This is a genomic window from Streptomyces sp. NPDC043738, from assembly GCF_056436545.1.
This window is the reverse complement of record NZ_JBWKCJ010000005.1, coordinates 33,103-90,059: the sequence shown is the minus strand read 5'-3', so window position 1 is coordinate 90,059 and position 56,957 is coordinate 33,103. Positions and strand designations below refer to the sequence as shown.

General features: G+C 71.3%; 56 protein-coding genes (1 of these 56 running past the window's edge). 41 read left to right on the top strand and 15 right to left on the bottom strand.

The annotated features are described in order from the left end of the window. From AC0680_RS09550 to ffh, 4 genes are all read left to right on the top strand, one after another. Positions 1-515, top strand: partial view of an ammonium transporter gene (locus AC0680_RS09550; RefSeq protein WP_478626329.1) — the end only. It extends 826 nt beyond the left edge of the window; only the last 515 of its 1,341 coding nucleotides appear in the window; its start codon lies off the left edge, out of view; the stop codon is at positions 513-515. Then, a complete protein-coding gene (locus AC0680_RS09545) occupies positions 512-850 on the top strand; it encodes a P-II family nitrogen regulator (RefSeq protein WP_384433646.1) in 339 nt (112 codons plus the stop codon). The genes AC0680_RS09550 and AC0680_RS09545 overlap by 4 nt, the downstream gene beginning before the upstream one ends. Before the next feature lie 347 nt (positions 851-1,197). After that, positions 1,198-3,687 (top strand): [protein-PII] uridylyltransferase, encoded by a 2,490-nt coding sequence (locus tag AC0680_RS09540; RefSeq protein WP_478626327.1) that lies wholly within the window; start codon positions 1,198-1,200, stop codon positions 3,685-3,687. 149 nt (positions 3,688-3,836) lie between these two features. After that, entirely contained in the window at positions 3,837-5,387 is a 1,551-nt protein-coding gene (gene ffh / locus AC0680_RS09535; protein ID WP_478626326.1) for a signal recognition particle protein, read from the top strand. 79 nt (positions 5,388-5,466) lie between these two features. On the opposite strand, the gene AC0680_RS09530 is transcribed toward ffh, so the two are convergent. Continuing rightward, positions 5,467-6,321 (bottom strand): methyltransferase domain-containing protein, encoded by an 855-nt coding sequence (locus tag AC0680_RS09530; protein ID WP_478626324.1) that lies wholly within the window; start codon positions 6,319-6,321, stop codon positions 5,467-5,469. A gap of 544 nt (positions 6,322-6,865) precedes the next feature. Between AC0680_RS09530 and AC0680_RS09525 the strand changes: the two genes are divergently transcribed. The 18 genes from AC0680_RS09525 to AC0680_RS09440 all read left to right on the top strand — a co-directional run bounded on the left by AC0680_RS09525 (position 6,866) and on the right by AC0680_RS09440 (position 20,897). Further along, positions 6,866-7,456 carry a hypothetical protein gene (locus tag AC0680_RS09525; protein ID WP_384433634.1) on the top strand — a complete coding sequence of 197 codons (591 nt, stop codon included), beginning with the start codon at positions 6,866-6,868 and terminating at the stop codon, positions 7,454-7,456. Between the two features lie 155 nt (positions 7,457-7,611). Then, a complete protein-coding gene (rpsP, locus tag AC0680_RS09520) occupies positions 7,612-8,052 on the top strand; it encodes a 30S ribosomal protein S16 (RefSeq protein WP_384433631.1) in 441 nt (146 codons plus the stop codon). Between the two features lie 2 nt (positions 8,053-8,054). Next, positions 8,055-8,294, top strand: a complete 240-nt coding sequence (locus AC0680_RS09515) for an RNA-binding protein (RefSeq protein ID WP_003980229.1) — start codon at positions 8,055-8,057, stop codon at positions 8,292-8,294. Positions 8,295-8,394: 100 nt separating this feature from the next. Beyond that, positions 8,395-8,940, top strand: coding sequence for a ribosome maturation factor RimM (gene rimM, locus AC0680_RS09510; RefSeq protein ID WP_478626321.1), 546 nt, complete (start codon positions 8,395-8,397; stop codon positions 8,938-8,940). Continuing rightward, a complete protein-coding gene (gene trmD, locus AC0680_RS09505) occupies positions 8,940-9,749 on the top strand; it encodes a tRNA (guanosine(37)-N1)-methyltransferase TrmD (protein ID WP_478626319.1) in 810 nt (269 codons plus the stop codon). Before rimM ends, trmD begins: the two co-directional genes overlap by 1 nt. 133 nt (positions 9,750-9,882) lie before the next feature. Beyond that, positions 9,883-10,230 carry a 50S ribosomal protein L19 gene (rplS, locus tag AC0680_RS09500; protein WP_384433622.1) on the top strand — a complete coding sequence of 116 codons (348 nt, stop codon included), beginning with the start codon at positions 9,883-9,885 and terminating at the stop codon, positions 10,228-10,230. A gap of 95 nt (positions 10,231-10,325) precedes the next feature. Further along, on the top strand, positions 10,326-11,090 hold the full coding sequence (gene lepB, locus AC0680_RS09495; protein WP_478626318.1) for a signal peptidase I: 765 nt from the start codon (positions 10,326-10,328) through the stop codon (positions 11,088-11,090). Then, positions 11,083-12,189, top strand: coding sequence for a signal peptidase I (gene lepB / locus AC0680_RS09490; protein ID WP_478626316.1), 1,107 nt, complete (start codon positions 11,083-11,085; stop codon positions 12,187-12,189). The genes lepB (AC0680_RS09495) and lepB (AC0680_RS09490) overlap by 8 nt, the downstream gene beginning before the upstream one ends. A 148-nt stretch (positions 12,190-12,337) precedes the next feature. Further along, positions 12,338-13,111 (top strand): signal peptidase I, encoded by a 774-nt coding sequence (gene lepB, locus AC0680_RS09485; RefSeq protein ID WP_478626701.1) that lies wholly within the window; start codon positions 12,338-12,340, stop codon positions 13,109-13,111. A 51-nt stretch (positions 13,112-13,162) separates the two neighbouring features. Beyond that, positions 13,163-13,891, top strand: a complete 729-nt coding sequence (gene lepB / locus AC0680_RS09480) for a signal peptidase I (protein WP_478626315.1) — start codon at positions 13,163-13,165, stop codon at positions 13,889-13,891. Continuing rightward, on the top strand, positions 13,884-14,435 hold the full coding sequence (locus AC0680_RS09475) for an NUDIX hydrolase (RefSeq protein ID WP_478626313.1): 552 nt from the start codon (positions 13,884-13,886) through the stop codon (positions 14,433-14,435). The genes lepB (AC0680_RS09480) and AC0680_RS09475 overlap by 8 nt, the downstream gene beginning before the upstream one ends. Before the next feature lie 38 nt (positions 14,436-14,473). Continuing rightward, positions 14,474-14,782, top strand: a complete 309-nt coding sequence (locus AC0680_RS09470; RefSeq protein WP_003980220.1) for a DUF2469 domain-containing protein — start codon at positions 14,474-14,476, stop codon at positions 14,780-14,782. A 439-nt stretch (positions 14,783-15,221) separates the two neighbouring features. Beyond that, positions 15,222-15,578: a YraN family protein gene (locus AC0680_RS09465; RefSeq protein WP_478626698.1), complete on the top strand. Its 357-nt coding sequence runs from the start codon at positions 15,222-15,224 to the stop codon at positions 15,576-15,578. Beyond that, positions 15,579-17,267, top strand: coding sequence for a YifB family Mg chelatase-like AAA ATPase (locus AC0680_RS09460; RefSeq protein WP_478626311.1), 1,689 nt, complete (start codon positions 15,579-15,581; stop codon positions 17,265-17,267). It begins immediately after the preceding gene. Between the two features lie 141 nt (positions 17,268-17,408). Further along, positions 17,409-18,599, top strand: a complete 1,191-nt coding sequence (gene dprA / locus AC0680_RS09455) for a DNA-processing protein DprA (RefSeq protein ID WP_478626695.1) — start codon at positions 17,409-17,411, stop codon at positions 18,597-18,599. Positions 18,600-18,961: 362 nt separating this feature from the next. Further along, complete coding sequence (whiG, locus tag AC0680_RS09450) at positions 18,962-19,798, top strand: RNA polymerase sigma factor WhiG (RefSeq protein WP_478626309.1); 837 nt, start codon at positions 18,962-18,964, stop codon at positions 19,796-19,798. A gap of 132 nt (positions 19,799-19,930) precedes the next feature. Further along, complete coding sequence (locus AC0680_RS09445) at positions 19,931-20,491, top strand: TetR/AcrR family transcriptional regulator (RefSeq protein ID WP_478626692.1); 561 nt, start codon at positions 19,931-19,933, stop codon at positions 20,489-20,491. Between the two features lie 118 nt (positions 20,492-20,609). Next, positions 20,610-20,897, top strand: a complete 288-nt coding sequence (locus AC0680_RS09440; RefSeq protein WP_478626308.1) for a hypothetical protein — start codon at positions 20,610-20,612, stop codon at positions 20,895-20,897. Positions 20,898-21,226: 329 nt separating this feature from the next. On the opposite strand, the gene AC0680_RS09435 is transcribed toward AC0680_RS09440, so the two are convergent. After that, the gene (locus tag AC0680_RS09435; RefSeq protein WP_478626306.1) at positions 21,227-22,315 is read right to left on the bottom strand and encodes a murein hydrolase activator EnvC family protein; all 1,089 of its coding nucleotides are present in this window, start codon (positions 22,313-22,315) and stop codon (positions 21,227-21,229) included. A gap of 887 nt (positions 22,316-23,202) precedes the next feature. Between AC0680_RS09435 and rpsB the strand changes: the two genes are divergently transcribed. From rpsB to AC0680_RS09410, 5 genes are all read left to right on the top strand, one after another. Further along, positions 23,203-24,066 (top strand): 30S ribosomal protein S2, encoded by an 864-nt coding sequence (gene rpsB / locus AC0680_RS09430; RefSeq protein WP_384488661.1) that lies wholly within the window; start codon positions 23,203-23,205, stop codon positions 24,064-24,066. A 104-nt stretch (positions 24,067-24,170) separates the two neighbouring features. Next, complete coding sequence (tsf, locus tag AC0680_RS09425) at positions 24,171-25,007, top strand: translation elongation factor Ts (RefSeq protein ID WP_478626303.1); 837 nt, start codon at positions 24,171-24,173, stop codon at positions 25,005-25,007. Positions 25,008-25,169: 162 nt separating this feature from the next. After that, positions 25,170-25,940, top strand: a complete 771-nt coding sequence (gene pyrH, locus AC0680_RS09420) for a UMP kinase (protein WP_384433583.1) — start codon at positions 25,170-25,172, stop codon at positions 25,938-25,940. Positions 25,941-26,116: 176 nt separating this feature from the next. After that, a complete protein-coding gene (frr, locus tag AC0680_RS09415) occupies positions 26,117-26,674 on the top strand; it encodes a ribosome recycling factor (RefSeq protein WP_384433580.1) in 558 nt (185 codons plus the stop codon). Beyond that, a complete protein-coding gene (locus AC0680_RS09410) occupies positions 26,674-27,849 on the top strand; it encodes a phosphatidate cytidylyltransferase (RefSeq protein WP_478626300.1) in 1,176 nt (391 codons plus the stop codon). The genes frr and AC0680_RS09410 overlap by 1 nt, the downstream gene beginning before the upstream one ends. A 307-nt stretch (positions 27,850-28,156) precedes the next feature. On the opposite strand, the gene AC0680_RS09405 is transcribed toward AC0680_RS09410, so the two are convergent. Both AC0680_RS09405 and AC0680_RS09400 read right to left on the bottom strand, forming a co-directional pair. After that, positions 28,157-28,393 carry a hypothetical protein gene (locus AC0680_RS09405; RefSeq protein WP_478626299.1) on the bottom strand — a complete coding sequence of 79 codons (237 nt, stop codon included), beginning with the start codon at positions 28,391-28,393 and terminating at the stop codon, positions 28,157-28,159. Continuing rightward, complete coding sequence (locus AC0680_RS09400; protein ID WP_478626298.1) at positions 28,390-28,617, bottom strand: hypothetical protein; 228 nt, start codon at positions 28,615-28,617, stop codon at positions 28,390-28,392. Before AC0680_RS09400 ends, AC0680_RS09405 begins: the two co-directional genes overlap by 4 nt. Positions 28,618-28,685: 68 nt before the next feature. On the opposite strand from AC0680_RS09400, the gene AC0680_RS09395 reads away from it, so the two are divergent. From AC0680_RS09395 to AC0680_RS09375, 5 genes are all read left to right on the top strand, one after another. After that, on the top strand, positions 28,686-29,309 hold the full coding sequence (locus AC0680_RS09395; RefSeq protein WP_478626296.1) for a TetR/AcrR family transcriptional regulator: 624 nt from the start codon (positions 28,686-28,688) through the stop codon (positions 29,307-29,309). Positions 29,310-29,349: 40 nt separating this feature from the next. After that, positions 29,350-30,456, top strand: a complete 1,107-nt coding sequence (gene rlmN, locus AC0680_RS09390; protein ID WP_478626294.1) for a dual-specificity RNA methyltransferase RlmN — start codon at positions 29,350-29,352, stop codon at positions 30,454-30,456. 259 nt (positions 30,457-30,715) lie between these two features. Then, positions 30,716-31,819, top strand: coding sequence for a thiamine ABC transporter substrate-binding protein (locus AC0680_RS09385; RefSeq protein WP_478626292.1), 1,104 nt, complete (start codon positions 30,716-30,718; stop codon positions 31,817-31,819). Then, a complete protein-coding gene (locus AC0680_RS09380; RefSeq protein ID WP_478626689.1) occupies positions 31,795-33,522 on the top strand; it encodes an ABC transporter permease in 1,728 nt (575 codons plus the stop codon). The genes AC0680_RS09385 and AC0680_RS09380 overlap by 25 nt, the downstream gene beginning before the upstream one ends. After that, on the top strand, positions 33,523-34,617 hold the full coding sequence (locus AC0680_RS09375) for an ABC transporter ATP-binding protein (RefSeq protein ID WP_478626291.1): 1,095 nt from the start codon (positions 33,523-33,525) through the stop codon (positions 34,615-34,617). Positions 34,618-34,636: 19 nt separating this feature from the next. Here the strand turns inward: AC0680_RS09375 and AC0680_RS09370 are convergent, their stop codons facing one another. From AC0680_RS09370 to AC0680_RS09360, 3 genes are all read right to left on the bottom strand, one after another. Beyond that, on the bottom strand, positions 34,637-35,641 hold the full coding sequence (locus AC0680_RS09370; protein ID WP_478626289.1) for a DMT family protein: 1,005 nt from the start codon (positions 35,639-35,641) through the stop codon (positions 34,637-34,639). Between the two features lie 166 nt (positions 35,642-35,807). After that, entirely contained in the window at positions 35,808-36,962 is a 1,155-nt protein-coding gene (locus AC0680_RS09365) for an LOG family protein (protein WP_478626287.1), read from the bottom strand. 1 nt (position 36,963) lies between these two features. Continuing rightward, positions 36,964-37,371: a MarR family winged helix-turn-helix transcriptional regulator gene (locus AC0680_RS09360; protein WP_478626686.1), complete on the bottom strand. Its 408-nt coding sequence runs from the start codon at positions 37,369-37,371 to the stop codon at positions 36,964-36,966. Positions 37,372-37,479: 108 nt separating this feature from the next. Between AC0680_RS09360 and AC0680_RS09355 the strand changes: the two genes are divergently transcribed. Beyond that, positions 37,480-37,965, top strand: coding sequence for a RidA family protein (locus tag AC0680_RS09355; protein WP_478626285.1), 486 nt, complete (start codon positions 37,480-37,482; stop codon positions 37,963-37,965). 60 nt (positions 37,966-38,025) lie between these two features. On the opposite strand, the gene AC0680_RS09350 is transcribed toward AC0680_RS09355, so the two are convergent. The 5 genes from AC0680_RS09350 to AC0680_RS09330 form a co-directional block, all read right to left on the bottom strand. Further along, entirely contained in the window at positions 38,026-38,847 is an 822-nt protein-coding gene (locus AC0680_RS09350) for an SDR family NAD(P)-dependent oxidoreductase (protein ID WP_478626283.1), read from the bottom strand. A 115-nt stretch (positions 38,848-38,962) separates the two neighbouring features. Next, positions 38,963-40,135, bottom strand: coding sequence for a hypothetical protein (locus tag AC0680_RS09345; protein WP_478626282.1), 1,173 nt, complete (start codon positions 40,133-40,135; stop codon positions 38,963-38,965). Then, positions 40,117-40,857 (bottom strand): ABC transporter ATP-binding protein, encoded by a 741-nt coding sequence (locus tag AC0680_RS09340; RefSeq protein ID WP_478626280.1) that lies wholly within the window; start codon positions 40,855-40,857, stop codon positions 40,117-40,119. Before AC0680_RS09340 ends, AC0680_RS09345 begins: the two co-directional genes overlap by 19 nt. Positions 40,858-41,072: 215 nt before the next feature. Next, positions 41,073-42,434 (bottom strand): aspartate aminotransferase family protein, encoded by a 1,362-nt coding sequence (locus AC0680_RS09335; protein ID WP_478626278.1) that lies wholly within the window; start codon positions 42,432-42,434, stop codon positions 41,073-41,075. A gap of 2 nt (positions 42,435-42,436) precedes the next feature. Further along, positions 42,437-42,910 carry an Lrp/AsnC family transcriptional regulator gene (locus tag AC0680_RS09330; RefSeq protein ID WP_018087114.1) on the bottom strand — a complete coding sequence of 158 codons (474 nt, stop codon included), beginning with the start codon at positions 42,908-42,910 and terminating at the stop codon, positions 42,437-42,439. A gap of 178 nt (positions 42,911-43,088) precedes the next feature. Between AC0680_RS09330 and AC0680_RS09325 the strand changes: the two genes are divergently transcribed. Continuing rightward, positions 43,089-44,543, top strand: coding sequence for a gamma-aminobutyraldehyde dehydrogenase (locus AC0680_RS09325; protein ID WP_478626277.1), 1,455 nt, complete (start codon positions 43,089-43,091; stop codon positions 44,541-44,543). A gap of 170 nt (positions 44,544-44,713) precedes the next feature. Next, on the top strand, positions 44,714-45,895 hold the full coding sequence (locus tag AC0680_RS09320) for an ABC transporter substrate-binding protein (protein WP_478626275.1): 1,182 nt from the start codon (positions 44,714-44,716) through the stop codon (positions 45,893-45,895). 416 nt (positions 45,896-46,311) lie between these two features. On the opposite strand, the gene AC0680_RS09315 is transcribed toward AC0680_RS09320, so the two are convergent. Further along, on the bottom strand, positions 46,312-47,331 hold the full coding sequence (locus AC0680_RS09315; protein ID WP_478626273.1) for an adenosine deaminase: 1,020 nt from the start codon (positions 47,329-47,331) through the stop codon (positions 46,312-46,314). Between the two features lie 148 nt (positions 47,332-47,479). Continuing rightward, on the bottom strand, positions 47,480-48,103 hold the full coding sequence (locus tag AC0680_RS09310) for an NADAR family protein (RefSeq protein ID WP_478626271.1): 624 nt from the start codon (positions 48,101-48,103) through the stop codon (positions 47,480-47,482). Positions 48,104-48,304: 201 nt separating this feature from the next. Between AC0680_RS09310 and AC0680_RS09305 the strand changes: the two genes are divergently transcribed. The 6 genes from AC0680_RS09305 (at position 48,305) to AC0680_RS09280 (ending at position 55,685) form a co-directional block, all read left to right on the top strand. Next, a complete protein-coding gene (locus tag AC0680_RS09305) occupies positions 48,305-49,834 on the top strand; it encodes a gamma-aminobutyraldehyde dehydrogenase (RefSeq protein ID WP_478626269.1) in 1,530 nt (509 codons plus the stop codon). Between the two features lie 126 nt (positions 49,835-49,960). After that, positions 49,961-51,208 carry a polyamine ABC transporter substrate-binding protein gene (locus AC0680_RS09300; protein ID WP_478626267.1) on the top strand — a complete coding sequence of 416 codons (1,248 nt, stop codon included), beginning with the start codon at positions 49,961-49,963 and terminating at the stop codon, positions 51,206-51,208. Positions 51,209-51,287: 79 nt separating this feature from the next. After that, positions 51,288-52,451 (top strand): ABC transporter ATP-binding protein, encoded by a 1,164-nt coding sequence (locus AC0680_RS09295; RefSeq protein ID WP_478626266.1) that lies wholly within the window; start codon positions 51,288-51,290, stop codon positions 52,449-52,451. Continuing rightward, on the top strand, positions 52,448-53,386 hold the full coding sequence (locus AC0680_RS09290; protein ID WP_478626264.1) for an ABC transporter permease: 939 nt from the start codon (positions 52,448-52,450) through the stop codon (positions 53,384-53,386). The genes AC0680_RS09295 and AC0680_RS09290 overlap by 4 nt, the downstream gene beginning before the upstream one ends. Continuing rightward, on the top strand, positions 53,386-54,249 hold the full coding sequence (locus tag AC0680_RS09285) for an ABC transporter permease (RefSeq protein WP_478626262.1): 864 nt from the start codon (positions 53,386-53,388) through the stop codon (positions 54,247-54,249). Before AC0680_RS09290 ends, AC0680_RS09285 begins: the two co-directional genes overlap by 1 nt. Positions 54,250-54,269: 20 nt before the next feature. Further along, positions 54,270-55,685 (top strand): NAD(P)/FAD-dependent oxidoreductase, encoded by a 1,416-nt coding sequence (locus AC0680_RS09280; RefSeq protein WP_478626683.1) that lies wholly within the window; start codon positions 54,270-54,272, stop codon positions 55,683-55,685. 61 nt (positions 55,686-55,746) lie between these two features. On the opposite strand, the gene AC0680_RS09275 is transcribed toward AC0680_RS09280, so the two are convergent. Further along, positions 55,747-56,388, bottom strand: a complete 642-nt coding sequence (locus AC0680_RS09275; RefSeq protein ID WP_478626261.1) for a phosphatase PAP2 family protein — start codon at positions 56,386-56,388, stop codon at positions 55,747-55,749. Positions 56,389-56,957: the final 569 nt, after the last annotated feature.

Below are 56,957 nucleotides of genomic sequence, written 5' to 3'. Positions count from 1 at the left end.
CGGCCTCCGGCGCGGTCGCCGGACTCGTCGCGATCACCCCGGCGTGCGGCTCGGTCAGCCCGCTGGGCGCCATCGCCATCGGCGTGATCGCCGGTGTGCTGTGCGCCATGGCCGTCAACCTCAAGTACAAGCTCGGCTACGACGACTCCCTCGACGTGATCGGTGTCCACCTGGTCGGCGGTATCGCCGGATCGCTGCTGATCGGCCTGTTCGCCACCGGCGGTGTGCAGAGCAAGGCAAAGGGCCTGTTCTACGGCGGCGGCTTCGAGCAGCTGGGCAAGCAGACGATCGGTGTGGTCTGCGTGCTGCTGTACTCCCTGGTCGTCTCCTACGTCCTTGCCAAGGTCATCGACCTGGTGATGGGCTTCCGGGTCGGCGAGGACGAGGAGATCGCCGGCGTCGACCAGGCCGAGCACGCCGAGACGGCGTACGACTTCGCCGGCGCCGGCGGTGGCTCCGCGCCCCGCACCGGACCCGCACTGGGCCAGGCACTGAACAAGAAGGTGGACGCGTGAAGCTCATCACGGCAGTAATCAAGCCGCACCGGCTGGACGAGGTGAAGAACGCCCTGCACGCCTTCGGTGTGCACGGCCTGACCGTCACCGAGGCCAGCGGCTACGGCAGACAGCGCGGGCACACGGAGGTGTACCGCGGCGCCGAGTACACCGTCGACCTGGTACCGAAGATCCGCATCGAGGTGCTGGTCGAGGACGCGGACGCCGAGGAACTGGTGGACATCGTCGTCAAGGCGGCCCGCACCGGCAAGATCGGCGACGGGAAGGTGTGGACCGTCCCCGTCGACGACGCGGTGCGGGTGCGCACCGGTGAACGAGGGCCGGACGCCCTGTAACCGGCTCACGGCCCGGCTCCGGCCCCCGCGGTGGCATCCGCCGCCGGGGCCGGAGCCGGACCGGCGACGCCCGTGCGGCGGATGGCCGCGCGGCCGGGTACCGGACCAGACTGGCCATGCGTGACGGGCAGGCCGCACGACGACGGGCGGTAGCAGACCGCCCGGAACTAATTACTCTCCGTAATCGTTGCCGGAATACAAGGAGGCGTCGCAAGGCAAGCCGCAAGGCAAGCGCGGAGACGCCGCGAGGCAGCTCCAGCCCCGGAGGGACTCACCGGAGGACTCGCCGGAGGGACTCAGGGGCCACCACTGACCGCAGGGGACAACACGACCAAGGAGCGCGGGAGTTGACGGAGAGCGTCGAGGAAACGGCAGGACCGGCCGGAGCGCCCACAGGGAGCGGGCCCGCCCCCGAAGGCGGCTACCCCGCGGCCAGACTGCGCCTCCTCCAGGCCAAGGAGCCCACCGGCCCCGAGCGCCGCGCCGCCCTCGCCCGGCTGACCGACGAATGGCTCGCCGGCCTACTGACCCGGCACACCACCGCCGCCGGCCTCTCCGGTACCGCCCTGGTCGCCGTCGGCGGCTACGGGCGCGGCGAACTCTCCCCGCGCAGTGACCTGGACCTGCTCCTGCTGCACGACGGCCGCGCCGACCCCGGCGCCCTCGCCGCGCTCGCCGACCACCTCTGGTACCCCGTCTGGGACCTCGGTCTCGCCCTCGACCACTCCGTACGCACCCCCGCCGAGGCCCGCAAGGCGGCCCGCGAGGACCTCAAGGTGCAGCTGGGCCTGCTCGACGCCCGCCACCTGGCCGGCGACCCGGAACTGAGCGCCGGACTGCGCACCGCGGCGTACGCCGACTGGCGCGAGAGCGCCCCCAAGCGGCTGCCGGAACTGCACGCCCTGTGCCAGGAGCGCGCCGAGCGGCAGGGCGAACTGCAGTACCTCCTCGAACCGGACCTCAAGGAGGCCAGGGGCGGACTGCGGGACGCCACCGCGCTCCGGGCCGTGGCCGCCTCCTGGCTCGCCGACGCCCCGCGCGGCGGCCTGGAAGCCGCCCGCACCCGCCTGCTCGACACCCGCGACGCGCTGCACCTGACCACCGGGCGGGCCACCGACCGGCTCTCCCTCCAGGAGCACGACCAGGTCGCCGAAGCACTCGGCATGCTGGACTCCGACGCCCTGCTGCGGCAGACCTACGAATCGGCCCGCACCATCTCCTACGCGGCCGACGTGACCTGGCGCGAGGTCGGCCGGGTGCTGCGCGCCCGCTCCGTCAAACCCGTGCTGCGCGGCCTGCTGCCGGGCCGCGGCGCCGGCAAGGGGGAGCGCACGCCGCTCGCCGAGGGCGTGGTCGAGCTCGACGGCGAAGCGGTGCTGGCCCGCACCGCCCGCCCCGAGCGGGACCCGGTGCTGGTGCTGCGCGCCGCCGCCGCGGCCGCCCAGGCCGGGCTGCCGCTGGCCACCCACGCCATCCGCCGCTGCGCCACGGCGACCGCCGCCCACCCGCTGCCCGTACCGTGGCCCGCCGAGGCCCGCGAGCAACTGGTCACCCTCCTGGGGGCCGGCACCCCCACCGTGCCCGTATGGGAGGCCCTGGAGGCCGAGGGCATCATCACCCGGCTGCTGCCGGACTGGGAGCGGGTCCGCTGCCGCCCGCAGCGCAACCCCGTCCACACCTGGACCGTGGACCGCCATCTGGTCGAGACCGCCGTACGGGCCTCCGCGCTGACCCGCCGGGTGCACCGCCCCGACCTGCTGCTGGTCGCCGCGCTGCTGCACGACATCGGCAAGGGCTGGCCCGGCGACCACTCGGTGGCCGGCGAGACCATCGCCCACGACGTGGCCGGCCGGCTCGGCTTCGACGCCCGCGACACCTCGGTGATCGCCACCCTCGTACGGCACCATCTGCTGCTCGTCGAGACCGCCACCCGGCGCGACCTGGACGATCCGGAGACCGTCGGGGCGGTCGCCGACGCGGTCGGCGGCACCCAGACCCTCGAACTGCTGCACGCCCTGACCGAGGCCGACGCGCTGGCCACCGGCCCCGCCGCCTGGAGCGCCTGGCGCGGCGGACTCGTCGCCGACCTGGTCAAGAGGGTCGCCGCCCGGCTCGCGGGGGAGCCCGAGCCGGAGGTACGCGGCGCGGACGAGCCGACCGCGGAGCAGGAGCGGCTGGCCATAGAGGCCGGACGCACCGGCGGCGCCGTCCTGACCCTGCGCACCCGCGCCGAGACACCCACCGGGGCCGCGGACGAGGCACCCGCACAGGAGCCGGTCGGCGTCGAACTGCTGATGGCGGTACCGGACCAGCCGGGGGTACTGCCCGCCGCGGCCGGCGTACTGGCCCTGCACCGACTCACCGTGCGCGCCGCCGACCTGCTCTTCCTCGACCCCATCGGCCAGGGCCCGGTCCTGCTGCTGAGCTGGCGGGTGGCGGCCGAATACGGGTCGCTGCCGGAGGCCGACCGACTCCGCGCCGACCTCGTCCGCGCCCTGGACGGCTCCCTCGACATCCCCGCCCGCCTCGCCGAGCGCGAACGCGCCTACGCCCGCCGCTCGCGCGCCGTGCTCGCCCCGCCGCCCCGGGTCACCGTCGCCACCGGCAGCTCCCGCACCGCGACCGTCATCGAGGTCCGCGCCCAGGACGCACACGGCCTGCTGCACCGCATCGGCCGCGCCCTGGAGACCGCCGGCGTCGCCGTCCGCAGCGCGCACATCAGCACCCTGGGGGCGAACGCGGTGGACGCGTTCTACGTCACGGGGACGGACGGGGCGCCGCTCGCGGAGGGCGAGGCCCGGAAGGTCGCGGCGGCCGTGGAGGCCGCGCTCCAGTAGCCGTACGGACGGGCGTCGGCCCTACGGGCGAGGGAGCGGCCCGGTGCGCCGGCGCCGCGGGAAACCGGTCCGGAACGGTTCGCTTGCCAGGCCGGATACCCTAGAACCCGACTGGACCCCGCCCCCGACCCCGAGGATCGACGACCGCCGTGTTCGATACGCTTTCCGACCGCTTGGCGAGTACTTTCAAAAACCTCCGGGGCAAGGGCCGCCTGAGCGAGGCGGACATCGACGCCACGGCGCGCGAGATCCGCATCGCGCTGCTCGAGGCCGATGTCGCCCTCCCCGTCGTCCGGGCCTTCATCAAGCAGGTCAAGGAGCGGGCCACCGGCTCCGAGGTCTCCCAGGCGCTGAACCCCGCCCAGCAGGTCATCAAGATCGTCAACGAGGAGCTCATCGGCATCCTCGGCGGCGAGACCCGCCGGCTGCGCTTCGCCAAGCAGCCGCCGACCGTGATCATGCTCGCGGGTCTCCAGGGTGCCGGTAAGACCACCCTGGCCGGAAAGCTCGGCCGCTGGCTCAAGGGGCAGGGCCACGCCCCGCTGCTGGTCGCCTGCGACCTCCAGCGCCCCAACGCCGTCAACCAGCTCCAGGTCGTCTCCGAGCGCGCGGGCGTCGCCTTCTACGGCCCCCAGCCGGGCAACGGCGTCGGCGACCCCGTCCAGGTGGCCAAGGACTCGATCGAGCACGCGCGGACCAAGCAGTACGACGTCGTCATCGTCGACACCGCCGGCCGCCTCGGCATCGACGCCGAGATGATGCAGCAGGCCGCGGACATCCGGGACGCGGTCAGCCCCGACGAGATCCTCTTCATCGTCGACGCGATGATCGGCCAGGACGCGGTCAACACCGCCGAGGCCTTCCGCGACGGCGTCGGCTTCGACGGCGTGGTGCTCTCCAAGCTCGACGGCGACGCCCGCGGTGGTGCCGCGCTCTCCATCGCGCACGTCACCGGCAAGCAGATCATGTTCGCCTCCAACGGCGAGAAGCTGGACGACTTCGACGCGTTCCACCCGGACCGCATGGCGTCCCGCATCCTCGGCATGGGCGACATGCTCAGCCTGATCGAGAAGGCCGAGCAGACCTTCAGCCAGGCCGAGGCCGAGAAGATGGCGGCCAAGCTGGCGAAGGGCCCCAAGGAGTTCACCCTCGACGACTTCCTGGCCCAGATGGAGCAGGTCCGCAAGATGGGCTCCATCTCCAAGCTGCTCGGCATGCTCCCCGGCATGGGCCAGATGAAGGACCAGATCAACAACCTCGACGAGCGCGAGGTCGACCGCACCGCCGCCATCATCAAGTCGATGACCCCGGCCGAGCGCCAGGAGCCGACGATCATCAACGGCTCGCGCCGGGCCCGTATCGCCAGGGGTTCCGGTGTCGACGTCAGCACGGTCAAGAACCTCGTCGAGCGGTTCTTCGAGGCGCGCAAGATGATGTCGAAGATGGCTCAGGGCGGCGGCATGCCCGGGATGCCGGGCATGCCGGGCATGGGCGGTGGCGCCGCTAGGAAGAAGAAGCAGGTCAAGCAGGCCAAGGGCAAGCGCAAGAGCGGCAACCCGATGAAGCGCAAGGCCGAGGAGCAGGCCGCGGCCGCCCGCCGCGAGGCCGCCCAGTCCGGCAACCCCCTGGGCCTGCCGCAGGGCGGCCAGGACCCGCAGAACTTCGAACTGCCCGAGGAATTCAAGAAGTTCATGGGCTGAGCCGGCCCCTCATCACGGCTCCCGAGCCCCTGGCCACCACCGTGCGGCCGGGGGCTCGCGCATTCCGCGGCTCCGCGCGCTACCGGGTCCGCGCGATCAGATACCGGAACACGTTCGGCATCCAGACCGCCCCGTCCTCCCGCTGATACGGATGCAGCGCCTCCGCCAGCTCCTTCTCCACCTGGCGCTGCTCGGTCACCTCGAGCGCCGCGTCGAACAGCCCCGTGGACAGCAGCCCGCGCACCGCGCTGGACAGGTCCGCGTACCCGAACGGGCAGGCCACCCGCCCCGAACCGTCGGGCCGCAGCCCGGCCCGCTCCGCCAGCTCCTCCAGGTCGTCCCGTCCGCTCGGGCGCCAGCCGCCCGCCGTACGCAGCGGATCGGCCAGCCGCTGCGCCACCCGCAGCACCCCCGCCGTCGCACAGCGCTCCACCGGGCCCCAGCCGCCCAGCACCACCGCGCTGCCGCGCTCCGCCAGCCCGGCCGCCGCGGTCAGCGACGCCGTCAGCCCCTCGACGGAGCTCACGCAGCCCACCGGATGGAAGGCGGTGACCACATTGAAGGCGGCGTTCCCGGACGCCGCCGCCTCAAGCCCGCCGCTGACCACCCGGGTGTGCTCCGGCGTGCCGTCCGCCGTGAGCCGCTCGCGCGCCAGCTCCAGCCGGGACTCGTCCGCATCCACGCCGCTGACCTGCGCCCCCCGTCCCGCCGCGAGCAGCAGCGCAAGACCGGAGCCACAGCCGAGCCCCAGCAGACGGGTGCCGGGACCGACCCCCAGACGGTCGTACGCGGCTTCGTAGAGCGGCACGAGCATCCGCTCCTGGATCTCGGCCCAGTCACGGGTGCGCGTCGGCGCCCCGGCCGGCGAGGGCGGGTCGTCGCCGCGCATGGACCCGGAGTTCGGAAGCTGGTGCCGTACGAGCGTGGGTGACATCGATAGCGCCCCTATTCGCCGAGAACCGAAGCTGTTCCGTACCGATCGCCCCCGTGTTCGCGCGTCGTGCGCCCCCGCAATCCAGACAACTGCGCATCCGTCCGGGCGTCCAGGGTGTGCGCCGGGATTGTCTCCCGCGCGCCCCTGTATGCGCCGGGCCCGCACCCCGGAGCGCCGTTCCAGCGTGCCCCGGACCCGGCGGATCCGCCACGGCAACGCCCGCCACCTGGATGCTCCGCGCGCCCCCCGACTTCCCCGCCCGTGCACCGCCCGGCGGCCCTACGGTGGGATACGGCCCGGTGCCGACGGGCACAGGTTCCCCCCGTACCATCGCCGCGGTGATCGTCGAGGCGGCAGACGACCCGCTACGCCATGCGGCGTACATGGTGGTACGTACCGGCTTGCGGGCTGGTGGGCGCCTTCTGCGCAGATCGACGCACCCGGCCCTCCCCACGGCCCATGACCGGAAACTGACTGGTACGTGCAAATTATTTGGGATGGCCCGGAATCGGAACACTCGGCGATCCCGGCTCGTTGTCACGACGTGAGCACGACACCGCCTGTTCTCGCCGCCGAGCTGGCGCTCGCCTGGGCCGATATTCAACGGCACCACCCCGAGCTGCCGGACCTGGCCGCGCCCGAGTCCCTGATCGGAGAGTCCTCGTCCGCCTGTGGCGCCGAGCTCTCCTTCGAACGGCTGCTCCATGAGGCCGTCCACGGCATCGCCGCCGCCCGCGGCGTCCGCGACACCTCCCGGGCTGGCCGCTACCACAACCGCCGATTCCTGGCGATCGCCGAGGAGCTGGGCCTGGACCATGCCGACGAGCCGCACCCCAGCAGTGGCTTCTCGCTGGTCACCCTCAACCCCGAAGCCAGGAGGCGCTACCGCCCCACCATCGAACGGCTCTCCAGAGCCCTCAAGGCGCACACGGCCGCGACCGCGACGGACACCGCCCGCAGCTTCCGGGGCCCGGCCGCCCGGCACGGCTCCTCCGGAGGCGGCGTACGCGTCAAGGCCGTCTGCGACTGCGGGCGCAACGTCCGAGTCGTGCCGTCCGTGCTGGCCCAGGCGCCGATCGTCTGCGGCGGCTGCGGCAAGCCCTTCCGGATCCCCGAGGTGGCCGCGGTCGGCTGACCCGGGGGCGTGTGGCACAATGGCTAGCTGTACTCGACAGTCGCACAGGACCCCTCTCTCCTCCGGCTGACGCGTCCATCGGGCACCCGAGTACCGCAACCCCACGTGGCATCTCGTTGTGCCCCACCACGTCAAGACCAGGAGACACCACTCCCGTGGCAGTCAAGATCAAGCTGAAGCGTCTGGGCAAGATCCGTTCGCCTCACTACCGCATCGTCGTCGCCGACTCCCGCACCCGCCGTGACGGCCGGGCCATCGAGGAGATCGGTCTGTACCACCCGGTGCAGAACCCCTCCCGCATCGAGGTCGACTCCGAGCGTGCCCAGTACTGGCTGAGCGTCGGCGCGCAGCCGACCGAGCCCGTTCTGGCCATCCTCAAGGTCACCGGCGACTGGCAGAAGTTCAAGGGCCTGCCCGCCCCGGCGCCGATGAAGGTCGCCGAGCCGAAGGCCGACAAGCGCGCCCTCTTCGAGGCCGCCGCCAAGGCTTCCGGTGACGAGCCGAAGGGTGAGGCCATCACCCCGAAGGCGAAGAAGGCTGACAAGAAGGCGGACGAGGCTGCGGCCGAGTCCACCTCCGAGTCGACCGAGGCCTGAGCATGCTCGAGGAAGCCCTCGAGCACCTCGTCAAGGGCATCGTCGACAACCCCGACGACGTGCAGGTAGCCTCGCGCACCCTGCGTCGCGGGCGCGTGCTCGAGGTCCGGGTCCACCCCGACGACCTCGGCAAGGTGATCGGCCGCAACGGCCGTACCGCCCGCGCCCTGCGGACCGTCGTGGGCGCCATCGGCGGCCGGGGCATCCGCGTCGACCTCGTCGACGTGGACCAGGTCCGCTGACAAGTTGAACACCGGCTCGGGCCGGGGAGGGCTTCGGGCCTCCCCGGCCCGCAGTCGTCTACGGGCTCCTGCCGTAGGCACACGTAAGGGAGAGACAAGCGTGCAGTTGGTAGTGGCACGGATCGGCCGCGCCCACGGCATCAAGGGCGAGGTCACCGTCGAGGTGCGTACCGACGAGCCCGAACTGCGGCTCGCTCCGGGCGCCGTCCTCGCCACCGACCCGTCCTCCGTCGGGCCGCTGACCATCGCGACCGGCCGGGTGCACAGCGGCCGGCTGCTGCTGCGCTTCGAGGGCGTCGCGGACCGCACCGCCGCCGAGGCGCTGCGCAACACGCTGCTGATCGCGGAGGTCGACCCCGAGGAGGTCCCCGAGGACCCCGAGGAGTTCTACGACCACCAGCTGATCGACCTCGACGTCGTCACCCGCGACGGCACGGTCGTCGGCCGGATCTCCGAGATCTCCCACCTGCCCTACCAGGACCTGCTGATCGTCGGGCGCCCCGACGGCAGTGAGGTCATGGTCCCCTTCGTCGCCGAGATCGTCCCCGAGATCGACCTAGAGGCGCAGCGCGCGGTGATCGACCCGCCGCCCGGCCTGCTCGACGACAGCCAGGCGGAGATCGCCTCCAGCCGCGAGGACAGCTGATGCGGCTCGACGTCGTCACGATCTTCCCCGAGTACCTCGAGCCGCTGAACGTCTCCCTCGTCGGCAAGGCCCGGGCCCGTGGACAGCTCGATGTGCGCATCCACGACCTGCGCGCATGGGCGCACGACAAGCACAACACCGTCGACGACACCCCCTACGGCGGCGGCCCCGGCATGGTCATGAAGCCCGAGCCGTGGGGCGAGGCGCTCGATACGGTCCTGGCCTCCGGCGAGGGCGCGCCGGTCATCGTCGTCCCCACCCCCAGCGGCGAGCCGTTCACCCAGCAGCTCGCCGTCGAACTCTCCGCCAAGCCCTGGCTGGTGTTCACCCCGGCCCGCTACGAGGGCATCGACCGCCGCGTCATCGAGGAGTACGGCGACCGCCTCGACGTGCGCGAGGTCTCCATCGGCGACTACGTACTCGCCGGTGGTGAAGCCCCGGTACTGGTCATGGTCGAGGCCATCGCCCGGCTGCTGCCCGGCGTCCTCGGCAACGCCGCCTCCCACCAGGACGACTCCTTCGCCCCCGGTGCGATGGCCGACCTCCTGGAGGGCCCCGTCTACACCAAGCCTCCCGAGTGGCGCGGCCGCACCATCCCCGAGGTGCTGCTCAGCGGCCACCACGGCAAGATCGCCCGCTGGCGCCGCGACGAGGCCTTCCGCCGCACCGACAAAAACCGTCCCGATCTGATCGAGCGCGCCGACCCCGCCGCGTTCGACAAGCACGACCGCGCGATCCTCGCCGCTCTGGGCTGGTCGGCGGGTGAGGACGGCCGATTTGGGCGTACGAGCGAGGCCGTGGAAGAATAGGCCGCTGCTGTGTGCGTCCGGCGCGCGCCCCTGCCACAGGGGGAACGACGCCCGCCCGACGGAACGGCAACCGAAACATCCTTTCCGATATCCCGTTGATGACCTGTGGCATCAACGAAGAAAGCAGTAGGTCATGCACCTTCTCGACTCCGTCGACGCCTCGTCGCTGCGCAGCGACATCCCGGCCTTCCGCCCGGGTGACACCGTCAACGTCCACGTCCGCGTCATCGAGGGCAACCGCTCCCGTGTGCAGCAGTTCAAGGGCGTAGTCATCCGCCGCCAGGGCTCCGGCGTGCGCGAGACCTTCACGGTCCGCAAGGTCAGCTTCTCCGTCGGCGTCGAGCGCACCTTCCCGGTGCACACCCCGATCGTCGAGAAGATCGAGGTCGTGACCCGCGGTGACGTCCGTCGCGCCAAGCTGTACTACCTGCGTGAGCTGCGCGGCAAGGCTGCCAAGATCAAGGAGAAGCGCGAGAGCTGAGCCGCGCCGCCCGGAGCGCGATTTTTTGCGCCAGGGCAACGCAAAGCGCCTCTCGCGTCCGATGTCCGGACGTGGCCGGATAGGCTCGGGCCCCGATGGACACCGACGCACAACTCACGGAGCGCGACTCCTCTCCCACCCCCGACAAGGGGTCGGAGCAGGGGTCGCGCTTCGCGCGTTTCCTCGCCCGTGCGGCCCGCCTGCGCCATCGGCCGGTCACCCTGTTCGCGCTGTGCCTGGCGTTCGCCCTGCTGCTCAGCGCCGCTTTCGCACAGCCCTTTCTGATCCCCAGCTCCTCCATGGAGAACACCCTGCAGATCGGGGACCGGGTGCTGGTCAACAAGCTGGCGTACCGTTTCGGCAGCGAGCCCGCGCGGGGCGATGTGGTGGTGTTCGACGGCACCGGGTCTTTCGTTCACAGGGAGCAGGGGGAGAATCCCGTCACGGGGCTGGTGCGCGGAGCCGGCGCGGCGCTGGGACTGGCCCGACCCGCCGAGACCGACTACGTCAAACGCGTGATCGGCATCGGTGGTGACCATGTGACCTGCTGCGACAGACGGGGGCGGATCGAAGTGAACGGTGAGCCCGTGAGCGAGGGCTACCTCCACCCCGGGGACGCGCCGTCCTCGGTGGAGTTCGACATCGTGGTGCCCGAGGGCAGGCTGTGGGTCATGGGGGACCACCGTGCCAAGTCGAGCGACTCCCGCGACCACCTCGGCCAACCGGGCGGCGGCACGGTCCCCCTCGACAAGATCATCGGCCGCGCGGAGCTGATCACCTGGCCGGTCGGCCGCTGGCGCACCATCGACGCGCCAGGGTCCTTCGACCGGATACCCCCCGCGGCAGGCTCCCATGGGTAGCCGCGGACGCCCCCGTCACGGGCGGCAGACCACCGCCAGGCCCGGACGCGGAGCCGACGGCCCCAGCAGCGACTCCGCGGGCGGGTACGGCGACTTGGCGGCGCCCGGCGAGCCCCAGGAGGCCGGCGAGGGCGGCCGGCAGCCACGCCGGCCCGCCACCGGCGGACGGGCCGAGCGGCGGCGCCAGGCCAAGCGCATCAAACGCCGCAGGCAGCGCTCCTACCTCAAGGAAATCCCCATCCTCATCGGGGTGGCGCTGGCCATCGCCCTCGTTTTGAAGACCTTCCTCGTCCAGGCGTTCGTCATCCCGTCGGGCTCCATGGAGCAGACGATCAAGATCGGCGACCGGGTTCTGGTCGACAAGCTCACCCCCTGGTTCGGCTCCAAGCCGGAGCGCGGCGACGTCGTCGTCTTCAAGGACCCCGGCAACTGGCTCAAGGGGGAGCAGGTCAAGCCCGCCGACGACGGGGGCGCCTTCCAGCCGGTCAAGGACGCCATGACCTTCATCGGGCTGCTGCCGTCGGCCGATGAGCAGGACCTGATCAAGCGGGTGGTGGCGGTCGGCGGCGACACCGTCAAGTGCTGCGACAAGCAGGGCCGGGTCACCGTCAACGGCACCCCGCTGACCGAGCCGTACGTCCATCCGGGGAACCCGCCCTCCCAGATCAAGTTCACCGTGAACGTTCCCACCGGACGCATCTTCGTGATGGGCGACCACCGTTCGGACTCCGCGGATTCGCGCTTCCACCTGAGCGAGCCGTACCGTGGCACGGTCTCGGAGGACAACGTCGTGGGCCGGGCCGTGGTGATCGCCTGGCCGTTCAGCCACTGGCGGCGCCTCGAAGAGCCGGACACCTTCGCAACCGTGCGCGACGCGCCGGGCGCCAGGGCGTCCGCGGCGGATGTGCCGCATAGGGTGTCACCCGAGAGTTTGACCGTACTCCCGACCCCTGCGGAACTCCCGCTCGTTATGGGAGTGGTGGGCCTGCACCGGCTGACGGGCGGGCGAGTGCGTGGAGTAAGGAGCAGATGTGGGGGACTTGGCGGTCGGCGCGCGGTCCGGAACCGAAGAGCCCGAAGAGCCGGCAAGGCGCGGTGAGACCCCGCAGCCGGCGGCGAGTTCCGTGCATCAGTCACGATCACAGTCACAGTCGGAGCCGCAGCGCGGGGTGCCGTTGGGCAAGCCGGACACTTCGGAGACGTCCGATACGTTGGACCAGGCAGCGGACGAGGAGGCGGGCGGCAGCATGAAGAAGGCCAAGAAGCCGCGCGCCTTCTGGAAAGAGCTGCCGATCCTCATCGGTATCGCCCTGCTCCTGGCGCTGCTGATCAAGACGTTCCTGGTGCAGGCGTTCTCCATCCCGTCCGACTCGATGCAGGACACCCTGCAGCGCGGGGACCGGGTCCTGGTCGACAAGCTGACGCCGTGGTTCGGCTCCAAGCCGCAGCGCGGCGAGGTCGTCGTCTTCCACGACCCGGGCGGCTGGCTGAACGAGACCCCGACGCCCGAGCCCAACCCCGTCCAGAAGGTCCTCAGCTTCATCGGCCTGATGCCCTCGGCCGAGGAGAAGGACCTGATCAAGCGGGTCATCGCGGTCGGCGGCGACACGGTCGAGTGCCACGGCAGCGGACCGGTCAAGGTCAACGGCAAGGCGCTGAAGGAAGAGTCGTACATCTTCCCCGGCGCCACACCCTGCGGTGACCGCGCCTTCGGCCCGATCCACGTCCCCGAGGGGCGGATCTGGGTGATGGGCGACCACCGTGACGACTCCCTCGACTCCCGCTACCACCAGAACCTCAAGGGCAACGGCACGGTGTCGGAGGACGAGGTCGTCGGCCGGGCGTTCACCATCGCCTGGCCCATCAACCGCTGGGCGACCCTGCCGGTGCCGGACACCTTCGACCAGCCCGGGATCGACAAGGCGATGGCGGCGGCCCCGGCCGCTCTGGGCCTGGCCGGCGCGGTGCCGCTCGTCATGTGGCGCCGCCGGAGGCTGACCGGAGAGCGTAACCCCAGGTAAGGTGCCGTCCCGGATCTTCGACGCGGACCGGTCCGCGGGGTGGGAGCTGGGATGAGCAGCAGTACGGAACGCAGGACCGACGGCCGCGGCCGGACCACGGGCAGTGTGCTGTCAGGTCTGGCCGTGGCCCTCGGCTGTGTGCTGTTCCTGGGCGGCTTCGTATGGGGGGCGCTGACCTACCGCCCCTACACGGTGCCGACCGATTCGATGTCCCCGACGATCGCGGCCGGGGCCAGGGTCATGGCCGAGCGGGTGGACGGCTCCGAGATACGCCGCGGCGACATCGTCGTCTTCGAGGACTCCGTATGGGGCGATCTGCCCATGGTCAAGCGCGTGGTCGGCACCGGCGGTGACAAGGTCTCCTGCTGCACCAAGCAGGGCCGGCTCACCGTCAACGGGATCCCGATCGAGGAACCGTATCTGCAGGGCAGCGGCCCCGCCTCACCTGTCGGCTTCAAGGCCACGGTGCCCGCCGGCCAGCTCTTCCTCCTCGGCGACCACCGCAGCGACTCCCTCGACTCCCGCGTCCACCTCACCGACGGCGACCACGGCTCGGTGCCGCGCAGCGCCGTCCAGGCCCGGGTCGACGCCCGCGCCTGGCCCCTGGGCAGCATCGGGATGATGCAGCGCCCGGCCGGTTTCTCCGCCCTCCCCGGTGGCACCTCCCAGCCCGGACCCCTGCAGCCCATCACCCTCTCCGTGGTCGCCGGCGCGGTCCTCATCCTCGGCGGTGCGGCCTACGGGCCGATCGCCCGGCGCAGGGCGCGCCGGCGTGGGTGAGCGGGGCGCCGGGACGCCGGCCGAGGGCAGCGGGCCCGCGGTCCCCGGGAAGCCGGCCCCGGCCGGCGTACGGCAGGTCTCCCGCGTCGTGCTGCTCGACCCCGACGACCGGATCCTGCTGCTCCACGGCTTCGAACCGGACCGTCCCACCGAGACCTGGTGGTTCACCCCGGGCGGCGGCCTGGAGGGCGACGAGAGCCGTGAAGCGGCCGCCCGGCGCGAACTCGCCGAGGAGACCGGGATCACCGACGTCGTCCTCGGTCCGGTCCTGTGGAAGCGTCATTGCGCCTTTCCCTTCGACGGGCGGCGCTGGGAGCAGGACGAGTGGTATTACCTGGGCAGGACCGCCCGGACCGCCACCGACACCGGCGGGCACACGGACCTGGAACGGCGCAGCGTCTCGGGGCTCAGGTGGTGGACTTCGGAGGAACTGTCCGCGTCCCATGAGACGGTGTATCCGACCAGACTCGCCGAGCTGCTGCGCACGCTGCTCGACGAAGGGCCCCCCAATGCGCCGGTGCAGCTGGAGACCGAGAGGGTCTGACGCACAATAGGGGGACGCACGGCTGAAGGGGATCTGCCATGAGCGCCGAGGACCTCGAAAAGTACGAGACCGAGATGGAGCTGAAGCTCTACCGGGAGTACCGCGACGTCGTCGGTCTGTTCAAATATGTGATCGAGACCGAGCGGCGTTTCTACCTCACCAACGACTACGAGATGCAGGTGCACTCGGTTCAGGGCGAGGTGTTCTTCGAGGTCTCGATGGCTGACGCCTGGGTCTGGGATATGTATCGCCCGGCCCGCTTCGTCAAGCAGGTGCGCGTCCTGACGTTCAAGGACGTGAACATCGAGGAGCTCAACAAGAGCGATCTGGACCTGCCGGGGAGCTGAGCCGGCCGCGGGCCGCGGCAGCCGGGCATGTGGCGCGCCCTCCGCCGGTCGACGGCGCGCCCTGGGTGACACGTGTGGGTGAGCGAGTTATCCACAATCGGCTCACTGTCCACCAAGATCCAAAAGATCGTGGCGAGGGCGTCACAGTCGGTGCCGGAGGTGGTGCCGCATGAACGCCATGCAGGCCGGCCGCACGGCCGGGAAGGACACACGGATCGGGGACGACGTACGGACTGGGGGCGACCCGCAGACCGGGGATGACGTACGGACCGGGTACGGCCTACAGGCCGGGGACGGCACGCTGGCCAGGAGCGACACGCAGGCCCGGGGACCGCGGGACGGGGCGCGGGGGAGGCGGCGCGACAGGTCTCGTACGGCCCGCCGGCCCGCGGCGGGCAGGCCACCGGCCGCCACGCCACCGGCGACCAAGCCCGCCGACATCCGCAGACGGGCACTCGGCCGCTACGGCGAGGACCTGGCCGCCCGGCAGCTCACCGAGGCCGGGATGCGGATCCTGCACCGCAACTGGCGCTGCCGGGAAGGCGAGATCGACATCGTCGCCTCCGACGGCGACGCCCTGGTGGTCTGCGAGGTCAAAACCCGTCGCGCCGGCCGCTACGAACACCCCATGGCGGCCGTACGCCCCGAGAAGACCGCCCGTCTGCGCCTGCTGGCCGAGCGCTGGCTGGAGCGGCACGGCGGCCCACCACCCGGCGGCGTCCGGATCGACGTCATCGGGGTCCTCCTGCCGCCGCGCGGCGCCCCCGTCGTCCAGCACGCACGGGGGGTGGCGTAGATGGGATTCGCCCGCACCTGCTCCGTCGCCCTGGTCGGGGTCGAGGGCGTCGTCGTCGAGGTCCAGGCCGACCTGGAACCCGGCGTCGCGGCCTTCACCCTCGTCGGACTCCCCGACAAGAGCCTGGTCGAGTCCAGGGACCGAGTACGCGCCGCCGTCGTGAACTCCGGCGCCGAATGGCCGCAGAAGAAGCTCACCGTCGGCCTCAGCCCGGCCTCGGTACCCAAGAGCGGCAGCGGCTTCGACCTGGCCGTGGCCTGCGCGGTCCTCGGCGCCGCCGAGCGCCTCGACCCCCGCGAACTCACCGACCTGATGATGATCGGCGAACTGGGCCTGGACGGCCGCGTCCGCCCCGTACGCGGCGTGCTGCCCGCCGTACTCGCCGCCGCCGACGCCGGATACCGCCAGGTCGTCGTCCCGGAACGGACCGTCGCCGAGGCCTCACTCGTGCCCGGAATCTCCGTCCTCGGCGTCCGCAGCCTGCGCCAGCTGATCGCCGTCCTCGCCGACGAGCCCGTGCCCGAGGAGGAAGGCCGGCCGGAAGAAGGCCGCCCCGATCCGCTACTGGCCGGACTGGCCGTGCCCGGCACCGGCGCCGGAGCGGGCCTGCCGCGCGGCGAGCACACCCCCGACCTCGCGGATGTCGCAGGCCAGCACGGTGCCCGCAGAGCACTGGAGGTGGCCGCCGCCGGACGCCACCACATCTTCCTCAAAGGCCCGCCCGGCGCCGGCAAGACCATGCTCGCCGAACGCCTCCCAGGACTGCTGCCACCGCTGGGCCCCAAGGAATCCCTGGAGGTCACCGCCGTCCACTCGGTAGCGGGCACCCTTCCACCGGGACAGCCACTGGTCCACCGGCCGCCCTACTGCGCCCCGCACCACTCCGCGACGATGGCCTCCCTCGTGGGCGGCGGCACCGGCCTGCCCCGCCCCGGAGCCGTATCCCTCGCCCACCACGGCGTGCTCTTCGTCGACGAGGCCGCCGAGTGCAGCCCCCGCGTCCTGGACGCCTTACGCCAGCCCCTGGAATCCGGGCACGTCGTCGTCGCCCGGGCCGCCGGGATGATGCGCATGCCGGCCCGGTTTCTCCTCGCCCTCGCCGCCAATCCCTGCCCCTGCGGGCGGCACGGCACCGTCGGCGGCGGCTGCGAATGCCGCCCGTCCTCCGTCCGCCGCTACCGCGCCCGCCTCTCCGGGCCCCTGATGGACCGGGTGGACCTGCGGATCTGCGTGGAACCGGTTGCCCGCTCCGAACTCATCGCGCTCGGCCGCCGCGCCGAATCCACCGACACCGTGGCCGAACGCGTACGGGCGGCCCGCGAACGCGCCGAAGCCCGCCTCACCGGCACCCCCTGGCGGACCAACAGCGAGATCCCCGGACATGAACTCCGAACCCGCTGGCAGGTCCACCCCGGCGCCCTGGCCCAGGCGGAACGCGATCTCGAATGCGGCCTGCTCACCGCCCGCGGACTCGACCGCGTCCTCCGCGTCGCCTGGACCGCCGCCGACCTCGCCGGCCGTGACCGCCCGACCCGGGAAGACGTCGACTGGGCCCTGGAACTGCGGACCGGCGTCCGCCGCGGGGCTCCGATGGCGGTCGGCGTGGGTGGCGGCAGTGGCACAGGAGGAACCGCGGGTGCCGGCGAGCGGGAGACCGCGGCCGTCCGGCCGCCGGACAAGCAGGAGTGAGCCATGAACGGACCCGACGACCACAAGATCGACGCATGGGGCTTCGCCACCCACGGGCCGCAAAGCGCGGCGGACGACACGAGCCGCGCGCCCGATCCGACGACCGCCCCGGACCAGGACCACCCACCGCCGACGGCTGCCATGCCACGCCCCACCCCAGGCAGGCACCCCGCTACCCACCAGGACCACGATCCACAGCGCATCGCCCGCGCCGCCCTCACCCGGATCCTCGAACCAGGCGACGAGACCGCCGGCCGCTGGCTGCGGCAGATGGGCCCCGTGGCCCTGTGGCGGACGCTGTCCGACGACGACGCCCACCCGCCCCCAGGCGCAAGCCCGACGAAGATCGCGGGCCTGAGGCTGCGCGCCTCCCGGGCACGCCCCGAAGAGGACCTCGCCGAGGTCACCGCACTCGGCGGCCGCTTCATCTGCCCCAACGACGAGGAGTGGCCCGGGCAGCTGGACGACCTCGGAGACGCCCGCCCCATCGGCCTGTGGGTGCGCGGGAGAACCAACCTCCGGATGTGGGCGCTGCGCTCCGTGGCCGTCGTCGGCGCACGAGCCTGTACCGAATACGGCGCCCACCTGGCCACAGCCCTCAGCGCCGGACTCGCCGACCGCGGCTGGACCGTGGTCTCCGGAGCCGCCTACGGCATCGACGGCGCAGCCCATCGTGGTGCGTTGGCCGCGGACGGCGCCACCGTCGCCGTACTCGCCTCCGGCATCGACCACATCTACCCGCGCGGCCACACCGAGTTGATCGGACGGATCATCGAACAGGGCCTGGTGGTCGCCGAGTTACCGCCCGGCGACCACCCCACCCGCAGCCGCTTCATCCAACGCAACAGGGTGATCGCCGCACTGACCAGAGGCACCGTCGTCGTGGAGGCCGAACTCCGCAGCGGCTCACTGGTCACCGCCCGGCGGGCGACCAGCCTCGGACGGTTCACCATGGGCATGCCGGGGCCCGTCACCAGCGGCCTGTCCGCCGGCGTCCACCAACTCCTGCGCGGCGAGGCCACGGTGGTCACCGACGCCGACGAGGTCATCGAACTCGTCGGCGCCATCGGCGACCTCGCCCCCGAAAGGCGCGGGCCGACACTCGTCCGCGACCTCCTGGACCCGGTCGCGGCCCGCCTGTGGGAGGCGCTGCCGGCCCGCGGCAGCGCGGACGCCGACCACCTCGCCCGGGAAGCGGGCATTCCCCGCGACGTCGCCCACGGAAAACTCCTCGAGCTGCAGTCCCTGGGATTCGTGCAAAGGTGCGGCGACCGCTGGGAGTTGACGCGACGCGCCGAGACGACCGACGGTTCCCGGCGAGGCGGTACTTGACCTGGGGCGAACGGGTGAAAGGGTGAGGGGAATGACCGCAGAATCCAGGTTTGCCATGCTTCGGCGTATGAGTCCGCCCCGTGGGGTCACCCCCATGTGGCCCCACGCGGCCCCGGGCTCCCGCGCGCCGCGTCACCGCGCCCGTCCGCACGACCCCCCGAACGCGTGCACCCGGCACCGTATCCGGGTGTCGACACGCCGTACGAGGTAACCCTGAGGTGCGGGCAGCGGAACGTATCTGCGCACCCCCGAACCTGGCTTCCTCGCGTACCGCGACACTCCGGTCACGCTACGCTCACAGGCAAATTCAACCCTCATGCATCCATCCACCCGCGTCTCGGCAGAACGGCTCAAGGCGACGAATGCCCCAGCACACCTCCGGGTCTGATCGTGCGGCAGTACCACCCGCCGCACGCGGCAGCGTGCGCCCCGCCCCACCCAGCTCGCTCGACGACCTGTGGCGCTCCTACAAGGCATCTGGCGACGGGCGACTGCGGGAGCAGCTGATCCTGCACTACTCCCCGCTGGTCAAGTACGTCGCCGGCCGCGTCAGCGTCGGCCTGCCTCCCAACGTCGAGCAGGCCGACTTCGTCTCCTCCGGAGTCTTCGGGCTGATCGACGCCATCGAGAAATTCGACCCCGAACGCTCCATCAAGTTCGAGACCTACGCCATCACCCGCATCCGCGGCGCGATGATCGACGAGCTGCGCGCGCTGGACTGGATCCCACGCTCCGTACGCCAAAAGGCCCGCGCCGTCGAACGTGCCTACGCCACCCTCGAAGCACAGCTGCGCCGCACCCCGTCCGAGGCGGAGGTCGCCGACGAGATGGGCATCGCGCTGGAGGAACTCCACAGCGTGTTCAGCCAGCTGTCCCTGGCGAACGTGGTCGCGCTGGAAGAGCTGCTGCACGTCGGCGGCGAGGGCGGCGAACGGCTCAGCCTGATGGACACCCTCGAGGACACGGCCGCCGAGAACCCGGTCGAGATCGCCGAGGACCGCGAGCTGCGCCGGCTGCTGGCTCGGGCCATCAACACCCTCCCCGAACGTGAGAAGACCGTGGTCACGCTCTACTACTACGAGGGACTCACGCTCGCCGAGATCGGCAACGTCCTCGGCGTCACGGAGAGCAGGGTCAGCCAGATCCACACCAAGTCCGTGCTGCAGCTCAGGGCGAAGCTCGCCGACGTCGGACGGTGAGTCAGCTCGCGGGGCCACGCCTTCCCCAGCCGCCGTTCCGAGCGGTCTTCCCGAGCCGTGTCGCCGGGCGGAGTGCCGCGGCGGGCGTGCCATCCGTAGAGTGGTGACGTGCCCAGGATTCGAGCGGCCTCTGTGGCCGAGCACCGGACCATGCAGCGCGGCGCCCTCTTGGACGCCGCCCGCTCCCTGCTGTCCGAAGGCGGAACGGAAGCGCTGACCTTCCCCGCCCTCGCCGAGCGCACGGGACTCGCGCGCTCCTCCGTGTACGAGTACTTCCGCTCGCGCGCGGCCGTCGTCGAAGAGCTGTGTGCGGTCGACTTCCCCGTATGGGCCGCCGAGGTCGAAGCGGCCATGCAGCGCGTCGACACGCCCGAGGAGAAGATCGAGGCGTATGTGCGCCGGCAGCTGGCGCTGGTCGGCGACCGGCGCCACCGAGCCGTCGTCGCCATCTCGGCGGGCGAGCTGGACGCGGGCGCACGCGAGAAGATCCGCGCCGCACACGGCGGGCTCATCGCCATGATCGTCGAAGCGCTCGCCAACCTCGGCCACGAACAACCGCGACTCGCGGCGATGCTCCTGCAGGGCGTCGTGGACGCAGCGGTCCGCCGCATCGAGCTGGGCGCCGCGGAAGACCCGAACGAGATCACCGAGGCAGCCGTCTCCATGGCCCTCCACGGCGTCGCCCACACCTGATCCGGGAGGCCGGGGCCGTCCTGGCCCCCGGGCCTCACCCTCACCGCCGTGCAGCGTCGCGGGGCGTGGCCCGAGGAAAGATCTTGCCGCGGTGACAGCGGGCCGCGAGGCTGGGCCCATGCCGGGACAGACGAAGCGGAAACGGCGGCAGCTGGAGGCCGGACAGCGGGATTCCGCCCGCTTCAGCGCTGACGCGGGACGCTGGGAAGTGGTCGTCGAGACCCAGGACCCGTCAGAGTGGCGTGCCCAGGTTCGTCGCCTACGGGCGGAGCACGGGCAGATCGACTGGTCCATGACCCGGGTCGACACCCTCTGCGGGCGCCTGGCCCACCCGACCACCTATCGGTTGAGCCGCTTCGTACCGAACACCGAGGCCGCTCCTGCCGAGGAGCGGCACGGTGGTTGATCTTGTGTCTGGGACCGCCCTGATGTGACGGGCACGGTCTGGGGGCTCCCCCCTCGGGGCCCCGCCCCCCGCCCCCCCGCCCCCCTCCTCCCTCCCCCTCTCGCCCTCCCGCCCGTCCTTTGCCTCACGGCTCTCTGCCTGCCGTGCCCTGGTCTCCAAGCCCTGGCAGCCGTGCCTGGCCCTCTGACCCTCTGCCCCTGGCTCCTGGGCGTGAGCCTTCTGGTCCTGGTCTCTGGGCGTGGCCCTCCGGCTCTGGCTCCGGGGGTGGCCCCTGGGCCCTGGACGCTGGGCCTGGTGTCCTCGCCTCCCGTCCTCACCGGCAGGCGCGATTACTCATACTCACCACCGGTGGCATTGGCTGTGTCAGCCCCGCCCTCGGCTCCGTTCCTCGTACGGCCTTCCCTCCCTGCCGAACGCCGAGGTGCGAGTCGGCCGAGCGCCCAGAGCGCTGCGACGGCGAGGACGACCGCTCCCGTGAGGCCGACCACCGGTGGGTTCTGCCCCCCTTCCTGGGCTGTTGGCTCCGGCGCCTCCGGTCCGCGGGGCACGGTACGACCGCCCGGTGGCAGCGGAACTCCGAAGACCGGGAGCAGGCGCGACGGGCCACTGCCGCGCATGCTCGTGGGGAGCAGCGACAGCGGGTCCAGATAGGTCTTGCCGCGGCGCAGGCCCCAGTGGAGGCACGGTGCGCGGCAGTGGAACGGGCCACGCTGCAGGACGGCGACCGCTTGGCCCGCGGTGACGCGCTGGCCCTTTCGTACCGTGGGGCGTACCGGCTCGTACGTGGTGCGTAGCGGAGGCCGGCCCGAGCGGGACACCTCGATTGTCAGCACGCCACGGCCGGCGACGGCTCCCGCGTACGCCACCCTGCCGGGCGCGGCGGACCGTACCGTCGTGCCGACGGGGGAATCGAGGTCCACGCCGCGGTGCCCGGCCGCCCACGGTGAGGGGGGCGGTTCCCATCCACGTACCACCGTGGGCCGTATGCCCGCCGGCCCCTCCACCGGCCAGGCTCGTTCCGCACCTGGCCGCTCCGCAGGCCCCCCGGCCTCATCCCGCTCGCCGGCCTCGCCATGTGCCGCAGCCTTGGTGCCTTCTGCCCCCTGGGGGCCCCTCTTCCCCTCGGCGTGCGCCGCCCCGTTGCCGTGCCCCGGGCCCTCCTCCTGCACCGCGCTCGCGGCCCGCACGGCGACCTTGGCGCGCCCCGGCTTCTCGGGCCCAGTGGCCGGCTCCGCGATCCGAGCCGAGGGCCTCGTCCAAGCAGCCCCGGCCGTCCGAAGCCCACCCACCGTCCGAAGCCCACCCACCGTCCGATGTCCACCCACCGTCCGATGTCCGTCCGTCGTCCGCTGATGCCCATGCACCGCCCCCTGTCCTATCCCCACCAGCTCCGCGCCGCGCTCCGCCGCCGCGGCCATGGCCGGAATCGCGGTATGCGTGAGCGGGATGCCCAGGAGCAGCGACGGGAAGGCGAGCAGTGCGGCCGTGGACGGGGCCAGGAGTGCGCCCAGTGCGCGGGCGGGAAAGAAGCAGCTCGGCCCGTAGCCGTACCGCTCGTCGGGCGGTGTCGGCGGTAAGGGCGCCGGTGGCAGGAGGACGGACCGAGGTGGGTGAGGGGGGATCGGTCGGCATCGTAGCCGGCTGCGGATCCCGCACCGTCGCCGTCCTTCCGTCCCGGTCGCGGTGCCCCCGCCGAGCCTGCCGAGCCCTCGGAGGCCATGGGTGTCATCGCGGCAGCTGAGAGTGCGCCGGCTTCCTGAGCTGCCGAACCCGGCCCCATCGACCTCACCGACCTCACCGTCCCCACTGAATCCGTCGGTTTCGCCGACTCCGCCGCTCGCCCCGGACGTCCGCCGCATGTCGTGATGAGCGTCTGGCCGGATGTCCTGCCGCATGTCCTGCCGCATGCCCTGTCGCGTGTCTTGCCGCTTGTCGTGTCGCATGGGTCGACCGTGACGCAGTCCGCCGCAGCGTGGGGATCTTGGTTCGGATCTGTGGATGAGGGGCCGGTTGTGGATAACGGTGTCACTCGTACGGGGGCCGGGCCTCACTCGCTCGGGCTTCGAAATGGTGCGTGTCGCCCGGTGCATCGGCAGTCCCGTACACTTCTGGTGGCGATCCGGGTCACCGGGTCGACTTCGCACGCCCCGCCGTCAGTGCACCAGTCCCTTTCGGGCAGCACGACGGCCGCGCTCCTCGGTCCTCGGACGGCTCCGCAAGGTGTCTTCCCCGGCAGGCGCGTCGGGGCGTCAGGCACCGCGGCCGACCGGTCGCAGTGGAACCGAGAACAACAAGGAGTACGGCCATGGCCGTCGTCACGATGCGGGAGCTGCTGGAGAGCGGCGTCCACTTCGGGCACCAGACCCGCCGTTGGAACCCGAAGATGAAGCGCTTCATCTTCACCGAGCGCAACGGCATCTACATCATCGACCTGCTCCAGTCGCTGTCGTACATCGACCGCGCCTACGAGTTCGTCAAGGAGACCGTCGCCCACGGCGGCTCCGTCATGTTCGTCGGCACGAAGAAGCAGGCCCAGGAGGCCATTGCCGAGCAGGCGACCCGCGTGGGCATGCCCTACGTGAACCAGCGCTGGCTCGGCGGCATGCTGACCAACTTCTCGACCGTCTACAAGCGCCTGCAGCGCCTGAAGGAGCTCGAGCAGATCGACTTCGAGGATGTGGCCGCCTCCGGCCTCACCAAGAAGGAGCTCCTGGTTCTCTCCCGCGAGAAGGCCAAGCTGGAGAAGACCCTGGGCGGTATCCGCGAGATGCAGAAGGTGCCCAGCGCCGTCTGGATCGTGGACACCAAGAAGGAGCACATCGCCGTTGGTGAGGCGCGCAAGCTCAACATCCCGGTCGTCGCGATCCTCGACACCAACTGCGACCCGGACGAGGTCGACTACAAGATCCCGGGCAACGACGACGCGATCCGCTCCGTCACCCTGCTCACCCGCGTGATCGCCGACGCCGTCGCCGAGGGCCTCATCGCCCGCTCCGGTGCCGCCACCGGCGACCAGAAGCCCGGCGAGAAGGCTGCTGCCGCCGAGCCGCTGGCCGAGTGGGAGCGCGACCTGCTCGAGGGTGAGAAGAAGGCCGACGCCGAGCCCGCCGCCGAGGCCCCGGCCGCCGCCGAGGCCGAGAAGCCGGCCGCGGACGCCGAGCAGGCCTGACTCCGGACCGGATGATGACGGCGGGGGAGGGCGCCACAAGCGCCGCCCCCGCCGTTCACCCGTAGATCTTTCGATTCGAGACTTCGAGAAGAGATTCACAGACCATGGCGAACTACACCGCCGCCGACGTCAAGAAGCTCCGTGAGCTCACCGGCGCAGGCATGATGGACTGCAAGAAGGCCCTGGACGAGGCCGAGGGCAACGTCGACAAGGCCGTCGAGGCGCTGCGCATCAAGGGCCAGAAGGGCGTCGCCAAGCGCGAGGGCCGCTCCGCCGAGAACGGCGCCGTGGTCTCCCTGATCGCCGGCGACAACACCTCCGGCGTCATCGTCGAGCTGAAGTGCGAGACGGACTTCGTCGCCAAGGGCGAGAAGTTCCAGGCCGTCGCCAACCAGATCGCCGAGCACGTCGCGAAGACCGCTCCGGCCGACGTCGAGGCCCTGCTCGCCTCCGAGATCGAGGCCGGCAAGACCGTCCAGGCGTTCGTCGACGAGGCCAACGCCAACCTGGGCGAGAAGATCGTCCTGGACCGCTTCGCGCAGTTCACCGACGGCTACGTGTCGGCGTACATGCACCGCACCATGCCCGACCTGCCGCCGCAGATCGGTGTCCTCGTCGAGCTCGACAAGGAGAACGCCGAGGTCGCCAAGGGTGTCGCGCAGCACATCGCCGCGTTCGCCCCGAAGTACCTCTCCAAGGACGACGTCCCGGCCGAGGTCGTCGAGGCCGAGCGCCGCGTCGCCGAGGAGACCACCCGCGCGGAGGGCAAGCCCGAGGCTGCCCTGCCGAAGATCGTCGAGGGTCGCCTCAACGGCTTCTTCAAGGACGCGACGCTGCTCGGCCAGCCGTACGCGCTCGACAACAAGAAGTCCGTCGAGAAGGTCCTCCAGGAGGCCGGTGTCACCCTGAAGCGCTTCTCGCGCATCAAGGTCGGCATCTGAGCCTGCCGCGAAGGCAGCGAATGACCTACGACCCCGCTAGGGTCGTACGCAGTCGGCCGCTCAACGGCCGACCGCAGATGTGACGAGGAGGCCATTGCCGCAGAGGGATCTGGACCAGACCCACGGCAATGGCCTTCTTCGTATGTGCACGAGGAGAGCTCAATGAATCACGGTGCCGACGGCGCGCACACAGACCATGCCGGTAACGGTGGCAGGCGACGCTTCCTGCTGAAGCTGTCGGGCGAGGCGTTCGCCGGCGGCGGCGGACTGGGCGTCGACCCCGATATCGTGCACGCGATGGCCCGCGAGATCGCCGCCGTGGTACGCGACGGCTACGAGATCGCCATCGTGATCGGCGGCGGCAACTTCTTCCGCGGCGCCGAACTCCAGCAGCGCGGCATGGACCGGGCCCGCTCCGACTACATGGGCATGCTCGGCACGGTCATGAACTGTCTGGCCCTCCAGGACTTCCTGGAGAAGGAGGGCATCGACTCCCGCGTCCAGACGGCCATCACCATGGGCCAGGTCGCGGAGCCGTACATTCCGCTGCGCGCGGTGCGCCACCTGGAGAAGGGCCGGGTCGTCATCTTCGGCGCCGGTATGGGCATGCCGTACTTCTCCACCGACACCACCGCCGCCCAGCGCGCCCTGGAGATCGACGCCGAGGCCATGCTGATGGGCAAGAACGGGGTCGACGGGGTCTACGACTCCGACCCCAAGAAGAACCCGGACGCGGTCAAGTTCGACGCCCTCGAATACGGTGAGGTCATCACCCGCGACCTGAAGGTCGCCGATGCCACGGCCATCACGCTGTGCCGGGACAACAAACTCCCGATCCTCGTGTTCGAACTGCTCGCCGAGGGCAACATCGCGCGCGCGGTGAAGGGTGAGAAGATCGGCACGCTCGTCAGCGATCAGGACACCCGGGCCTGACGGCCCCAACTGCCGCGATTCCGTACGGGCATCGGCCTGTACGGGCGGCAACTCCCGGCCGGGACACAACCCTCGGTACGGGGATGGACAACCGCCTGCCGGTCGGACACCGTGCAGGAGAAGACGCGCGGCAGGGGCGAGGCTCTGCTTCTTACCGAAAAGACCAGGAGCAAGTGGTGATCGAAGAGATCCTCCTCGAGGCCGAGGAGAAGATGGAGAAGGCCGTCGTGGTCGCCAAGGAGGACTTCGCCGCGATCCGCACCGGGCGTGCGCACCCGGCGATGTTCAACAAGATCGTGGCGGACTACTACGGTGCGATGACGCCGATCAACCAGCTGGCGTCGTTCTCGGTTCCCGAACCGCGGATGGCCGTGGTCACCCCGTTCGACAAGAGCGCGCTGCGCAACATCGAGCAGGCCATCCGGGACTCCGACCTCGGCGTCAACCCGAGCAACGACGGCAGCATCATCCGGGTGACCTTCCCGGAGCTGACCGAGGAGCGCCGCAAGGAGTTCATCAAGGTCGCCAAGAACAAGGGCGAGGACGCGAAGATCTCGATCCGCAGCGTCCGCCGCAAGTCCAAGGAAGCCCTGGACAAGCTCGTGAAGGACAAGGAGAGCGGCGAGGACGAGGTGCGCCGCGCCGAGAAGGAGCTCGACGACACCACCGCGAAGTACGTCGCGCAGGTGGACGAGCTGCTCAAGCACAAGGAATCCGAGCTCCTCGAGGTCTGATGAACGAGTCATCCTGGGGAGCCCCGCCCGGCGCCGGTCGATGGGGACCGCCCGACAACGGACCGGCCTCCTCGCTTCGCGGGGTGGCGCCCCCCGTCTCGGCGGGTCCCGTGCACGACTGGGGCGACGCGGCGCAGACTCGGCCCATGCCCATCGTGCCCGAGCCAGGCGGCCACCAGGACGACGACCGGGAACGACGGGACATCCGGGATAACCGGGACCACCCGGACGACCGGGGGGCTGCTCGACTGAGTGGCCCCCTGTTCCGCGACGAAAAGCCGCAGGAGCCCATGCCCACTGCTTTCCCCGATTCCTCCGGGTCCGACCGCGCGCCGGACTCGGAGCGGCCGAAGAAGAAGAGCGCGGGGCGCAATCTGCGTGCCGCGATAGGGGTCGGCGTCGGTCTCGGTGCGGTGATCGTCGCTTCGCTCTTCGTCTACAAGCCCGTCTTCATCGGCGTGATCGCGATCGCCGTCGTCGTGGGGCTGTGGGAACTGACCTCGCGGCTGGCGGAGCGCAAGGACATCAAGGTGCCGCTGGTGCCGCTCGCGGTCGGCGGCACCGCCATGGTGGTCGCCGGATACGTGCGCGGTGCCGAGGGCGCGTGGGTGGCGATGGCACTCACCGCGCTGGCCGTCCTGGTGTGGCGCATGACCGAGGCGCCGGAGAACTACCTGCGGGACGTCACCGCCGGCGTGTTCGCGGCGTTCTACGTGCCCTTCCTCGCGACGTTCGTCGCGCTGATGCTCGCCGCCGAGGCCGACGGACCGCAGCGGGTGCTGACGTTCCTGCTGCTGACGGTCGTCAGCGACACCGGTGCCTACGCGGTCGGCTGGCGGTTCGGCAAGCGCAAGCTCGCACCCCGGATCAGCCCCGGCAAGACCCGTGAGGGGCTCGTCGGCGCGGTGCTCTTCGCGATGGTGGCCGGCGCGCTGTGCATGGAGTTCCTCATCCAGCACGGCGCCTGGTGGCAGGGCCTGCTGCTCGGCCTCGCGGTCGCGGCCAGCGCCACCCTCGGCGACCTCGGCGAATCCATGATCAAGCGGGACCTGGGAATCAAGGACATGGGCACCCTGCTCCCGGGCCACGGCGGGATCATGGACCGTCTCGACTCGCTGCTGCCGACCGCCCCGGTCGTCTGGCTGCTGTTCGTGGTCTTCGTGGGATCGGGCTGAGCCCGACACCCCGGGCCGTGCGGCCCCGCAGGTGACGCGAAAGCCCCCTGCCAGCGGATTTCCGCTGGTGGGGGGCTTTTGGCTGCTGGGTGGTGTACGGGGCGGGGGCGCCGGGCGGCGGCGGGCGGCTGCCGCGGGCGCCGGCCCGGTCAGGCCGCACATCATGACTCCCGGCCCGTCGGTCCGTCGCTCACGTCCCCTGGTTCTGGCCCGTTCAGCCCGTCGCCGTCCCCCCCAGCCCGGTCGCCTTCCTCCAGCCCGTCGCCTTCCCCCCCCATGGCTCCGGGCCCGGCCGCCAGTCCGTCACTCACAGCTCCCGGCGCCCCGCACCACCCTGGCTTGATTCCTCCCGCACGGTCCTCCGTCCCCCGCCGCCGGTGTCCCGGCGTCCCGCGTCGTCCGCGCCACGGCCCGCCCGTCGCCAGATCACCGCCATCCCGACCGCCAGGACGATCAGCGCCACGACGACGATGAGGGCCTTGGCCGCGTAGTCCAGCAGCAGATGGTGGGCGAGATCGGACGCGTCGAGGGCGAGGCCGTTCACCGTCGCCCGTCCCGCTGCCGGGTACGGGCGGGGCCGTCCTCCAGGCGACGGACGGCGGCCCGCAGCGCCGCGCGCAGGGCGGGGTCCGCGTACCGGCGGGCCTGATCGAGCCTGCCCCTGCGCTTCAGCGCCACGGCCACGGCGAAGACCACCAGGGCCAGCACCACCAGGCCACCCGCGATGACGCCGAACCTGACGAGCATGAGGTCGAGATACCGCTCCACGAGTCCTCCCGTTTTGTATCACGCTTGTGATAAAAAACAATGTATCACGGTCGTGATACAAAGGCTCCATGCCGAAGGTCGTGGATCCGGACGCCCGCCGCCGCGAGGTCGTCGCCGCCCTGTACCGAGTCGTCGTTCGGGACGGCCTGCAGCGCACCTCACTGCGCGCCGTCGCCGACGAGGCCGCACTCAACATCGGCTCGCTGCGCCACTACTTCGCCAGCCAGCAGGAGCTGATGGACTTCGCGATGCAGTCGATGCTCGACGCCCTCTCCGAACGGCTGCTCCAGCACGTCGAGCGCATCGGAGAGCTGAGCCGGTACCCGCGTGCCGAACGGCTCCACCTGGTCACCGACCTCCTGGCCGAGCTGCTGCCGCTCGACGAACGCCGCCGCGCGGAGGTCACCGTCTTCCTCGACTTCAACGCCGCGGCCCGCACCCATCCGGCCTTCCAGGACCTCGCGCACCAGGCCGCCGCCGGCACCAGGAAGCTGACGCACCGCGTCCTTGCCCGGCTCGACGAGTCCGGCACCCTGCGCCCCGGATGCGACCTCGAAATCGAGACCGAGCGCCTGGCGTCCCTCCTGGACGGCCTCTCCCTCAGCGCCGTACACCACCCCGGCATCCTCGACGGGCAGCGTTGCCGCCAGGTACTCGCCGCTCACCTGCAGGATCTGTCCCGCACCGGCTAGTTCCTGGCCGACCTGGACGATCTGCGACACTGGACGCACCATGCCTGCACCCGGAGAACTCACTTTCGTCGCGCCGCGCGGGGCCAAGAAGCCCCCTCGGCACCTTGCCGATCTCAGCCCCGTCGAGCGCCGTGAAGCGGTGGCCGCGATCGGCGAGAAGCCGTTTCGCGCCAAGCAGCTGTCGCAGCACTACTTCGCCCGCTACGCGCACGACCCGGCGCAGTGGACCGACATCCCGGCGGCGGCGCGCGAGAAGCTGGCGAGCGAGCTGCTGCCGGACCTGATGAACGTCGTACGGCACATCTCCTGCGACAACGACACCACCCGCAAGACCCTGTGGAAGCTGCACGACGGCACGCTCGTCGAGTCAGTGCTGATGCGCTACCCGGACCGGGTCACCATGTGCATCTCCTCGCAGGCCGGCTGCGGCATGAACTGCCCGTTCTGCGCCACGGGCCAGGCGGGGCTGGACCGCAACCTGTCCACCGCCGAGATCGTGCACCAGATCGTGGACGGGATGCGCGCGCTGCGCGACGGCGAGGTGCCGGGCGGACCGGCACGGCTGTCCAACATCGTCTTCATGGGGATGGGCGAACCGCTCGCCAACTACAACCGGGTGGTCGGCGCCATCCGGCGGCTGACCGACCCCGAGCCGGACGGCCTGGGCCTGTCCCAGCGCGGGATCACGGTCTCCACGGTCGGCCTGGTCCCGGCGATGCTCCGGTTCGTCGACGAGGGCTTCAAGTGCCGGCTCGCGGTGTCGCTGCACGCGCCGGACGACGAGCTGCGCGACACGCTCGTCCCCGTCAACACGCGCTGGAAGGTGCGTGAGGTGCTCGACGCGGCCTGGGAGTACGCGGAGAAGTCCGGGCGGCGCATCTCGATCGAGTACGCCCTGATCCGGGACATCAACGACCAGGCATGGCGCGGTGACCTGCTGGGACGGCTGCTCAAGGGCAAGCGGGTCCATGTGAACCTGATTCCGCTGAACCCGACGCCCGGCTCGAAGTGGACCGCCTCGCGCCCCGAGGACGAGCGGGCGTTCGTCCAGGCCATCGAGGCGCACGGCGTGCCGGTGACCGTCCGCGACACCCGCGGCCAGGAGATCGACGGGGCCTGCGGGCAGCTCGCCGCCTCGGAGCGCTGAGCGCTCGCTGGTACGGTGTCGTCGAACAAATGCACATTCCGACAGGGGAGCGCCACAGCGCTGAGAGTGCGGAAGCGTCGTAGTCCTACGGTGCCCGCAGACCCTTGAACCTCGCCCGGGTCATTCCGGGTAGGAAGTTCGGTCGTCACTCATGCTGTTGCGCCCTGCCCGGATGTCTCCTCGCGCACGTCTTCGGACGCCGCGAGCCGCGGACACCGGGCGGGGCCGCGTCTCTTCCTGGCCAGCCAGGAGGAAATCAGTGAGAACCACCAGCAGGATCACCGCGACGGCGCTCGCCACCGCGCTCGGCATGACCGCGCTTGCCGCGTGCGGCACCTCGGGCGGCGACGCGGACGCCAAGACCGTCACGCTCGTCAGCCATGACTCGTTCCCCAAGCCGCTGCTCAAGGCCTTCGAGAAGGAGAGCGGCTACAAGGTCACGCTCCTCAAGGGCGGCGACGCCGGCAAGGCCGTCAACCAGGCGATCCTCTCCAAGGACAACCCCCAGGGCGATGTGTTCTTCGGCATCGACAACACCCTGCTCTCCCGCGGCCTGAACGCGGACCTCTTCACCCCGTACCAGGCCAAGGGGCTGGACAGCGTCCCGGCCGCGCTGCAGCTCGACAAGGGCAGGCACCGCGTCACCCCGCTCGACTACGGCGACATCTGCGTCAACTACGACCGGGCCTACTTCGACCAGCACAAGATCGCGCCGCCGAAGACCCTCGACGATCTGATCAAGCCCCGGTACAAGGGGCTGCTCGTCACGGAGAACGCCGCGACCTCCTCCCCGGGTCTCGCCTTCCAGCTCGCCACCATCGCCACATACGGCGATGGGGGCACCTCCCGCTCGAGCGAAGCCGAGAGCGGGGGAGGCTGGCAGGACTACTGGAAGAAGCTCAAGGCCAACGGCGTCGAGGTCGTCGACGGCTGGGAGCAGGCCTACAACGAGCGCTTCTCGGGCTCCGGGGCGGGCAAGGGCAAGGGCGACAAGCCGCTGGTGGTCTCCTACGCCTCCAGCCCGCCCGTCGAGGTGCTCGGCAAGAAGCCGGCGCCCAAGCAGGCACCGACCGGTGTCGCGACCGGCACCTGCTTCCGCCAGATCGAGTTCGGCGGCCTCCTCAAGGGCGCCAAGAACGAGAAGGGCGGCAAGGCGCTGCTGGACTTCCTGCTGAGCAAGAAGTTCCAGGAGGACGTACCGCTGCAGATGTTCGTCAACCCGGCGCGCAAGGACGCCGAGCTGCCGGCGCTGTTCACCACGTACGGCGCGAAGATCGACAAGCCGGCGACGCTGGCCCCGAAGGACATCGCCGAGAACCGCGAACAGTGGATCAAGCAGTGGTCCTCGCTCGTCCTGAAGTAGCCGGCGCCCGCAGCAGACGGCCCGCGCGGGGAACGGCGGTGCGGCTCGGCCTGATGGCGGTGCCGCTCGCCTTCTTCGCGCTGTTCTTCGCCTACCCGGTCGTGGCGATCGTCGGGCGCGGACTCAAGGACGGCGGGCAGTGGCAACTGAGCCGGTTCGGCGCCGTGCTGAGCGACCCGGATGTCGTGCACGTGCTGTGGTTCACCCTCTGGCAGGCGGCCGCCTCGACCGGGCTGACGCTGCTGATCGCGCTGCCCGGCGCCTATGTCTTCGCGCGCTTCGACTTCCCCGGCAAACAACTGCTGCGGGCGGTGGTGGCGGTGCCGTTCGTGCTGCCGACCGTCGTCGTCGGCTCGGCCTTCCTGGCGCTGGTCGGGCGCGGCGGGCTGCTGGACGACCTGTGGGGGCTGCGCCTGGACACCTCGGTCTGGGCGATTCTGCTGGCGCACGTCTTCTTCAACTACGCCGTGGTCGTACGGACCGTCGGCGGACTGTGGGGGCAGCTCGACCCGCGCCAGGAAGAGGCGGCGCGGGTGCTGGGAGCCGGACGGTTCGCGGCCTGGCGGCGGGTGACGCTGCCCGCGCTGGGGCCGGCCGTCGCGGCCGCCGCCCTGATGGTCTTCCTCTTCACCTTCACCTCCTTCGGGGTGGTGCAGATTCTCGGCGGCCCCACCTTCTCGACGCTGGAAGTGGAGATCTACCGGCAGACCGCGGACTTCCTGGACCTGCCGACGGCCGCCGTCCTCACCATGATCCAGTTCGCGGCGGTGCTCGGCGTGCTGGCGCTGCACGCCTGGACCGTGCGCCGCAGGGAGTCCGCCCTCCGGCTCGTCGCCGCCTCGCAGACCGCGCACCGGCCGCGCGGCCGCGGCCAGTGGGCGCTGCTGTGGGCGACGCTCCTGATCATCGCCGTCCTGCTGATCACCCCGCTGGTCGTGCTCGTGGAGCGGTCGTTCGCCGGGCCGGACGGCTACGGAGCGGTCTTCTACGAGTCGCTGCGCTCCGCCGGAGCCGGTGACGGCACCTTCGTCGTCGCCCCCCTGGAGGCACTGTGGAACTCCCTCGCCTACGGGGCCGCCGCCACCGCCATCGCGCTGGTGGTGGGCGGACTGGCGGCCGCCGCCCTGACCCTCCCCGGATTGGGCCGGGGCCCGTCCGGGCGGATCCCCATGGCCGCCAGGTTCGTCCGCGGATTCGACGCACTGCTGATGCTGCCCCTAGGCGTCTCCGCGGTCACCGTCGGCTTCGGATTCCTGATCACCCTCGACGAACCACCGCTGGACCTGCGCGCCTCGTGGTGGCTGGTCCCGCTCGCCCAGGCACTGGTGGGAGTCCCGTTCGTGGTCCGCACCATGCTGCCCGTCCTGCGGGCCGTCGACGGGCGGCTGCGGGAGGCGGCGGCCGTGCTCGGCGCCTCGCCGTGGCGGGTGTGGCGCGAGGTCGATCTGCCGATGGTGCGGCGGGCACTGCTGATCGCCGCGGGCTTCGCCTTCGCCGTCTCGCTCGGTGAGTTCGGCGCGACGGTCTTCATCGCACGGCCCGACCAGCCGACGCTCCCGGTGGCCGTGGCCCGGCTGCTGGGGCGCGCGGGAGAGCTCAACTACGGGCAGGCGATGGCCCTGTCGACCATCTTGATGGTGGTGTGCGCCGGCGCCCTGCTGGTCCTGGAGCGCGCGCGAACCGACCACTCCGGGGAGTTCTAGATGACGGCACGCAACGAGAGCACGGCGCGCGAGCTGCTGCGGCTGGACGGGGTGACCGTCCGCTTCGGCACCTTTGGGCGCGCCGCACTGGACGCGGTGGACCTGGAGGTCGCCGCGCACGAGATCGTCTGCGTACTGGGGCCGAGCGGCAGCGGCAAGTCCACCCTGCTGCGGGTGGTCGCCGGCCTCCAACAGGCCGATGCGGGACAGGTGTTGCTGGAGGGGGGCGATCAGTCGGGAGTGCCCACACACCGCCGCGGGGTCGGGCTGATGTTCCAGGACCACCAGCTCTTCCCGCAGCGCGATGTCGCCGGCAACGTCTCCTTCGGACTGCGGATGCGGCGCGCCTCGCGCGCCGACCAGGACCGCACGGTCGCCGAACTGCTGGACCTCGTCGGGCTTCCGGGCGCCCAGCGGCGCGCCGTGGCCTCCCTCTCCGGAGGCGAACAGCAGCGGGTGGCCCTGGCCCGTGCGCTCGCCCCGCGCCCCCGGCTGCTGATGCTGGACGAGCCGCTCGGCCAGCTCGACCGCGGGCTGCGCGAACGGCTCGTCGTCGAACTGCGCCGCCTCTTCCGCGACCTGGGCACGACGGTGCTGGCCGTCACCCACGACCAGCAGGAGGCCTTCGCGCTCGCAGACCGGGTCGTGGTGATGCAGGACGGCCGGATCGCGCAGACCGGCACGCCGCTGGAGGTCTGGCGGCGGCCGGCCACGGAGTTCGTCGCCCGCTTCCTCGGCTTCGACAACGTGGTCGAGGCGACGGTGCGGGGCGAGGCCGCCGGCACGCCCTGGGGCAAGGTACCGGTCCCGCAGGGCACCCGGAACGGGCCGTGCCGGCTGCTCGTACGCCCCGCCGGGGTGCGGCTGACCCCCGCCGCCGAGGGCCTGCCCGCCACCGTCGCGGCCCGGACGTTCCGCGGCACCCATGTCACCCTGCTGCTCCAGCCGTCCGGCGGACCTCAGCTGGAGGCGGCCTGCGCGCTGCGGGACGCACCCGCGGTGGGTGAGCGGGTGGGCATCGCCTTCGCCGCACAGGACGTCGTGGTGCTGGACGCGCCCCGGCCCGGCGCGCAGCCGGGCCTGGACACGCCCTGACCCGGCGCGCCGCCGGGCGTCAGCGCTCCGGCGCGGCCGTCACAGGGCGCCCGGCCCGCTCCTCGTGCGCGCTCCCGCCCGCCGGCGCCGCGCCGCCTGCGGCCTGGGCCGGCACCTCCGCACCCGTAGGGGCGACCGCCGCTGGTACGCCTTCCCCCTCCGGCTCGCCGAACCAGGCGACCGCCACGGCGCCCGCCACGGCGACCACGAAGCCCAGGACGGCGACCCAGGCGAAGCCCGGACGGGAGGAGTCGCCCAGCCACAGCACCCCGAGGATGCCGGGGACCACGGTCTCGCCCACCACCAGCGCCGCCGTGGCGCCGTTCACCGAACCGATCTGCAGGGCGACGGTGTGCAGATACATCCCGCCGATGCCCGCCACGAGGATCGCGTACAGGGCCGGGTCGCCGAGCAGCGAGGGCAGATGGAACGGATCCACGCCGTTCAGCACCCGTACACCGACGCCGAGCGAGCCGAAGCCCAGGCCGGAGAGCAGACCGGCGAGGATCGCGGCCCGCGCGCCCAGCAGGCGCACGATCAGGGTGCCGCCGCCGATCAGTACCAGGGACGCGACCAGCAGCCACCAGTGGGTCGCGATCGGCGTATGACCGCTGCCCTCCGGGCCCGCGGCCGTGGCGAGCAGCACCAGCGCCGAACAGACCACGGCGATCGAGCCCCACTCGGCCCGGCTGAGCCGGATGCCGAGGAGCTTGATGCTCAGTACGGCGGTGATCACCAGGTTGGCGCTGATCACGGTCTGGGACAGGAACAGCGGCAGCAGCCGGGCCGCCAGCGCGCCGAGCCCGAAGCCGATGAAGTCCAGCACCGTGCCCACCATGAATTCCCAGGTCACGGCGGCTTTCGCGGTGGACGAGAGACTGGGGCCGCCGTGCTGGGTGACGCCGCTGGCGGAGGACTCGGCCGCCTCCCGGCGGGCGGACTTGCGCGACCCCACCGCCTGTAGGACGGAACCCGTGCCGTAGCAGGCCGACGCCGCTACGGCCGTCAGAAGGCCGATGATCACCAGGAGCTCCGTTCACGCGCACTTGGCATTACCTGTTCATTACCTGGCCTGGCAGACGCTCATTTCGGGACGGGAGTTGCCTCAGCCGGGCAAACACATCGCGCGGCCGGCCGGCGGCGAGCGGCGGCCGAGTGGGCGACGGCGCCGGGAGCGGGACCCGGCCGGGTCAGGAAGCCGCCCCCGCCCCGAGGCGGGCGAGCACCCCGGGAACCTCGTCGACCGAGTCGACCAGGGCGATCCGGGCCGCCATCGGGCGATCGGCCGCCAGCGCCTGGAGCAGCGGCCAGGTGGGCAGGTGCTCGGTCCAGTGCGCACGGTCGACCAGCACCATCGGGGTCGGCTCGCCCCGCGACTGGTAGTAGTTCGGGGCCGCGTTGTCGAAGATCTCCTGTACGGTCCCGGCCGCGCCCGGCAGGAAGACGACGCCGGCGTTGCAGCGCGCCAGCAGGCCGTCCTCGCGGACCGCGTTGACGAAGTACTTGGCGACATGGGTGGCGAAGGCGTTGGGCGGCTCGTGCCCGTAGAACCAGGTGGGTATGCCGACCGAGGCGCCGCCGCCGGGATGGCCCCGGCGCACGTCGAAGGCGGCCCGGGCCCAGTCGGTGACCGAAGGGGCGAAGTGCGGTGCCTTGGCGAGGAGTTCCAGCGCCGCGTCGAGCATGTCGTCCTCGAAGGGCGCGGCGTACGCCCCGAGGTTCGCCGCCTCCATCGCACCGGGGCCGCCGCCCGTGGCCACGGTCAGGCCGTCGCGGGCGAGCCGGCGGCCGAGCCGGGCCGCGCCCGCATAGGCGGCACAGCCGCGCTCCAGGGCGTGCCCGCCCATGACACCCACCACCCGGGCGCCGGCCAGGTGCTCGTCCAGGGCGTCGGAGACGGCGTCGTCGTGGATGCTGCGCAGCATCGAGGCGAAGATGTCGCCGTCCGACTTGGTCTCCTGGTACCAGTGGTACGTGCGGGCGTCCGGGGTGGAGTCGTAGCCGGCGTCTACCAGCCCGACGAAGAGCTCGTCCGGCCCGTAGAGGGCGCCGCGGTACGGATCGAACGGCAGGCCGGGTATGGGCGGGAAGACCAGTGCGCCTCCGGCGCGCACCTTCGTGGCGGCGTCCGGTTCCATCACGCAGCCGAGGAACACCGACTCCGTGGTGTCCGTGCCGAGCAGCGCGAACGTACGGTCCGTCAGGTCGACGGACTGGATGCGGTATCCGGCGAGGCTGCCCGAGGCGGCGACCCGGTCGAACTCCTCGAGGGACTCGATTTCCCGGTCGTGGTCGTCGTGACGGCGGGGCGCTGGGAGCGGTGAATTCGGCTGCACGCCCGCCATGTTAGGACCGCAGGGACTCCACGAGGGGCCCGAGGTGCCCGTCCGAGGCGGCCGCGTCCAGCGCTTCGCGCAGCGCGCCGTCGTAGGTGGGGCGCGCCTTCCGCTGGACTTTCCGGCCTTCGTCGGTGATCACGCTGTAGACGCCGCGCCGGTCGTCGGGGCACAGGTCGCGGCGGGTCAGGCCGGAGGACTCCAGGCGGGAGGCCAGCCGGCTCACGGAGCTCTGGTTGAGGCCGATGAGGTCGGCGAGCTCCTGCATGCGCAGCTCGCCGTCGTCGGCCTCGGCCAGCCGCGTCAGCGCGCGGTACTCGGAGAGTCCGATGCGGTGGTGCTGCTGCAGGGCTCGTGCCAGTTCCTGCTCGACGCGCGTGTGCAGTGCTCCGAGCCGGTCCCAGTGCTCCGCGTCCATCGCCATGCGCTCGCTTCCGCCGCTTCCCGCCGCCGTTTTCCGAGGGGCCTTGACAGCAGCGTACATGCACCCGAAACTTATGTATGTGCATGCAAGGAATGTATGTGCATGGAACTGGAACAGGTCCAGGAAGAGCGAGGGGGAGAGATGACGGTGGTGACGGTGGCGCAGGCTTCCGAGGGCCTTGTCGAAGCGGCCGAGGCGGCGCGGGAGATCGAACGGATCGCGACCACACCGGACTGGTACGAGCCGTACAGGATCTCCCAGGCCGTCAAGGCGGGCGGACTGATCCATGTCTCGGGGCAGGCGGGAATCGACGAACAGGGACGGACCGTCTCGGACGACTTCCTGACCCAAGGGCGCCAGGCGTTCGCGAACGTCGAGCGGGTCCTGGCCGCGGCCGGCGCCTCGCTGGCCGATGTGGTGAAGGTGGGCATCTTCGTGACGGACATGGCCGCCGACCTCGACCATGTCATCACGCTGCGAGGGGAGTTCCTCTCCGAGCCCTACCCCGCGGACACCCTGCTGGAGGTGTCGTCACTGGCCCAGCCCGACTGGCGGATAGAGGTGGAGGTCACCGCGCTCGCCCGCTGAGCGGGGCGGGCCCGGCGGCCCGGGTCCCCGGCACCCGCTCACCCGTCGTCCGGCGCCGGCTCACGCCGCTCGCCCGATGAGGGCGTCGGTCAGCCGCATCAGGCGCTCCCGGGCCCCGACGTCGTAAGCCTGGTCGTGTGCCCGGGTGTCGGTGAACTGGTCGAAGTAACGGCCTGTGGTGGACGCCAGAGCGGGATCGGTGAGCAGCCGGAGGGTCGGCCGCACCCCCTCGTCGACGGTGGTCACCGGAGTGAGGCCGTACTCGCGCACCCCGTCGGTGTCCATCAGATGGGCCGGATGCAGGGTGTTGACCGTGACGCCGGTGCCCTCCAGCTCGGTGGCCAGGTGGAACGTCGCCATGATCAGCGCCAGCTTGCTCCGGCAGTAGGCCCGCAGGCCTTCGTAGTCCCGTTCCAGCATCACGTCGTCGAAGTCGATGGCCTCCTGCCCTATCGAGGCGACATTGACCACGCGGGACGGGGCGGAGGAGATGAGCAGGGGCAGCAGATCGCGGGTCAGGGCGTAGGGGGCGAGGTGATTCACGGCGAAGCGCAGCTCGTGGCCCTGCCGGCTCAGCTCACGCCGGAACGGATCGGCGCCGCCGCCCGCGACGGCGTTGTTGATCAGTCCGTCGAGCCGGGGTTCCGCCGCACGGATCCGGGCGGCCATCGCATGCACCTGGTCGAGGTCGGCCAGATCGGCGAGGTAGGTGCGGACGGTGGTGCCGGGGGCGGCGGCCCGTACCTCGGCCGCCACGGTGTCCAGACGGGTGCGGTCGCGGCCGTGCAGCAAAAGGGTGCCGCCCTGGGCGGCGAGGGCGAGTGCGAGGCCGCGGCCCAGGCCCTGGGTGGCCCCCGTGATCAAGGTGGTGCGCTGATTCATGGGAAGCAGCCTGGCAGTTGGGCGCAACGACACGGGAGAGTGTGCTGAACCTGGTGTCGCCACCACCAGGCGACGCGCCGCGAGCCCGAAGCTCCCCCGGACACGCCGTGGGCCCTCACCGCACCAGCGGCAGCGTCACCATCTCCGCCACGGTCCAGGTCAGGGGGGCGAGAACGATCACCAGGGCCAGCAGGCGCAGGGCCGCGGCACGGTAGAGGACGGAGGCGGAGGCGCCCAGACGACGCAGGGCGGCGGTGGTACGGGCACGGGCGGAGCGGGACTCGAAGGCGGCGGTGAGGGCGCTGGCGGTGACACAGGCGAGCACGACCGCCGCGCCGATGGCGGTGAGCGGGCCGAAAGGACGGGAGGGAGCGGACTCGTAGACCTTCACGGCGGCATAGACGGCGGAGGCCACCGCGCACAGCACGCCGAGCGGACGGCCCAGGCGGTGCGACTCCTCCTGGAGCACGCGTCCGGACAGCAGTCGCAACGCGCCGGGGCGGCCGGCGCACAGCAGACGGCCGCACAGATGCACCAGACCGGGTCCGGCCAGGACGAGACCGAAGGCGGACAGGGCCCAGCCGGCCAGTGCGCCCGGAGGGCTGCCGACCAACCGGCCGGGCAGGGGCAGCAGCCCGCCGTGACCTTGGGAGCCGGGGCTGGTGTAGGCCTCGATGGCCAGGCCCGCCGCGGCCAGGGCGATGCCCCACGGGAGCCCGGAGGGCGGGGCGGTCCGGTGGCGGGCCTCGAAGTCGGGGGTGCCGGTCTCGTCGCGGGGGCGCAGGACGACGGCGGTCGCGGCGGCGGCGGTCAGCGGTACGAGCGCCAGCAGCATCAGGGCGCCGGCGAGCGGCAGCGGGTGGCCCGAGCCGAGCAGGTCGGAGTCGATGCCCAAGGCCGAGGCCGCGCCCGGGCCGCCGAGGTCGCCACGCAGGCGCAGGAAGGCGAACAGCGCGAGGAGGACGCCGAGGAAGCAGGTCAGTGCGGTGGAGGCGGTGGCGAGGAGAGTCAGACGCAGGGGTCCCATCCCGGCGGCGGTCATCCCGCGCTGAAGGCGGGCGGCGGGATCCGTGCGGGCGGTGGAGACCGCGAACTGGGCGGTGGCGGCGAGCGGGGCCGCGCACCACAGGAGGCGCACCAGCGATTCGTCGGCGGTGGACGGGTGGCCGGCGGCGTAGCCGACGGTGGACAGCAGCAGAAAGCCGGTGCCGGCCGCCGCGGCAGCGACGAAGAGGCGTCGCAGCAGAACGAGGGGGTGCGAGCCGCGGGTCAGACGGAGAGCGAGCACGCTGCCCTGCTTTCCTCATCGGAGGAGCCGGTGGTGGCGGGAGCCTCGGCCGAGTGACGGCCGTCGAGGAGCGCGAGGGAGCGGTCGGCGAGCGTGGCGACACCGGGGTCGTGGGTCGCCAGGACCACGGTGATCTGGTGCGAACGGGCCGCGGTGGTCAGGGTGCGCAGCACCTGAGTGCCGTCGGCGTGGTGCAACGGGGCGGTGGGCTCGTCGGCGAAGAGCACCTGGGGGGTGGTGGCGAGCGCGCGGGCGATCGCGACGCGCTGGCGCTGGGACTGGTCGAGCTGCGCGGGGCGGCGGCGGGCGCACATGCCGACGTCGAGGCGGTCCAGCCATTCGAGGGCGGTGTGCTTGGCCGAGCGGCTGCCGCTGCCCCGCAGCAGCAAGGGGAGGGCGGCGTTCTCCCAGGCGGTGAGTTCGGGGACGAGGTGCGGTTCGGTGTCGATCCAGCCGAACCGGTCCAGGCGCAGCCGTTCGCGGCTGGGAGAGGAGAGGGTGTGCACCGGGGCGCTGTTGAACCACACCTCGCCCTCGGACGGGACGAGTTGACCGGAGAGGCACTTCAACAGGGTGGTCTTGCCGCTGCCGCGCGGGCCGGTGACGGCGAGGATCTCGCCCTCGCGGACGCCGAGGGAGACCCCTGCGAGGGCGTTGGTGCCGCCGTACGTGTGGTGCAGGCCGCGTGCCCAGAGAACGTCGTTGTCAGGCGGGGCCACCATCTGCGCACCTCTTGCTTGTTCGCGTCGACTCGTTCCCCCAACTGGGTGAACGACCATGGAGGGTATCGGTCACTAGCACGGTAAGGACTGGTGCCCCCCGGTATTCGTCGCTTGACAGCACAACGGCCCAGATTCACTCGTATGGCTTGAAGTGAGTGAATCTGGACCGCTGGGTGTTCAGTTGTGTATCAGCGCATCTGGAGGAGGCGCGTCGGTCAGAGCTTGGCCCAGGCCTCGGTGAGGACCGTGCGCAGGATCTGCTCGATCTCGTCGAAGACCGGCTGGTCGGCGATCAGCGGCGGGGCCAGCTGGATGACCGGGTCGCCACGGTCGTCGGCGCGGCAGTAGAGGCCGTTGTCGTACAGCGCCTTGGACAGGAAGCCGTACAGGACGCGCTCGGTCTCCTCCTCGTTGAAGGACTCCTTGGTGGCCTTGTCCTTGACGAGCTCGATGCCGTAGAAGAAGCCGTTGCCGCGGACGTCGCCGACGATCGGCAGGTCGTGCAGCTTCTGCAGCGTGCTCAGGAAGTTGCCCTCGTTGTCGAGGACGTGCTGGTTGAGGCCCTCACGCTCGAAGATGTCGAGGTTGGCGACACCGACGGCCGCGGAGACCGGGTGGCCGCCGAAGGTGTAGCCGTGCAGGAAGGTGTTGTCGCCCTTGTAGAACGGCTCGGCCAGGCGGTCGGAGACGATGCAGGCGCCGATCGGGGAGTAGCCCGAGGTCATGCCCTTGGCGCAGGTGATCATGTCCGGGATGTAGCCGAACTTGTCGCAGGCGAACGTCGTGCCCAGGCGGCCGAAGGCGCAGATGACCTCGTCGGAGACGAGCAGCACGTCGTACTGGTCACAGATCTCGCGGACCCGCTGGAAGTAGCCGGGCGGCGGCGGGAAGCAGCCACCGGCGTTCTGCACCGGCTCCAGGAAGACCGCGGCGACGGTCTCGGGGCCCTCGAAGAGGATCTGCTGCTCGATCTGGTCGGCGGCCCAGCGGCCGAAGGCCTCGGGGTCGTCGCCGTGGATCGGGGCGCGGTAGATGTTGGTGTTCGGCACCTTGTGCGCGCCGGGGACCAGCGGCTCGAAGGGGGCCTTCAGGCCGGGCAGGCCGGTGATGGACAGGGCGCCCTGCGGGGTGCCGTGGTAGGCCACCGCCCGCGATATCACCTTGTGCTTCATCGGCTTGCCGGTGAGCTTGAAGTACTGCTTGGCCAGCTTCCACGCGGTCTCGACGGCCTCGCCGCCGCCGGTGGTGAAGAAGACCTTGTTGAGGTCGCCGGGGGCCTCGTTGGCCAGGCGCTCGGCGAGCTCCACGGCCTTGGGGTGGGCGTAGGACCACACGGGGAAGAAGGCGAGCTCCTGCGCCTGCTTGTAGGCGGTCTCGGCGAGCTCGACCCGGCCGTGGCCGGCGTTGACCACAAAGAGGCCGGCGAGGCCGTCGATGTAGCGCTTGCCCTTGTCGTCGTAGATGTTGGTGCCCTCACCGCGGACGATGGTGGGCACGGGGGCATTCTCGTACGACGACATGCGGGTGAAGTGCATCCACAGGTGGTCGTAGGCCGTCTTGGAGAGGTCGCCGCTCATTGCTATCTCGTTCCCCAGGTGTAGGTCTGCTTCCGGAGCTTGAGGTACACGAAGCTCTCGGTGGATCGGACGCCGGGAAGCGTGCGGATCCGCTTGTTGATCATTTCCAGCAGGTGGTCGTCGTCCTCGCAGACGATCTCGATGATGAGATCGAAGGAGCCTGCCGTCATGACGACGTACTCGACTTCTTCCATGGTCGTCAGGGCGTCGGCCACGGGATCGAGGTCACCCTCGACGTTGATGCCGACCATTGCCTGCCGACGGAAACCGACCGTGAGGGGGTCGGTGACCGCGACGATCTGCATCACGCCTTGGTCGAGCAGTTTCTGTACGCGCTGGCGCACAGCCGCCTCGGACAGGCCGACGGCCTTGCCGATTGCGGCATACGGACGGCGCCCGTCCTCCTGGAGCTGCTCGATGATCGCCAGGGAGACGGAGTCGATCGACGGGGTGCCGTTTCTGTCACGAGTGGCCACGTCCTTCACTGTGCACGAGCCTCGTCGGTCTTGCAACCCCAAAGCGATGAAATTAGTCGTGTCGCGATCAGAATTTCACTGATTCCGTTGTTCCGGGGTGGCGGGTGTGTTGAAAGCGTGGGTTTCATGGCTAGGGTGGACCCAAACCACCGGACATCTGAACTGAAGGGGGCGCACAGTGACCACCGCACTGCGTCGTCTGCGCAACTACATCGACGGGGAGTTCCGGGACGCCGCCGACGGGCGGACCACGGAGGTGGTCAATCCCGCCACGGGTGAGGCGTACGCCACCGCACCGCTCTCGGCCGCCGCCGACGTGGACGCGGCGATGGCCGCCGCCGAGGCCGCCTTCCCCGCCTGGCGCGACCTGATCCCGGCCGAGCGCCAGAAGGTCCTGCTCAAGGTCGCCGACCGCTTCGAGGAGCGGGCGGAGGAGCTGATCGCCGCCGAGTCCGAGAACTGCGGCAAGCCGATCGCCCTCGTACGCTCCGAGGAGATCCCGCCGATGGTGGACCAGATCCGCTTCTTCGCGGGTGCCGCCCGGATGCTGGAGGGCCGCTCGGCCGGCGAGTACATGGACGGCTTCACCTCCATCATCCGCCGCGAGCCGGTCGGCGTCTGCGCCCAGGTCGCGCCGTGGAACTACCCGATGATGATGGCCGTCTGGAAGTTCGCCCCGGCGCTGGCCGCGGGCAACACCGTCGTCATCAAGCCGTCCGACACCACCCCCGCCTCGACGGTCCTGATCGCCGACATCATCGGCAGCGTGCTGGACGAGCTGGGCCACCCGCGGGGCGTGTTCAACGTCATCTGCGGTGACCGCGAGACCGGCCGCCTGATGGTCGAGCACGACGTCCCGGCGATGGCCTCCATCACCGGCTCCGTGCGCGCCGGTATGCAGGTCGCCGAGTCCGCCGCCAAGGACCTCAAGCGGGTCCACCTGGAGCTGGGCGGCAAGGCGCCGGTCGTCGTCTTCGAGGACACCGACATCGCCAAGGCCGTCGAGGACATCTCGGTGGCCGGCTACTTCAACGCCGGCCAGGACTGTACGGCCGCGACCCGCGTGCTCGTCCAGGAGTCCATCCACGACGAGTTCGTCGCGGCGCTGGCCAAGGCCGCGTCGGAGACCAAGACCGGCGCGGTCGACGACGAGGACGTGCTGTACGGCCCGCTGAACAACGCCAACCAGCTCAAGCAGGTCAAGGGCTTCATCGAGCGGCTGCCCGCGCACGCCAAGATCGAGGCGGGCGGCGAGCAGGTCGGCGAGAAGGGCTACTTCTTCGCCCCGACCGTCGTCTCGGGCCTCAAGCAGGACGACGAGATCGTCCAGCACGAGGTGTTCGGCCCGGTCATCACCGTCCAGTCCTTCAGCGACGAGAAGCAGGCCGTGGAGTGGGCCAACGGCGTCGAGTACGCGCTCGCGTCCTCGGTGTGGACCAAGGACCACGCCCGCGCCATGCGGATGTCCAAGAGCCTCGACTTCGGCTGTGTGTGGATCAACACCCACATCCCGCTGGTCGCCGAGATGCCGCACGGCGGATTCAAGAAGTCCGGCTACGGCAAGGACCTCTCGGCCTACGGCTTCGACGACTACACCCGCATCAAGCACGTGATGACCTCGCTGGACGGCTGAGCCGCAGCACCGACCGGTCGGCCGGCCGGCCCGAGTGGCCGACCGGCCGGCCCGGGGGATCCCCACCGTCGAGCGCCACGGAACGCTCGACACACCGTCGCGGGCGGAGGCCCGGCAGTTGACGCTCTGTCTCTTGCCGCCTCCGCCCGCGGCACGTGAGAGTGCTCGCCATGGCTGATCTTTCGCGGCGGGGGCTGCTCCGGGGCATGGGCGCAATGGGGGTGACGGGGGCGCTGGCCGCCATGACCGGATGCGGGGTGCCGCCCGCGTACGTCGGGGCGGCGGACCGCGCGGGCCCGGACCGCTCGTCGGGCGACCGCCGGATCACCTTCGCCAACTGGCCGCTGTACATCGACGTCGACGACCACGACGAACAGCGCCGGCCCACCCTCGACGCGTTCGAGCGGCGCACCGGGATCTCCGTCGCGTACAGCGAGGAGATCAACGACAACGACGAGTTCTTCGGCAAGATCAGCCCGGCGCTGATAAACCATCAGCGCACCGGCCGCGACCTGATCGTCATCAGCGACTGGATGTGCGCCCGCTTCGTCCGCCTGGGCTGGGTCCAGGAGATGGACCGCACCGCCCAGCCGAACGTCGCCCGACACCTCGATCCGCTGCTGCGCACCCCGCACTTCGACCCGGGCCGTAAGCACTCCGTGCCCTGGCAGTCCGGGATCACCGGCATCGCCTACAACCGCAGGAAGCTCGGCCGCGAGATCCGGCACACCGCCGACCTGTGGAAGGACGACCTGCGCGGCCGCGTCACCCTGCTCTCCGGACTCGACGAGGCGTTCGCCCTGCTGATGCAGGGCAACGGCGTCGACGTCACCCGCTGGACCGGCGACGACTTCCACCGCATGGCCGACCAGCTCCGCGGCCTCGTCCGCAAGGGCCACATCAGGCGCTTCACCGGCAACGACTACATCAAGGACCTGGACTCCGGGGACGTGCTCGCCGCACAGGCCTACTCAGGCGATGTGATCCAGCTTCAGGCGGACAACCCCGACATCGAGTTCGTGGTGCCGGAGGAGGGGGCCGAGCTCTGGGCGGAGAGCCTGATGATCCCCAACCTCGCGGACCACAAGCGCAACGCCGAGCGGCTGATCGACCACTACTACCGGCCGGAGGTCGCCGCCGACCTCGCCGCCTGGGTCAACTACGTCTGCCCCGTCCCGGCCGCGCGCGACGTGCTGGCCTCCTCCAAGGACAAGGACCGCGCCGAGCTGGCCGAGGACCCGCTGATCTTCCCCGACGACGCGATGCGCAAGCGACTGGCCATCGCCCGTGACATCACCTCCAAGGAGCGGACGGAGTTCGCCAAGGAGTGGAACGGGATCGTGGGGCTGTGAGCGTGCCGGCCGTGCGGCGCCCTCCGCAGAGCGGCGCCCTCGGCCGGTGGTGCGGTGCCCCCCCGGGTGCCCCCTGTCGTCTGGTGGCCTCCGCCCGTGCGGTGGCCTGCGCCCGTGTGGTGGCCTGGGCCGAGGGGCCCCTCTGCGGTGCGGTGCCCTCGCACTCTGCGCACTCTGCGATCTGGCCGCCTCTGCCGTGAGATGCCCTGTGCGGCGAGATGCCCTGTGCCGTGCGGCGCCTTCCGCCCTGCGGTGGCCTCCGCCCTGTGGCGCCCTCCGTCCTGTGGCGTCCTCCGCCTTGCGGTGGCCCCCGCCCTGTGGCGTCCTCCGTCCTGTGGTGGCCTCTGCCGTGCGGGCCTCCCTGTATTCCGGCAACGATTACGGAGAGTGATCGGTTCCCTGGTGTTGCGTGATGGTCAGTGCCAGGAGGTCGTGTACGCGTCGATCTCGGCCGACAGTCGGGCCTTGGCGGGGGCGTCCATGAAGGAGGCCTCGACGGCGTTCTTGGCCAGGGCGGCCAGACCGGTGGTGTCCAGCCCCAGGAGGCGGGCGGCGACGCCGTATTCGGTGTTGAGGTCGGTGCCGAACATCGGGGGGTCGTCGCTGTTGATGGTGACCAGGACGCCGGCGTCGACCATCTCCTTGAGGGGGTGCTCCTCCAGGGTGCGCACCGCGCGGGTGGCGATGTTGGAGGTGGGGCAGACCTCCAGCGGGATGCGGTGCTCGGCGAGGTGGGCCAGCAGCTCGGGGTCCTGGATGGCGCTGGTGCCGTGGCCGATGCGCTCGGCGCGCAGGTCGCGCAGCGCGTCCCAGATCGTGCCGGGGCCGGTGGTCTCGCCGGCGTGCGGTACGGAGTGCAGCCCGGCGGCGATCGCGCGGTCGAAGTACGGCTTGAACTGCGGGCGGGGAACGCCGATCTCGGGGCCGCCGAGCCCGAAGGACACCAGGCCCTCGGGCCGCAGGTCGCAGGCGATGCGGGCGGTCTCCTCGGCGGCCTCCAGCCCCGCCTCGCCGGGGATGTCGAAGCACCAGCGCAGCACCACGCCCAGCTCGGACTCGGCGGCCTTGCGGGCGTCCTCGATGGCCTCGACGAACGCGGCGTCGGGGATGCCGCGGCGGGTGGAGCTGAAGGGCGTGACGGTCAGCTCGGCGTAGCGGATCTGCTGCCGTGCCATGTCCCGGGCGACCTCGTACGTCAGCAGGCGGACGTCCTCGGCGTCGCGGATCAGGTCCACGACGGAGAGGTAGACCTCGACGAAGTGCGCGAAGTCGCGGAAGGTGAAGTAGTCGGCCAGCGCCTCGGGGTCGGTGGGGACGGCCGAGTCGGGGTGCCGGGCGGCCAGCGCGGAGACGATGCGTGGTGAGGCCGATCCGACGTGGTGGACGTGCAGCTCCGCCTTGGGCAGGCCCGCGATGAAGGCATCGAGATCGGACAACGGATCCTCCTGGTCGGTGGATGTTCGAGGGTGCGCGGAACGGCCTGGTCATGCTATGCGCGCCCGGGGCGGCCGGTGGCCGCGGGGCGGGAATCGGCCGGCGGCCCCGGCCCCTGCCGACATGCCGGCGTCGCCGGCCGCTGGCGCCCTACCGCTGCCGGCCGTCCGCCTCCCGTAGCCGCTGGCGGGCCTCCATCAGCGCGAAGCCCAGCAGATTCAGCCCCCGCCAGCGCGCCGGGTCCATGGCCCGCTCGTCGTCGGCGGCCAGGCCGATGCCCCATATCCGGTCCAGCGGGCTGGCCTCGACCAGCACCCGGGAGTTCGTGCCCAGCAGGAACTCCCGCAGGCCGGCGTCCTGCCCGAACTTGTGCAGGCTGCCCTCGACGACCAGGGCGTAGCGATGCCGCTGCCAGGTCTCCTCGTCGAAGCCGCGGACCTTGCGCCCGTAGGACTTGGCCTGTTTGGGGTGGCCCGCCGCTATCGCGCCCCGCTCCGCGTCCGCGTCGCCGAACAGCCGGGCCTTTCCGGCCATCATCCAGTGCTCGGCGGTGGCATAGCGGACCCCGTCGACCGTGAAGGGGGAGGGCCACCACTGGCTGAAGCAGCTCGCCCCGAGGCTGCCGTCGCGCCGGGGGCTGTGGCCCCAGAAATGGACGTATTTCCTGTGCTTTCCGGCGGCGGTCTCGCGGCGCAGTTCCTCGACCGAGCGCGGTCCGTCCGCGACCCGTCCGGCCATGATCGTCTCGCCGGCCCCCGTGTTGTCGTGCATCATGCCGGGATTCTGTCAGCGGGCACTGACAACGTGTCGGGGCGGGTACGGGGAAAATCGCAGAATTCGTCGCGTAACCAAAAGGCAACAACGGAATCACTTGTTGAGGGTGCTTTCCTCTGTCAAGATCGGCCATCAATTCCGGAAGTAGCTACGCCAGGCAGTGCCGCTGAGCGGCCCCGGCGCCCGGCGGAGGAGAGCACCATGGACCACCGATTCGATGTCACCGAGCGGTTCGCCGAGGGCGCGCAATTCATCGCGGGCAGCCTCCGCGCCGGCAGCTCCGGCCGTACCCAGGACGTCGTGGACCCGGCGACCGGCGAGACGGTGTACTCCTACGAACTCGCGGGCACAGCAGACGTGGACGCCGCCGTGGCGGCCGCGGAGCGGGCCTTCGCCGAGTGGGGCGGGGCCACCCCCGGCGAGCGCTCCGACGCCCTGCACCGCTTCGCCGCGGCGCTCGCCGAGGACGCCGCCGACCTCGCCTTCGCCGAATCGCTGAACTGCGGAAAGCCGATCAAGCTCAGCAACGAGTTCGATGTGCCGGGCTCGATCGACAACGCGGCGTTCTTCGCCGGCGCCGCCCGCCACCTGGAGGGCAAGGCAGCCGGCGAATACAGCGCCGACCACACCTCCGTCATCCGCCGCGAGCCCATCGGTGTCGTCGGCTCCATCGCGCCCTGGAACTATCCGCTGCAGATGGCCGCCTGGAAGGTGCTGCCGGCCATCGCCGCGGGCAACACCATCGTCCTCAAGCCCGCCGAGATCACCCCGCTGACCTCGCTGCTGTTCGCGCAGGCCGCGCAGCGCGCGGGGCTGCCGGACGGCGTGCTCAACATCGTCTCCGGGGCGGGCCGGGACGCCGGCGAGCACCTGGTGGGCCACCGCTCCGTCGCGATGACCTCCTTCACCGGCTCCACCGCCGTCGGCAAGCGCGTCGCGGAGATCGCCACCGGCACCGTCAAGCGCCTGCACCTGGAGCTCGGCGGCAAGGCCCCCTTCGTCGTGTTCGACGACGCCGACCTGGAGGCCGCCGTCCACGGCGCGGTCGCCGGCGCGTTGATCAACACCGGCCAGGACTGCACCGCCGCCACCCGCGCCTACGTCCAGCGCCCGCTCTACGACGCGTTCGTCCAGGGCGTCGCCGACCTGATGGCGACCGTACGGCTCGGCGACCCCTTCGACCCGTCCACCGACCTGGGCCCGCTGATCTCGCACGCCCAGCGCGACCGGGTGGCCGGTTTCGTCGACCGGGCGCGCGGCTACGCCACCGTCGTCACCGGCGGCGAGGTACCCGCGTTCGGCGACGACAGCAGGCTGGCCAAGGGCGCCTACTACCGGCCCACACTGATCGCCGGGGCCGCGCAGGACAGCGAGATCGTGCAGGCCGAGATCTTCGGCCCGGTGCTGGTCGTGCTGCCCTTCGACAGCGACGACGAGGGCATCGCGCTGGCCAACGACACCCCCTACGGGCTGGCCGCCTCCGCCTGGAGCCGGGACGTCTACCGCACCGGCCGCGCCACCCGCGAGATCAACGCGGGCTGCGTCTGGGTCAACGACCACATCCCGATCATCAGCGAGATGCCCCACGGCGGCGCCAAGGCGTCCGGCTTCGGCAAGGACATGTCGGCGTACTCCTTCGAGGAGTACACGCAGGTCAAGCACGTGATGTATGACAACACCGCGGTCGCCAGGAAGGACTGGCACCGGACGATCTTCGGGGACCGTCCCTGACGGACCCGGCCTCACCGAGCCCCCACAGGCCCCGCCCCCACCCGGGCCCCACCCCCTGCGGCCAGCGCCGCGCGGCACCGTCACCACCGGCCGAGCGCCGGGCTCACCCCCGAAAGGGCACCGCGCATGGAGCACCACGAGCAGCCCGAACCCCTGTCCCCGGCCGAGATCGCCGCCGTCCGCCGCAGCGCGGCCAACGGCCGGCTGGCCATGACCCGCCGCACGCTGCTGCGCGCGAGCAGCGCCATGGCCGTCGCGGCCGGCGGCCTGGGTGCCCTCGGCGCCTGTGGCATCCCGCCCGCGGGCCGCACGGACGCCGCCCGCAGCGCGGACCACTCCCGGGCGGAGAAGCGTCTGAACTTCTCCAACTGGACCGAGTACATGGACGTCAGCGACGACGGCAAGCGCCACCCGACGCTGGACGCGTTCGCCCGGCGCACCGGCATCGCCGTCAAGTACACCGAGGACATCAACGACAACGACGAGTTCTTCGGAAAGGTCCAGGCGCAGCTGGCGGCGGGCCAGGACACCGGCCGCGATCTGGTCGTGCTCACCGACTGGATGTGCGCACGGATGATCTCCCTCGGCTGGATCCAGAAGCTGGACACGGCCAACCTGCCGCACGCCTACGCCAACCTGGCGGCGGAGTTCCGCGACCCGGCGTGGGACCCGGGCCGCGCGCACTCCTACGTCTGGCAGGGCATCCCCGCGATCATCGCGTACAACAAGAAGGCCACCGGCGGCCGGAAGGTCGACTCGGTGAGCCAGCTGCTGGAGGACCCGCGGCTCAAGGGCCGGGTCGGCTTCCTCTCCGAGATGCGCGACAGCGTCGGGCTGACCCTGCTGGACATGGGCAAGCGCCCCGAGGACGTCACCGCGGACGACTTCGACGCGGCGATGGCCCGGCTCCAGAAGGGCGTGGACGCAAAGCAGATCCGCCGCTTCACCGGCAACGACTACACCACCGACCTGGACAAGGGCGACCTCGCCGCCTGTGTCGCCTGGGCCGGCGACATCGTCCAGCTCCAGAACGACAACCCGGACATCGAGTACGTCATCCCCAAGTCCGGCTACATGACGTCCACCGACAACCTCATGGTGCCGAACAAGGCCCGCCACAAGCAGAACGCCGAACGGCTCATCGACTACTTCTACGAGCCGAAGGTGGCGGCCCGGCTCGCGGCGTACATCAACTACGTATGCCCCGTCGACGGCGTGCGCGACGAGCTCGCCAAGATCGACAAGAAGGCGGCGGACAACCCGCTGATCCTGCCGGACAAGGAGATGGCGGCCCGGTCCCACTCCTTCCGCGCGCTGAACGCCAAGGAGAGCAAGGAGTTCGCCCAGAAGTTCTCCGACCTCACCGGCGCCTGAGCCGCCCCGGGGCCTGGCCCCCACGATCCCACCAGGCCCACCCGAGCCGTTTCGCCCTCCGACCCACGGGACGACCGACATGACCCACACCGCGACCCCCCAGAGCAGCGGCGGCGACGTCCGCCTCCACGGGATAAGCAAGACCTACGGCTCCTTCACCGCCGTCCATCCCCTCGACCTGACCGTCCCCGCGGGCTCCTTCTTCGCGCTGCTGGGCGCCTCGGGCTGCGGCAAGACCACCACCCTGCGGATGATCGCCGGACTGGAGGAGCCCACCACCGGGACCGTCGAGCTGTCGGGCCAGGACGTCACGGCCCTGCCGCCCTACAAGCGCCAGGTCAACACCGTCTTCCAGAACTACGCGCTCTTCCCGCACCTGGACATCTACGAGAACGTCGCCTTCGGGCTGCGCCGCCGCGGCATCAAGTCCGTCAAGAAGCAGGTCGAGGAGATGCTCGACCTCGTCCAGCTCGGCCCGATGGCGCGCCGCAAGCCGCAGCAGCTCTCCGGCGGCCAGCAGCAGCGCGTCGCGGTCGCGCGGGCGCTGATCAACCACCCCCAGGTCCTGCTGCTCGACGAGCCGCTCGGCGCCCTCGACCTCAAGCTGCGCCGCCAGATGCAGCTGGAGCTCAAGCGCATCCAGACCGAGGTCGGGATCACCTTCGTGCACGTCACCCACGACCAGGAGGAGGCCATGACGATGGCCGACACCGTGGCCGTGATGAACGGCGGCCGGGTCGAACAGCTCGGCGCGCCCGCCGACCTCTACGAGAACCCCGCCACCACCTTCGTCGCCAACTTCCTGGGCACCTCCAACCTCATCGAGGCCGAGGTCGTCGAGACCGGCGGCGAGGAGCTGCTCCTGAAGGCCGCCGGCGCCAAGCTCCGGCTGCCCGCCGCCCGATGTAGCGCCGCGGCCCCCACGGGCGGCAAGGTGCTGGCCGGCGTACGGCCGGAGAAGGTCGCGCTGAAGCACACCGACGACGCCGCGGCCTGCCCCGAGGGCCACAACCGGCTGCCCGGCCGGATCAAGGACGCCAGCTTCATCGGCGTCTCCACGCAGTACGTCGTCGAGGTGCCCGGCCTGGGCGAACTCGCCGTCTACGAGCAGAACATCGAACGCGACGGCCGTCTCGTGCCCGGCGCGGAGGTCGTCGTGCACTGGAACCCGGCGCACACCTTCGGGCTGGACGCCGCCCAGGACATCCAGGCCGGCGCGGACCTCGACGAGGAGGCCGCGTGACCCTCACCGAGACCCCCGTGCCACCGGACCGGCAGACCGGGTCCGCGCCCCCCGAGGCGCACCGGCCGTCCGCCCGCAAACGGCTCGTGCCCTACTGGCTGCTGCTGCCCGGCATCCTGTGGCTGCTCGTCTTCTTCGCCGCCCCGCTCGTCTACCAGGCGTCGACGTCGATCCAGACCGGCTCCCTCGAAGAGGGCTTCAAGGTCACCTGGCACTTCGCCACGTACTGGGACGCGCTCGGCGAGTACTGGCCGCAGTTCGTCCGCTCCGTGGCCTACGCCGCGGTCGCCACCGCGCTGTGCCTGCTCCTGGGCTACCCCCTGGCCTACCTGATCGCCTTCAAGGCCGGCCGCTGGCGCAACCTGGTGATGATCCTGGTCATCGCCCCGTTCTTCACCAGCTTCCTGATCCGCACGCTGGCCTGGAAGACGATCCTGGCCGACGCCGGACCGGTCGTCGGTGTCCTGAACTCCCTGCATGTGCTGGACGTGACGAGCTGGCTGGGCGTCACCGAAGGCCACCGGGTGCTGGCCACCCCGCTCGCGGTGGTCTGCGGACTGACCTACAACTTCCTGCCGTTCATGATCCTTCCGCTGTACACCTCGCTGGAGCGCATCGACCCGCGCCTGCACGAGGCCGCCGGCGACCTCTACGCCCGGCCGGCCACCACCTTCCGCCGGGTCACCTTCCCGCTGTCCATGCCCGGTGTCGTCGCCGGCACCCTGCTCACCTTCATCCCGGCGGCCGGTGACTACATCAACGCCGAACTGCTGGGCTCCACCGACCAGAAGATGATCGGCAACGTCATCCAGTCGCAGTTCCTGCGGGTCCTGGACTACCCGACCGCCGCCGCCCTCTCCTTCATCCTCATGGCGGCCATCCTCGCCATGGTCACGATCTACATCCGCAAGTCCGGGACGGAGGATCTGGTCTGATGGCGGCCACCGAAACGACGGCAACCCGACCGACCGCGGCCACGGCCGCCCGCCCGCCCGGCAAGGCCCTGCGCTGGCTGCGCCGCAACATCGTGGTGATAGCGGGCCTGTGCACGCTGGGCTATCTGATCCTGCCCAACGTCGTCGTGCTGGTCTTCTCCTTCAACAAGCCCAACGGCCGCTTCAACTACCAGTGGCAGCGGTTCTCCACGGACGCCTGGGCCGATCCGTGCGGGGTCGCCGACCTGTGCGGCTCGCTGGGGCTGAGCCTGCAGATCGCCCTGTGGGCCACCCTCGGCGCGACCGTCCTGGGCACCATGATCGCCTTCGCGCTGGCCCGCTACCGCTTCCGCGCCCGGTCCTCCGTCAACACCCTGATCTTCCTGCCGATGGCCATGCCCGAGGTCGTCATGGCCGCCTCGCTGGCGACCCTCTTCCTCAACATGGGCATCCAGTTCGGCTTCTGGACGATCCTCATCGCGCACATCATGTTCTGCCTGAGCTTCGTCGTCACCGCCGTCAAGGCACGCGTGATGAGCATGGACCCACGGCTGGAGCAGGCCGCCCAGGACCTCTACGCCTCGCCGGTGCAGACCTTCCTGCGGGTGACGCTGCCGATCGCCGCGCCCGGCATCGCCTCCGGCGCCCTGCTGTCCTTCGCCCTGTCCTTCGACGACTTCATCATCACCAACTTCAATGCCGGCTCCACCGTGACCTTCCCCATGTTCGTCTGGGGATCGGCGCAGCGGGGCACGCCCGTTCAGATCAATGTCATCGGTACGGCGATGTTCCTGGTCGCCGTGCTGTGCGTAGTCGTCGGCCAACTGGCCGGGAACCGCCGCAACAGGCGCAAGAGGAGCTGAGAACCATGGCACGAGCTGCCATGCCGCATCCGTCCGGACCGTCTGCCGTCCACGCACTCGCGGACGCCGCCCCCACCCCCTTCTGGCTGGACGATCCCGCCCGCCCCGACGCGCTCGGCGCCCTCGTCGGCGACGAGACCTGCGATCTGCTGGTGGTCGGCGGCGGCTACTCGGGACTGTGGACGGCGCTGATCGCCAAGGAGCGCGACCCGCAGCGCGATGTCGTGCTCATCGAGGGCGCCGAGATCGGCTGGGCCGCCTCCGGGCGCAACGGTGGGTTCTGCGCCGCCTCCCTCACCCACGGCCTCGGCAACGGACTGGCCCGCTGGCCCGGTGAGCTCGCCACGCTCGAAGAGCTCGGCATCCACAATCTCGACGCCATCGAGGACGCGGTCGCCCGCTACGGCATCGACTGTGCCTTCGAGCGCACCGGCGAGATCGACATCGCCACCGAGCCCCATCAGATCGCCGAACTCAAGGAGGCCGCCAAGGACGCCGCGGAGCTCGGGCTCGACCGGCACACCTTCCTCGACCAGGACGAACTGCGTGCCGAGGTCGACTCACCGACCTTCCGTGCCGGCCTGTGGGACCGCGACGGCGTCGCCATGCTGAACCCCGCCCGCCTCGCCTGGGGCCTGAAGCAGGCCTGCCTCGGCCTGGGCGTGCGCATCTACGAGCGCACCCGCGCCACCGCCCTGGCCTCCGAAGGCCTGGGCATGGCCGTCCGCACCCCCTACGGGCGGGTCTTCGCCCGCTATGTCGCGCTCGGCACCAACGCCTTCCCGTCGCTGGTCAAGCGGGTGCGCCCGTACATCGTGCCGGTCTACGACCACGCCCTGATGACCGAGCCGCTCTCCGACGAGCAGCTCGCCGCCATCGGCTGGAAGAACCGCCAGGGCCTCTCCGACAGCAACAACCACTTCCACTACTTCCGCATCACCGCCGACAACCGCATCCTGTGGGGCGGCTACGACATCGTCTACCGCTACGGCGGCGGCGTACGGGCCGAGTACGACCAGCACCCGGCCACCTACGAGAAGCTCGCCCGGCACTTCTTCCGCTGCTTCCCCCAGCTGGAGGGCCTGCGCTTCAGCCACGCCTGGGGCGGCGCCATCGACACCTGCTCCCGCTTCTCGGCCTTCTTCGGCACCGCGCACGCCGGCCGGGTCGCCTACGCCGCCGGATACACCGGGCTCGGTGTGGGCGCCACCCGCTTCGGCGCCGAGGTGATGCTCGATCTGCTCGCCGGGGAGCGCACCGAGCGCACCGAGCTGGAGATGGTCCGCAGCAAGCCGCTGCCCTTCCCGCCCGAGCCGCTGCGCTGGGCGGGCATCGGCATCACCCAGTGGTCGATGACCCGGGCCGACACCCACGGCGGTCGCCGCAACCTGTGGCTGAAGGCCATGGACAAGCTGGGGCTGGGCTTCGACAGCTGACGCGGGGAGCGGGCGGACGCGTTGAGGCTCGCCGAAGGCGCGCGGCCGGAGCCGCGCGCCTTCACCGTCCGTCGTCCGCCGCCCGGCCCCACCGGCCGCACACCGCGCACCACGCCGCGAGCAGCACGCCGACCAGGCACCAGCTGCCGAGTACGTCCAGGGGCCAGTGGTAGCCGCGGCGCACCAGCCCGACGCCGACGCCGAGATTGAGCAGGGCGACCACGGCGGCGAGCGCCGACGTACGGACGCGGGCGGCCGGGCTCCCCGCCCACCACGGCTGCCCCCGGGTCAGCAGCAGCGCGGCCACGCCGTAGGCGACCGCCGCCGTGGCGCCGTGGCCCGAGGGGTAGAAGCCGTCGTGCGCGGCGCCGGCCATCGCGGGCGGGCCCGGCCGGGCGAGCCAGAGCTTGAGCGGGGCGACGAGCGCCGGTACCGCGGCCAGCGCGAGCGCGGCGGTGAGCGGCGGCAGCCACCAGCGGGCGGCGGGGCCCTCGTGCGTCGCGGCGCGGCTCGTCCTGCGCCACCCCCGCCACGCGGCCCACACCACCACCGTCAACAGCACGGGCAGCGCGACGGTCGCATTGCCGAGGTCGGCGAGGAACTCGGCGGCGGAGGAGGGAATCGCACCGGCGGCGACGGCGCGGCCCAGGCGCTCGTCGAGGGCGCGCAGCGGGCCGTGGCCGGCCACCTGCCAGGTGAGCACGGCGAAGAGCGCCGCACTGAGGAGCGCGACCGTCAGCGGCGAGCAGCGGCGTGGAGCGCGGGCCGAGCGGTCCGGCGAGCCGGGAGAGGGGATCGGCCGCCCCGGAACAGGGGGGGTGGTTCCGAGGCGGCCGCGCTGACCGGTGTCCCGCGCGCCCCGGGGGGTATGGGGCGAGCGGACATCCGATCGGTGAGGATTCCCAGAGCCCCCCATTCCAGGGGTTCCGGTGTCGTGCGCGAGGGCACGGCCTGATCGGAGCCGGGGAAGCGCCGACCGGGCGTCGCCCGCAGTCCCCTGCGAGCGGGGTGTTTCTCTCATCTGCAGAAACCGTACGGCACGGGCAGCGCACCGGACAGCCGCATCACCCGGCCGCCATTGGCCCCGCACATCTTCTTCACTCCGTACCTCCAGCTACGCGCGTCCGCCTCGACGGCGTGCCGATCGCCCTGCTTCGGACGGGTAGACGGGCGTGGGGGGGGGGGGGGGGGGGGGGGGGGGGGGGGGGGGGGGGGGGGGGGGGGGGGGGGGGGGGGGGGGGTTGGGGGGGGGGGGGGTGATGGCGTGTGAGA

What these genes read in the sequence shown, in the direction of transcription:
- AC0680_RS09280 (WP_478626683.1), top strand. Translation starts at nt 54,270, where the DNA reads ATGCCGCATCCGTCCGGACCGTCTGCCGTCCACGCACTCGCGGACGCC.
- AC0680_RS09320 (WP_478626275.1), top strand. Translation starts at nt 44,714, where the DNA reads ATGGCTGATCTTTCGCGGCGGGGGCTGCTCCGGGGCATGGGCGCAATG.
- AC0680_RS09350 (WP_478626283.1), bottom strand. Translation starts at nt 38,847, where the DNA reads ATGAATCAGCGCACCACCTTGATCACGGGGGCCACCCAGGGCCTGGGC.
- AC0680_RS09340 (WP_478626280.1), bottom strand. Translation starts at nt 40,857, where the DNA reads ATGGTGGCCCCGCCTGACAACGACGTTCTCTGGGCACGCGGCCTGCAC.
- AC0680_RS09285 (WP_478626262.1), top strand. Translation starts at nt 53,386, where the DNA reads ATGGCGGCCACCGAAACGACGGCAACCCGACCGACCGCGGCCACGGCC.
- AC0680_RS09470 (WP_003980220.1), top strand. Translation starts at nt 14,474, where the DNA reads ATGAGCGCCGAGGACCTCGAAAAGTACGAGACCGAGATGGAGCTGAAG.
- rplS (WP_384433622.1), top strand. Translation starts at nt 9,883, where the DNA reads ATGCACCTTCTCGACTCCGTCGACGCCTCGTCGCTGCGCAGCGACATC.
- AC0680_RS09435 (WP_478626306.1), bottom strand. Translation starts at nt 22,315, where the DNA reads ATGGCCGCGGCGGCGGAGCGCGGCGCGGAGCTGGTGGGGATAGGACAG.
- AC0680_RS09410 (WP_478626300.1), top strand. Translation starts at nt 26,674, where the DNA reads ATGAACGAGTCATCCTGGGGAGCCCCGCCCGGCGCCGGTCGATGGGGA.
- lepB (WP_478626701.1), top strand. Translation starts at nt 12,338, where the DNA reads ATGAAGAAGGCCAAGAAGCCGCGCGCCTTCTGGAAAGAGCTGCCGATC.
- trmD (WP_478626319.1), top strand. Translation starts at nt 8,940, where the DNA reads ATGCGGCTCGACGTCGTCACGATCTTCCCCGAGTACCTCGAGCCGCTG.
- AC0680_RS09310 (WP_478626271.1), bottom strand. Translation starts at nt 48,103, where the DNA reads ATGATGCACGACAACACGGGGGCCGGCGAGACGATCATGGCCGGACGG.
- rlmN (WP_478626294.1), top strand. Translation starts at nt 29,350, where the DNA reads ATGCCTGCACCCGGAGAACTCACTTTCGTCGCGCCGCGCGGGGCCAAG.
- AC0680_RS09335 (WP_478626278.1), bottom strand. Translation starts at nt 42,434, where the DNA reads ATGAGCGGCGACCTCTCCAAGACGGCCTACGACCACCTGTGGATGCAC.
- whiG (WP_478626309.1), top strand. Translation starts at nt 18,962, where the DNA reads ATGCCCCAGCACACCTCCGGGTCTGATCGTGCGGCAGTACCACCCGCC.
- AC0680_RS09300 (WP_478626267.1), top strand. Translation starts at nt 49,961, where the DNA reads ATGGAGCACCACGAGCAGCCCGAACCCCTGTCCCCGGCCGAGATCGCC.
- AC0680_RS09515 (WP_003980229.1), top strand. Translation starts at nt 8,055, where the DNA reads ATGCTCGAGGAAGCCCTCGAGCACCTCGTCAAGGGCATCGTCGACAAC.
- pyrH (WP_384433583.1), top strand. Translation starts at nt 25,170, where the DNA reads ATGAATCACGGTGCCGACGGCGCGCACACAGACCATGCCGGTAACGGT.
- AC0680_RS09375 (WP_478626291.1), top strand. Translation starts at nt 33,523, where the DNA reads ATGACGGCACGCAACGAGAGCACGGCGCGCGAGCTGCTGCGGCTGGAC.
- lepB (WP_478626318.1), top strand. Translation starts at nt 10,326, where the DNA reads ATGGACACCGACGCACAACTCACGGAGCGCGACTCCTCTCCCACCCCC.
- AC0680_RS09355 (WP_478626285.1), top strand. Translation starts at nt 37,480, where the DNA reads ATGGAACTGGAACAGGTCCAGGAAGAGCGAGGGGGAGAGATGACGGTG.
- lepB (WP_478626315.1), top strand. Translation starts at nt 13,163, where the DNA reads ATGAGCAGCAGTACGGAACGCAGGACCGACGGCCGCGGCCGGACCACG.
- AC0680_RS09305 (WP_478626269.1), top strand. Translation starts at nt 48,305, where the DNA reads ATGGACCACCGATTCGATGTCACCGAGCGGTTCGCCGAGGGCGCGCAA.
- AC0680_RS09440 (WP_478626308.1), top strand. Translation starts at nt 20,610, where the DNA reads ATGCCGGGACAGACGAAGCGGAAACGGCGGCAGCTGGAGGCCGGACAG.
- AC0680_RS09395 (WP_478626296.1), top strand. Translation starts at nt 28,686, where the DNA reads ATGCCGAAGGTCGTGGATCCGGACGCCCGCCGCCGCGAGGTCGTCGCC.
- dprA (WP_478626695.1), top strand. Translation starts at nt 17,409, where the DNA reads ATGCCACGCCCCACCCCAGGCAGGCACCCCGCTACCCACCAGGACCAC.
- tsf (WP_478626303.1), top strand. Translation starts at nt 24,171, where the DNA reads ATGGCGAACTACACCGCCGCCGACGTCAAGAAGCTCCGTGAGCTCACC.
- rpsB (WP_384488661.1), top strand. Translation starts at nt 23,203, where the DNA reads ATGGCCGTCGTCACGATGCGGGAGCTGCTGGAGAGCGGCGTCCACTTC.
- AC0680_RS09530 (WP_478626324.1), bottom strand. Translation starts at nt 6,321, where the DNA reads ATGTCACCCACGCTCGTACGGCACCAGCTTCCGAACTCCGGGTCCATG.
- AC0680_RS09365 (WP_478626287.1), bottom strand. Translation starts at nt 36,962, where the DNA reads ATGGCGGGCGTGCAGCCGAATTCACCGCTCCCAGCGCCCCGCCGTCAC.
- lepB (WP_478626316.1), top strand. Translation starts at nt 11,083, where the DNA reads ATGGGTAGCCGCGGACGCCCCCGTCACGGGCGGCAGACCACCGCCAGG.
- AC0680_RS09295 (WP_478626266.1), top strand. Translation starts at nt 51,288, where the DNA reads ATGACCCACACCGCGACCCCCCAGAGCAGCGGCGGCGACGTCCGCCTC.
- AC0680_RS09360 (WP_478626686.1), bottom strand. Translation starts at nt 37,371, where the DNA reads ATGGACGCGGAGCACTGGGACCGGCTCGGAGCACTGCACACGCGCGTC.
- AC0680_RS09460 (WP_478626311.1), top strand. Translation starts at nt 15,579, where the DNA reads ATGGGATTCGCCCGCACCTGCTCCGTCGCCCTGGTCGGGGTCGAGGGC.